This window comes from Micromonospora sp. AB353 (assembly GCF_049538395.1).
In the GTDB taxonomy this organism is placed as follows: Bacteria; Actinomycetota; Actinomycetes; order Mycobacteriales; family Micromonosporaceae; genus Micromonospora; species Micromonospora aurantiaca.
Genome location: NZ_JBMVFV010000036.1, coordinates 1 through 56,443 on the forward strand (window position 1 = coordinate 1; position 56,443 = coordinate 56,443).

At 73.0% G+C, this 56,443-nt stretch carries 54 protein-coding genes; 18 read left to right on the forward strand and 36 right to left on the reverse strand.

Features of this window, described 5'->3' with window-relative positions; genetic code table 11:
* A partial coding sequence (locus ACPCK6_RS16480; protein WP_423481545.1) for a GNAT family N-acetyltransferase occupies window positions 1-358 on the forward strand: 358 nt, incomplete at its 5' end.
* Between the two features lie 43 nt (window positions 359-401).
* Here ACPCK6_RS16480 and hpf read toward each other — a convergent pair.
* The 5 genes from hpf to mtrA all read right to left on the reverse strand — a co-directional run bounded on the left by hpf (window position 402) and on the right by mtrA (window position 6,257).
* Entirely contained in the window at window positions 402-1,046 is a 645-nt protein-coding gene (hpf, locus tag ACPCK6_RS16485; protein WP_318332505.1) for a ribosome hibernation-promoting factor, HPF/YfiA family, read from the reverse strand.
* 251 nt (window positions 1,047-1,297) lie between these two features.
* Window positions 1,298-2,002, reverse strand: a complete 705-nt coding sequence (locus ACPCK6_RS16490) for a ComF family protein (RefSeq protein WP_423481546.1) — start codon at window positions 2,000-2,002, stop codon at window positions 1,298-1,300.
* Between the two features lie 7 nt (window positions 2,003-2,009).
* Entirely contained in the window at window positions 2,010-3,809 is a 1,800-nt protein-coding gene (locus ACPCK6_RS16495) for an LpqB family beta-propeller domain-containing protein (protein WP_396880027.1), read from the reverse strand.
* The gene (gene mtrB / locus ACPCK6_RS16500) at window positions 3,806-5,554 is read right to left on the reverse strand and encodes an MtrAB system histidine kinase MtrB (RefSeq protein WP_396880026.1); all 1,749 of its coding nucleotides are present in this window, start codon (window positions 5,552-5,554) and stop codon (window positions 3,806-3,808) included. The genes ACPCK6_RS16495 and mtrB overlap by 4 nt, the downstream gene beginning before the upstream one ends.
* A 13-nt stretch (window positions 5,555-5,567) precedes the next feature.
* Window positions 5,568-6,257, reverse strand: coding sequence for an MtrAB system response regulator MtrA (gene mtrA, locus ACPCK6_RS16505; protein WP_088969953.1), 690 nt, complete (start codon window positions 6,255-6,257; stop codon window positions 5,568-5,570).
* A 215-nt stretch (window positions 6,258-6,472) separates the two neighbouring features.
* On the opposite strand from mtrA, the gene ACPCK6_RS16510 reads away from it, so the two are divergent.
* The 5 genes from ACPCK6_RS16510 to ACPCK6_RS16530 are packed head-to-tail and all read left to right on the forward strand — an operon-like array spanning window position 6,473 to window position 11,499.
* On the forward strand, window positions 6,473-7,318 hold the full coding sequence (locus ACPCK6_RS16510; protein WP_423481547.1) for a hypothetical protein: 846 nt from the start codon (window positions 6,473-6,475) through the stop codon (window positions 7,316-7,318).
* Entirely contained in the window at window positions 7,315-7,920 is a 606-nt protein-coding gene (locus ACPCK6_RS16515; protein ID WP_366624176.1) for a DUF4129 domain-containing protein, read from the forward strand. The genes ACPCK6_RS16510 and ACPCK6_RS16515 overlap by 4 nt, the downstream gene beginning before the upstream one ends.
* Window positions 7,917-9,218 carry a DUF4350 domain-containing protein gene (locus tag ACPCK6_RS16520; protein WP_423481548.1) on the forward strand — a complete coding sequence of 434 codons (1,302 nt, stop codon included), beginning with the start codon at window positions 7,917-7,919 and terminating at the stop codon, window positions 9,216-9,218. The genes ACPCK6_RS16515 and ACPCK6_RS16520 overlap by 4 nt, the downstream gene beginning before the upstream one ends.
* Window positions 9,215-10,192, forward strand: coding sequence for an AAA family ATPase (locus tag ACPCK6_RS16525; protein WP_423481549.1), 978 nt, complete (start codon window positions 9,215-9,217; stop codon window positions 10,190-10,192). Before ACPCK6_RS16520 ends, ACPCK6_RS16525 begins: the two co-directional genes overlap by 4 nt.
* Window positions 10,189-11,499 carry a DUF58 domain-containing protein gene (locus ACPCK6_RS16530; protein WP_423481550.1) on the forward strand — a complete coding sequence of 437 codons (1,311 nt, stop codon included), beginning with the start codon at window positions 10,189-10,191 and terminating at the stop codon, window positions 11,497-11,499. The genes ACPCK6_RS16525 and ACPCK6_RS16530 overlap by 4 nt, the downstream gene beginning before the upstream one ends.
* On the opposite strand, the gene ACPCK6_RS16535 is transcribed toward ACPCK6_RS16530, so the two are convergent.
* A complete protein-coding gene (locus ACPCK6_RS16535) occupies window positions 11,477-12,430 on the reverse strand; it encodes a stage II sporulation protein M (RefSeq protein ID WP_396880021.1) in 954 nt (317 codons plus the stop codon). The two genes, ACPCK6_RS16530 and ACPCK6_RS16535, sit on opposite strands and share 23 nt — an antisense overlap.
* 41 nt (window positions 12,431-12,471) lie before the next feature.
* Here ACPCK6_RS16535 and ACPCK6_RS16540 point away from each other — a divergent pair, with 41 nt between their 5' ends.
* Window positions 12,472-13,425, forward strand: a complete 954-nt coding sequence (locus ACPCK6_RS16540) for an RDD family protein (RefSeq protein WP_423481551.1) — start codon at window positions 12,472-12,474, stop codon at window positions 13,423-13,425.
* Window positions 13,426-13,432: 7 nt separating this feature from the next.
* Here the strand turns inward: ACPCK6_RS16540 and efeB are convergent, their stop codons facing one another.
* The 14 genes from efeB to ACPCK6_RS16610 form a co-directional block, all read right to left on the reverse strand.
* Entirely contained in the window at window positions 13,433-14,755 is a 1,323-nt protein-coding gene (gene efeB, locus ACPCK6_RS16545) for an iron uptake transporter deferrochelatase/peroxidase subunit (RefSeq protein WP_396880019.1), read from the reverse strand.
* Window positions 14,752-15,882 (reverse strand): iron uptake system protein EfeO, encoded by a 1,131-nt coding sequence (efeO, locus tag ACPCK6_RS16550; RefSeq protein ID WP_396880018.1) that lies wholly within the window; start codon window positions 15,880-15,882, stop codon window positions 14,752-14,754. The genes efeB and efeO overlap by 4 nt, the downstream gene beginning before the upstream one ends.
* 29 nt (window positions 15,883-15,911) lie before the next feature.
* A complete protein-coding gene (efeU, locus tag ACPCK6_RS16555; protein WP_423481552.1) occupies window positions 15,912-16,847 on the reverse strand; it encodes an iron uptake transporter permease EfeU in 936 nt (311 codons plus the stop codon).
* A gap of 187 nt (window positions 16,848-17,034) precedes the next feature.
* The gene (gene ahcY, locus ACPCK6_RS16560; RefSeq protein WP_396880016.1) at window positions 17,035-18,534 is read right to left on the reverse strand and encodes an adenosylhomocysteinase; all 1,500 of its coding nucleotides are present in this window, start codon (window positions 18,532-18,534) and stop codon (window positions 17,035-17,037) included.
* A 288-nt stretch (window positions 18,535-18,822) separates the two neighbouring features.
* A complete protein-coding gene (gene manA / locus ACPCK6_RS16565) occupies window positions 18,823-19,983 on the reverse strand; it encodes a mannose-6-phosphate isomerase, class I (RefSeq protein ID WP_423481553.1) in 1,161 nt (386 codons plus the stop codon).
* 3 nt (window positions 19,984-19,986) lie between these two features.
* Window positions 19,987-21,009: a cation diffusion facilitator family transporter gene (locus ACPCK6_RS16570; RefSeq protein WP_423481554.1), complete on the reverse strand. Its 1,023-nt coding sequence runs from the start codon at window positions 21,007-21,009 to the stop codon at window positions 19,987-19,989.
* A 28-nt stretch (window positions 21,010-21,037) separates the two neighbouring features.
* Window positions 21,038-22,234, reverse strand: a complete 1,197-nt coding sequence (locus tag ACPCK6_RS16575; RefSeq protein ID WP_262012440.1) for an SIS domain-containing protein — start codon at window positions 22,232-22,234, stop codon at window positions 21,038-21,040.
* The gene (locus tag ACPCK6_RS16580) at window positions 22,231-22,437 is read right to left on the reverse strand and encodes a Trm112 family protein (protein ID WP_423481555.1); all 207 of its coding nucleotides are present in this window, start codon (window positions 22,435-22,437) and stop codon (window positions 22,231-22,233) included. The genes ACPCK6_RS16575 and ACPCK6_RS16580 overlap by 4 nt, the downstream gene beginning before the upstream one ends.
* Window positions 22,438-22,636: 199 nt before the next feature.
* Window positions 22,637-23,584, reverse strand: coding sequence for a hypothetical protein (locus ACPCK6_RS16585; protein ID WP_423481556.1), 948 nt, complete (start codon window positions 23,582-23,584; stop codon window positions 22,637-22,639).
* 105 nt (window positions 23,585-23,689) lie between these two features.
* Entirely contained in the window at window positions 23,690-24,409 is a 720-nt protein-coding gene (nfi, locus tag ACPCK6_RS16590) for a deoxyribonuclease V (RefSeq protein WP_423481557.1), read from the reverse strand.
* Window positions 24,410-24,426: 17 nt separating this feature from the next.
* Window positions 24,427-24,849, reverse strand: coding sequence for a hypothetical protein (locus ACPCK6_RS16595; RefSeq protein ID WP_423481558.1), 423 nt, complete (start codon window positions 24,847-24,849; stop codon window positions 24,427-24,429).
* Between the two features lie 8 nt (window positions 24,850-24,857).
* A complete protein-coding gene (locus ACPCK6_RS16600; RefSeq protein WP_514132355.1) occupies window positions 24,858-29,066 on the reverse strand; it encodes a toxin glutamine deamidase domain-containing protein in 4,209 nt (1,402 codons plus the stop codon).
* A 24-nt stretch (window positions 29,067-29,090) separates the two neighbouring features.
* Window positions 29,091-29,447 carry a hypothetical protein gene (locus ACPCK6_RS16605; protein WP_135243437.1) on the reverse strand — a complete coding sequence of 119 codons (357 nt, stop codon included), beginning with the start codon at window positions 29,445-29,447 and terminating at the stop codon, window positions 29,091-29,093.
* A 3-nt stretch (window positions 29,448-29,450) separates the two neighbouring features.
* Window positions 29,451-29,864, reverse strand: a complete 414-nt coding sequence (locus ACPCK6_RS16610; RefSeq protein ID WP_396880009.1) for a YbaB/EbfC family nucleoid-associated protein — start codon at window positions 29,862-29,864, stop codon at window positions 29,451-29,453.
* A 78-nt stretch (window positions 29,865-29,942) separates the two neighbouring features.
* Here ACPCK6_RS16610 and ACPCK6_RS16615 point away from each other — a divergent pair, with 78 nt between their 5' ends.
* Complete coding sequence (locus tag ACPCK6_RS16615; protein WP_423481560.1) at window positions 29,943-31,178, forward strand: SUKH-3 domain-containing protein; 1,236 nt, start codon at window positions 29,943-29,945, stop codon at window positions 31,176-31,178.
* Window positions 31,179-31,190: 12 nt separating this feature from the next.
* On the opposite strand, the gene ACPCK6_RS16620 is transcribed toward ACPCK6_RS16615, so the two are convergent.
* Window positions 31,191-32,630, reverse strand: coding sequence for an aldehyde dehydrogenase family protein (locus ACPCK6_RS16620; protein WP_423481561.1), 1,440 nt, complete (start codon window positions 32,628-32,630; stop codon window positions 31,191-31,193).
* A gap of 142 nt (window positions 32,631-32,772) precedes the next feature.
* On the opposite strand from ACPCK6_RS16620, the gene ACPCK6_RS16625 reads away from it, so the two are divergent.
* Entirely contained in the window at window positions 32,773-34,209 is a 1,437-nt protein-coding gene (locus ACPCK6_RS16625) for a gamma-aminobutyraldehyde dehydrogenase (RefSeq protein ID WP_423481562.1), read from the forward strand.
* Between the two features lie 4 nt (window positions 34,210-34,213).
* Window positions 34,214-35,485, forward strand: a complete 1,272-nt coding sequence (gene gabT / locus ACPCK6_RS16630) for a 4-aminobutyrate--2-oxoglutarate transaminase (RefSeq protein ID WP_396880005.1) — start codon at window positions 34,214-34,216, stop codon at window positions 35,483-35,485.
* Between the two features lie 67 nt (window positions 35,486-35,552).
* Here gabT and ACPCK6_RS16635 read toward each other — a convergent pair whose 3' ends face one another.
* A complete protein-coding gene (locus ACPCK6_RS16635) occupies window positions 35,553-36,212 on the reverse strand; it encodes an RlpA-like double-psi beta-barrel domain-containing protein (protein WP_071096683.1) in 660 nt (219 codons plus the stop codon).
* 246 nt (window positions 36,213-36,458) lie between these two features.
* On the opposite strand from ACPCK6_RS16635, the gene ACPCK6_RS16640 reads away from it, so the two are divergent.
* From ACPCK6_RS16640 to ACPCK6_RS16655, 4 genes are all read left to right on the forward strand, one after another.
* Window positions 36,459-37,742, forward strand: a complete 1,284-nt coding sequence (locus ACPCK6_RS16640; protein WP_423481563.1) for a sigma-54-dependent transcriptional regulator family protein — start codon at window positions 36,459-36,461, stop codon at window positions 37,740-37,742.
* A 40-nt stretch (window positions 37,743-37,782) separates the two neighbouring features.
* Window positions 37,783-39,288 (forward strand): aldehyde dehydrogenase, encoded by a 1,506-nt coding sequence (gene adh, locus ACPCK6_RS16645; RefSeq protein ID WP_423481564.1) that lies wholly within the window; start codon window positions 37,783-37,785, stop codon window positions 39,286-39,288.
* On the forward strand, window positions 39,288-39,635 hold the full coding sequence (locus ACPCK6_RS16650) for a DUF779 domain-containing protein (RefSeq protein WP_318332477.1): 348 nt from the start codon (window positions 39,288-39,290) through the stop codon (window positions 39,633-39,635). The genes adh and ACPCK6_RS16650 overlap by 1 nt, the downstream gene beginning before the upstream one ends.
* Before the next feature lie 134 nt (window positions 39,636-39,769).
* Window positions 39,770-40,219, forward strand: coding sequence for a hypothetical protein (locus ACPCK6_RS16655; RefSeq protein WP_396880002.1), 450 nt, complete (start codon window positions 39,770-39,772; stop codon window positions 40,217-40,219).
* A gap of 20 nt (window positions 40,220-40,239) precedes the next feature.
* Here ACPCK6_RS16655 and relB read toward each other — a convergent pair whose 3' ends face one another.
* Genes relB through ACPCK6_RS16700 form a run of 9 tightly spaced genes read right to left on the reverse strand, consistent with a single transcriptional unit; the run spans window position 40,240 to window position 48,713 of the window.
* Window positions 40,240-40,551, reverse strand: a complete 312-nt coding sequence (relB, locus tag ACPCK6_RS16660) for a type II toxin-antitoxin system RelB family anti-toxin (RefSeq protein ID WP_013284175.1) — start codon at window positions 40,549-40,551, stop codon at window positions 40,240-40,242.
* The gene (locus ACPCK6_RS16665; RefSeq protein WP_396880001.1) at window positions 40,548-40,940 is read right to left on the reverse strand and encodes a type II toxin-antitoxin system RelE/ParE family toxin; all 393 of its coding nucleotides are present in this window, start codon (window positions 40,938-40,940) and stop codon (window positions 40,548-40,550) included. Before ACPCK6_RS16665 ends, relB begins: the two co-directional genes overlap by 4 nt.
* Window positions 40,941-40,980: 40 nt before the next feature.
* Complete coding sequence (speB, locus tag ACPCK6_RS16670) at window positions 40,981-41,994, reverse strand: agmatinase (RefSeq protein ID WP_423481565.1); 1,014 nt, start codon at window positions 41,992-41,994, stop codon at window positions 40,981-40,983.
* The gene (locus ACPCK6_RS16675) at window positions 41,991-43,193 is read right to left on the reverse strand and encodes a saccharopine dehydrogenase family protein (protein ID WP_423481566.1); all 1,203 of its coding nucleotides are present in this window, start codon (window positions 43,191-43,193) and stop codon (window positions 41,991-41,993) included. Before ACPCK6_RS16675 ends, speB begins: the two co-directional genes overlap by 4 nt.
* Window positions 43,193-44,614, reverse strand: a complete 1,422-nt coding sequence (locus ACPCK6_RS16680; RefSeq protein ID WP_396879998.1) for an NAD(P)/FAD-dependent oxidoreductase — start codon at window positions 44,612-44,614, stop codon at window positions 43,193-43,195. The genes ACPCK6_RS16675 and ACPCK6_RS16680 overlap by 1 nt, the downstream gene beginning before the upstream one ends.
* Window positions 44,611-45,435 (reverse strand): ABC transporter permease, encoded by an 825-nt coding sequence (locus tag ACPCK6_RS16685; RefSeq protein WP_043326456.1) that lies wholly within the window; start codon window positions 45,433-45,435, stop codon window positions 44,611-44,613. Before ACPCK6_RS16685 ends, ACPCK6_RS16680 begins: the two co-directional genes overlap by 4 nt.
* Window positions 45,435-46,343: an ABC transporter permease gene (locus ACPCK6_RS16690; protein ID WP_262012463.1), complete on the reverse strand. Its 909-nt coding sequence runs from the start codon at window positions 46,341-46,343 to the stop codon at window positions 45,435-45,437. The genes ACPCK6_RS16685 and ACPCK6_RS16690 overlap by 1 nt, the downstream gene beginning before the upstream one ends.
* A 31-nt stretch (window positions 46,344-46,374) precedes the next feature.
* The gene (locus tag ACPCK6_RS16695; RefSeq protein ID WP_423481567.1) at window positions 46,375-47,532 is read right to left on the reverse strand and encodes an ABC transporter ATP-binding protein; all 1,158 of its coding nucleotides are present in this window, start codon (window positions 47,530-47,532) and stop codon (window positions 46,375-46,377) included.
* On the reverse strand, window positions 47,529-48,713 hold the full coding sequence (locus ACPCK6_RS16700; RefSeq protein WP_318332468.1) for a polyamine ABC transporter substrate-binding protein: 1,185 nt from the start codon (window positions 48,711-48,713) through the stop codon (window positions 47,529-47,531). The genes ACPCK6_RS16695 and ACPCK6_RS16700 overlap by 4 nt, the downstream gene beginning before the upstream one ends.
* Before the next feature lie 205 nt (window positions 48,714-48,918).
* Here ACPCK6_RS16700 and ACPCK6_RS16705 point away from each other — a divergent pair, with 205 nt between their 5' ends.
* From ACPCK6_RS16705 to ACPCK6_RS16715, 3 genes are all read left to right on the forward strand, one after another.
* A complete protein-coding gene (locus tag ACPCK6_RS16705) occupies window positions 48,919-49,431 on the forward strand; it encodes an Lrp/AsnC family transcriptional regulator (protein ID WP_423481568.1) in 513 nt (170 codons plus the stop codon).
* Window positions 49,432-49,579: 148 nt separating this feature from the next.
* Window positions 49,580-50,926 (forward strand): aspartate aminotransferase family protein, encoded by a 1,347-nt coding sequence (locus ACPCK6_RS16710; protein WP_194798500.1) that lies wholly within the window; start codon window positions 49,580-49,582, stop codon window positions 50,924-50,926.
* 5 nt (window positions 50,927-50,931) lie between these two features.
* A complete protein-coding gene (locus ACPCK6_RS16715; RefSeq protein WP_423481571.1) occupies window positions 50,932-52,311 on the forward strand; it encodes an NAD(P)/FAD-dependent oxidoreductase in 1,380 nt (459 codons plus the stop codon).
* Between the two features lie 135 nt (window positions 52,312-52,446).
* Here the strand turns inward: ACPCK6_RS16715 and ACPCK6_RS16720 are convergent, their stop codons facing one another.
* Window positions 52,447-52,818, reverse strand: a complete 372-nt coding sequence (locus tag ACPCK6_RS16720) for a DUF3499 domain-containing protein (RefSeq protein WP_091418612.1) — start codon at window positions 52,816-52,818, stop codon at window positions 52,447-52,449.
* A gap of 153 nt (window positions 52,819-52,971) precedes the next feature.
* On the opposite strand from ACPCK6_RS16720, the gene ACPCK6_RS16725 reads away from it, so the two are divergent.
* Window positions 52,972-53,421, forward strand: a complete 450-nt coding sequence (locus ACPCK6_RS16725) for a metallopeptidase family protein (protein ID WP_018787548.1) — start codon at window positions 52,972-52,974, stop codon at window positions 53,419-53,421.
* Window positions 53,422-53,520: 99 nt separating this feature from the next.
* Here the strand turns inward: ACPCK6_RS16725 and ACPCK6_RS16730 are convergent, their stop codons facing one another.
* The 4 genes from ACPCK6_RS16730 to ACPCK6_RS16745 all read right to left on the reverse strand — a co-directional run bounded on the left by ACPCK6_RS16730 (window position 53,521) and on the right by ACPCK6_RS16745 (window position 56,360).
* A complete protein-coding gene (locus ACPCK6_RS16730; protein ID WP_013284161.1) occupies window positions 53,521-53,781 on the reverse strand; it encodes a WhiB family transcriptional regulator in 261 nt (86 codons plus the stop codon).
* A 460-nt stretch (window positions 53,782-54,241) separates the two neighbouring features.
* Complete coding sequence (locus tag ACPCK6_RS16735) at window positions 54,242-54,580, reverse strand: hypothetical protein (RefSeq protein ID WP_013284160.1); 339 nt, start codon at window positions 54,578-54,580, stop codon at window positions 54,242-54,244.
* A 13-nt stretch (window positions 54,581-54,593) separates the two neighbouring features.
* A complete protein-coding gene (locus ACPCK6_RS16740) occupies window positions 54,594-55,991 on the reverse strand; it encodes a DUF4331 domain-containing protein (RefSeq protein ID WP_423481569.1) in 1,398 nt (465 codons plus the stop codon).
* A 72-nt stretch (window positions 55,992-56,063) separates the two neighbouring features.
* Window positions 56,064-56,360 carry a hypothetical protein gene (locus tag ACPCK6_RS16745; RefSeq protein ID WP_396879995.1) on the reverse strand — a complete coding sequence of 99 codons (297 nt, stop codon included), beginning with the start codon at window positions 56,358-56,360 and terminating at the stop codon, window positions 56,064-56,066.
* Between the last annotated feature and the right edge of the window lie 83 nt (window positions 56,361-56,443).

Genomic DNA, 56,443 nt, shown 5'->3' on the forward strand with positions numbered 1-56,443 from the left:
GGGCGAGGCCGCCGACCTGGCGATCCTCGACGCGGCCACCGGCACCGTCGTCGGTGGGTGCGCGCTGTTCTACGACGAGCCGGCCACCGGGCAGGCCATGCTCGGCTACAGCCTGCTGCCCGAGGCGCGCGGGCGCGGGCTGGCGGCCCGGACGGTCCGGCTGGTCGCCGGGTGGGCGTTCGGCGTCGGGGTGGCCCGGCTGTGGGCCGGCACCCGGCCGGACAACGTCGCCTCGCAGCGGGTGCTGGAACGGGCCGGCTTCCGGCGGGAGGGGCTGTTGCGCGGCCGGCTGCCCGGCCCGGACGGCGTCCGTGTCGACTCGGTCGTCTACGGCCGGCTCGCCACCGACGGGAACTGAGGACGGGCCCCCGCGCGGGGGCCCGTCCTGACCGGTCAAGGGGTCACGTGTCGAGCTGGATGATCCCGTAGTCGTACGCGTGCCGCCGGTAGACCACGCTCGGACGGCCGGACTCCTTGTCCTGGAACAGGTAGAAGTCGTGGCCGACCAGTTCCATCTGGAACAGCGCGTCGTCGACGGTCATCGGTTCTGCGGGGTGGACCTTCGCCCGGGCGATGTGCCACGGCTGGTCGTCGGGTTCGGTGTATCCGCTCTCGTCGGGGCGTTCGGCGAGCGCGGTGGCGGTGCCGTGGCCGTCGAGCGCCGCCAGGCCGGGACCGTCGAGGTCGGCCACGGGTAGGCCGGCGGTCGCGGCGGCCACGGAGATCGGCGCGTGCCGTCCGCGGTGGACCCGGCGACGGTCCGCCGCGCGGCGGAATCGCGTGTCCAGCTTGGCGATGGCGGCGTCGAGCGCGCTGTAGAAGTCGTTCGTGCAGGCCTCGGCCCGGATCACCGGGCCGCGCGTCACGCACGTGATCTCCACCCGCTGGCAGGTGTCCGCCTGGCGTGGATTGCGCTCGTGGAACAACTCGACGTCCACGCGAATGAGCTTCTGGTCGTAGCGTTCGATCTTCGCGAGCTTCTCGGCTACGTGCACCCGGTAATGGTCCGGCACTTCGACGTTACGGCCCTTGACCACGATGTCCACGTGACCTCCCTTGTTCGGACGGTCGTTCGGTCCGGATCAGATCCGGTCGACGCACCCGGGAGGGCCCCGCTCGGCGTCGACCGGTGTTGTTCGGCTACGCCTCCTTCCAATGCCGGGGGAAGGTTTGACCCTCACTACCCCCGACACCGAAACGCTAACTCCTGTACGGCCACCCGTCACCCCTGGTTGCCGAAGGCGGTCGCGAAATTTAACAGCTCATACACCAAGGGGTGAAACGGATACACGAAGCGTCACCGACGGTGCCGCTTTTGCGTTGCGGCGAGCACGGCCGCGGCCTTTGGCGTCATTCCCGCGCCGTGCAACATCCGGCTCACCGCCGCCAGCGTGGCGCCGGTGGTGACGATGTCGTCGAGCAGCACGACGGTCTCCCCCGGCCGCTGTCCGGCCGGCGGGCGGCGCAACCGGAACGCCGCCTCGGCGGCGGCGGCCCGTCCGGCGCTGTCCAGCGCCACCGAGTCGGTCCGGGGCAGTGCCCGCAGCGGGCGCAGCACGCGTACCGGCCAGCCGGCCGCGCGCAGGCGGGCCGCAGCCGGGCGGACCAGCCGATCCAGGTGGTCGCCGTAGCGGGCCCGGGCGGCGCGTGCGGTGTCGGGCACCGCCACCAGCGTCACCGGGCCGGGCGGCCCCACCGCCGCCGCGACCACCTCGGCCAGCAGCGCGCCGAGCGGCCGGGCCAGCCCGTGCCGGCCCCGTTCCTTGTACGCCAGCAGCCCTTCGCGCAGCGCGCCGCCGTACGGGCCGAGCGCGACGCAGGGCGGCAGGCCGGGCGGGGCCGGATCGGGCCTCGTCGGGGCGGGACGCAGCGACTCCAGTTCCCGGACGCAGCCGCCGCAGAAGCCGTGCCGCAGCCGTACCGAGCCCGCGCCGCAGCCGGCGCACCCGGCGGGCAGCACCAGGTCGGTCAGGTCCGACCAGAGCCCGCCCAGGTCACGCACGCGCGGCTCAGTAGAGGAAGAACGGCGCGGTCGGGTTGGTCGCCCGGCTGCCGGCCGGAACGTCCAGCACCTGCTCCCGCTTGACGTAGTCGAACGGGTTGTTCCGCCAGGCCGCGCCGTCCGTCTCGAACATGAACGAGAACGCTGCCAGTCCGCGGTCGCCGCCGCCCGGATATCCGGCGAGCTGGGTCACCGGGGCGCCGATCTCCACCGTCAGCGGGGTCTCCCAGGCTCCGTCGACGCTGACCTGGTGGATCGCCGAGCGCCGGTCCGCCTCGTTGCCGGCCAGCGCCAGCTCGTTCTCCGCCACCCAGTCCACCACCGTCACGCCGGTGAGCAGCGTGGTGACCCGGCGGAGCTGCCCGAGGCTGGCCCCGCCACCGTCGGCGCTCACCGCGGCGACGAAGACCGCGCCGCCGGAGACCAGCGCGATCCGGTGCCCGTCGAGGGAACCGGCGACCGCCGTCACCGGGCCGGGGACGGACAGCGGGATCTCGCTCATCCGGCCCGTGCCGTCGAACCGGTAGAGCCGGCCGTCGGCCGCCACCAGACCCGCCGGGCGGGCCTTGTTCAGCGAGCGCAGCCAGGTGGGACGGCTCATCGCCCGGAACGTCCGGTCGCTGGCGCTGAGCGTCGCGACCGGTTCCGGGCCGGTGCCCACCTTGAGCCGCCTGCGGTTGTCCGCCCCGGTCACCACGAGCGCGGCGAGCACCTGGTCGTCGGCGCGGGCGAGCGACGCGGACACCACGTTGCGGTTCTCTGCGGGCGGCAGCGGCGCGGCGGCCCGCGACTCGGTGCCGAACGCCAGGGGACGGACCGCGCCGTCGTAGACGGCGTACCGCATCGGATCGCCGCCACGGGGATAGGCGGCGGCCGAGACCCTCTCCCGCCGCAGGTCGACGGTGAGCCGCTTCTGGTTCTGGATCTTCAGGTCGACCTGGCCGTCCAGGTCCGACAGCGACCACGCCAACTGGGTGCCGAGCCGGGTCAGCCGCTGCTCGTTGGCCCCCGGCATGTTCAGGTTGATCTCCCAGTGGCCGTCCGTGCCGGTCGCGTTGTTGATCAGCTGGGTGCCGTCGGGCAGCCCGGTCACGGCGGGGGACAGCCAGTCCGACGGGCGGTCGGCCAGCCACTTCATCACCTCGGTGATCCGGCGCTCCGTCGGCGCCGACGAGGGCAGGTAGCGCTGGTCCGGCACCAGCCGGGTCAGCTCGGGGTTCCAGAAGTAGACGGTGCGGGGACGGTAGTACTCGCGCACCGCCGAGTCGCTGACCAGCAGCATGTTCGGCAGCTCGGTGATCAGCAGGCCGGTGCCGGCCGGCTCGGCCCGGCGCAGCTCGAAGACGTACTGCGTCTCGCTGGCCACCGGCGGGCCGAGCGTGCCGTCGGCGCGCAGCACGCCCACCTGCTGCACCTTGAGCGTCACGGTGCTGGTGCCCTGGTTGTTCGGCGGCGTGCTCTCCGGCTTCTCCCGCAGCCGCACCACCGTCAGCTCGATCTCGCTGGTCTGCGGCTTGCCCGAAAGCAGGTCGCGGGCCTCCGCGGCGAGGAACTTGCGGGCCCGGGCGTACGCCTGGTCGCGTTCCCCGGCCGCGGCGGCCCGCAGGTAGTTCTCCACGAACGGCACCGGCTCGCTGCTGTCCGCCGGCTCGGGCGGCCGGGCCGGGCTGCCGTTGAGCACCCCGGACTCGGCGGCCGGCGCCGAGCCGTCCACCTGCACGTCGGTCTCGTCCGGGATGCCGCATCCGGCGAGCGCGGCCGGCAGCAGCGCGCCGGTCAGGAGCAGGGCCAGGACGCGGCGCCTCACGGCCGTGCCTCCGCGTGGTCGCCGCCGGCGGGCGGTCCGGCGGTCAGCGCGGCGACGCCGCCGCCGGGCCCGATGGCGGGCAGCTCGCCGTCGCGGGGGCCGCCGAACGGCACCGTGGCGTCGGCCGGCACCAGCCGCAGCGGGCTGGTGGTGAGCCGGTCCCCGGCGCGGGCCGGCAGGGTGAGCCGGAACTGGGCGCCCTGCCCGGGGGCGCCCCACGCCTCCAGCCAGCCGCCGTGCAGGCGGGCGTCCTCCAGGCTGATCGACAGGCCCAGCCCGGTGCCGCCGGTCTGCCGGGCGCGCGACGGGTCGGCCCGCCAGAAGCGGTTGAACACCAGCTTCTCCTCCCCCGGCTTGAGGCCGACCCCGTGGTCCCGCACGGTGATCGCCACCGCGCTCTGGTCCTGGCCCAGGGTGATCCGTACCGGCTTGGCCTCGCCGTGCTCGACCGCGTTGCCGACCAGGTTGCGCAGCACCCGCTCGACGCGGCGCGGGTCGACCTCGGCGATCACCGGAGTGTCCGGCAGGTCCAGCTCGATGGTCACCCCGACCCGCTCGGCCAGCCCGGCCAGCCGCTCGGTGACCCGGTGCACCACCGGCACCAGGTCGGTCGGCTCGCTGTCCAGCACCGCGAAGCCGGCGTCGAACCGGCTGATCTCCAGCAGGTCGGTGAGCAGTTCCTCGAACCGGTCCAGCTCGGCCTGGAGCAGCTCCGCGCTGCGGGCCACCGCCGGGTCGAACTCGTCGCGCTCGGCGAAGATCAGGTCGGCGGCCATCCGGACCGTGGTCAGCGGCGTCCGCAGTTCGTGCGAGACGTCGGAGGTGAACCGGCGTTGCAGCCGGGACATCTCCTCCAGCCGGAGGATCTGCCGTTGCAGGTTCGTCGCCATCTGGTTGAACGAGGCCGCCAGCAGCGCCAGGTCGTCCTCGCCGGAGACCACCATGCGCTGGTCCAGCAGGCCGGCGGAGAGCCGCTGCGCGGTGCGCGCGGCCACCCGTACCGGCGTCACCACCAGGCGGGTGACAAGGGCGGCCAGCAGGCCGAGCAGCAGCACCAGCGCCACGCCGGTGGCGACCACCGTGGCCCGGGCGTCGGCCGCCGTCGCGTCCTGCCGGGCCAGCGGTACGAGGTAGTAGAGCTCGACCTGCCCGAACTTGGTCGGCACCGGGGAGCCGTAGACCAGGTATTTCGTCCGCTCGCCGCCGAGCGAGCCGGTACGGATCTGGTGCGCGACCTTGCCCGAGGCGACAGTGGCCCGCAGCTCGTCGCCGATCACCGTGTCCACCGGCACGTCGGGCGTGGTCCGCGGCTCGATGAACTCGGCGAAGTTGTCGGCGGTGATCGCCACCACCACGCCGCTGGTCTGGGTGGGGTCGCCGCCGGCCAGGTAGTTGACGGTGCCGTCGATGGTGTTCTGGAGCTGCGCCTCCTGCGGCTGGCTGTAGAGGTTGAACTGCTTGGCCGCGTACTCGCTGCCGTTGCTCAACCGCAGCCGCACGTCGGTCTCGGCGTTCTCCAGCAGGATGCTGGTGATCTTGTCGGCGATCAGATAGGCGAAACCGCCCACCAGCAGACTCGACGCCACCAGCGTGATGGTGACCACGCGGACCTGGAGCGACCGCCGCCACGCCTGGTGCACGGCTGCCACCAGCCGGGCGACGCGGCCGGTCAGGGCGAGCCAGAGCGCCCGCACGGCGGAGAGCCGGCGGGGCTCGGGGGTCGGCGACTCGGGCGACGTCAGCACAGTGCTGACCAGGCTATCCGGTACCCGCCTTGTAGCCCACGCCCCGCACGGTCAGGATGATTTCGGGTCGCTCCGGATCCGGCTCGATCTTGGCGCGTAGCCGCTGCACGTGCACGTTGACCAGGCGGGTGTCCGCCGCGTGGCGGTAGCCCCAGACCTGCTCCAGCAGCACCTCGCGGGTGAAGACCTGACGCGGCTTGCGGGCGAGCGCGACCAGCAGGTCGAACTCCAGCGGCGTCAGCTTCACCTCCTCGCCGTCGCGGCTGACCGTGTGGGCCGGCACGTCGATGGTGATCTGGTTGCCGGGCGGGCCGATGGTCAGCATCTCCGGCGCCACGTCCTCGCCCCGGCGCAGCCGGGCCCGCATCCGGGCCACCAGCTCCTTGGGCTTGAACGGCTTCACCACGTAGTCGTCGGCGCCGGACTCCAGCCCGAGCACCACGTCGACGGTGTCGCTCTTGGCGGTCAGCATCACGATCGGCACGCCGGACTCGCCCCGGATGGCGCGGGCCACGTCGATGCCGCTCATGCCCGGCAGCATCAGGTCGAGCAGGACGATGTCGGGACGGCTGTCGCGGAAGGCGGCCAACGCCCGTTCGCCGTCCGCGACGAAGGACGGCACGAAGCCCTCGCTGCGCAGCACGATGCCGAGCATCTCGGCGAGGGCGGGGTCGTCGTCGACCACGAGTACCCGGGCTCTCATGGGGTTTATCGTTCCATCCCCGTTCGTCTGGAGTGTTCGGCGTCTCCACGGCACCGTAGCGCCGGGCGGCCCCGCGCACCACAGCAAGTCGGCGTGGCCGCCCAGCGTGGCGCGCCGGAGCGGACGGGTCCACCGGATGCGGACCCGCCGTGCAACCATGATCCCCCGGGCGTCGCCCCGCCCGCCACCTCCGCTCGCCCCGCCCAGGAGTACGCGTGCCCGACGCCGGCCCGACCGCGGTGCTGCCGCGCCGTCCGCTGACCGTCGGCGAGCTGCTCGACGCGGCAGTGCTGCTGCTGCGCGACCAGGCCCGGGTGCTCGTGCCGCTCGCCCTGCTGCTGGCCCTCGCCGAACAGGCGGTGCTCCACCCGCTGCGCATGCTCGCCGGGGCCGAACCGCCGTACTGGTGGCCGGCCGAGTTCGGCGACGCCCTCCCGGAGTACTGGCTGCTGCTGGCGGCCGGCGCGGGCACCGAGGCGGCGATCGTCGCGCTGCTCGCCGCCCCGGCGGCACGCGGCGCCGGCGCGGCGCTGCTGGGGCGCCGTCCGCGGCCGTCCGAGCTGCTGCGCGGCGCCCGGCTCGGCGTGGCGCTGCCGGCCGCCGTCCTGGTCGGGCTGACCGTCGCCGTGGCCGGCCTGACCGGGCCGGGCTGGTTCCCGGCGTACGCGCTGCTCGGCCTGGTGGTGCCGGTGCTGGTGCTGGACGGGGTACCGGCGCACCTGGCGCCCTGGCGGGCGGTACGCCTGGCCGGCCGGGTCAGCGCCCGGGGCGCCGCGATCCGGCTGCTGGGCTACCTCGGCTGGTGGCTGATCCGGCTCGGCATCGGGCTGGGCGTCTACCAGGGTCTCGGCATGCTGGGCCTGTTCGACGTGTCGGCCTGGGCGCTGCCGCTGACGATCGCCGCCTTCACCGCTGTCAACGCGCTCGCGTACCCGGCGCTCGCCTGCCTGGACGCGGTGCTGCACCTGGAGACCCGGGTCCGCACCGAGGGGCTGGACATCCGGCTCTCCCGCGCGCTGGCCGGCGTGCCCGAGCCCGCCCTGCTGGCGGCGCACCGGTGAGCCGGTGGTGGACCGAGACGGTGGCGGCCCTCGGTGACGTGGTGCCGCTGCCGCTGGCCGCGCTGATCCTGCTGGCGGTCGCGCTGCTGGTGGCGCTGGGCTGGTACTTCTTCCCGGCCTGGGTGCCCCGCCGGTTGCCCCGGTTCACGCTGCCCCGGCTGCGGCGCCCTCGCCTGCCCCGGCTGCGGCTGCCCCGGTTCCGGCGGCCCCGCCGGCGTGCCCGCCGAGCCCGCACCGACCCGCCGGCCGTGCGCCTGCCCGCGCCCCGGCTGCCGGAACCGGCGGCGGCCGGACCCGGGCTGGCCGACCGGCTGGCGGCTGAGGGCCGGTACGCCGAGGCGGTCCGGGAACGGCTGCGCGAGATGGTCCGGCTCCTGGTCGTCCGGCAGGTGGTGGAACCCCGCCCCGGGCTCACCGTCGTGGAGCTGACCGAGGCGGCGGCCCGCACCCGGCCGCGGGTCCGGCCGACGCTGCACGCGGCCGGGGCGATCTTCTCCGACCTCTGGTACGCCCAGCGTCCCGCCACCGCCGCGCACGACCGGCGGATGCGGGAACTCGCCACCGACCTGAGTCGCGAGCTGACCGGCGAGGAGCCGCGGTGACCGCCACTGTCGTACCGGAGACCACGACGACGGCGACCACCGCGGCGCCGCGCCGGCGGTCGTACCGGTTGCTCGTCCCGCTCGGGCTCGCCGTGCTGCTGATCGTGACCACGCTCGTGCTGCGCGCGGCCGACCGGCCCGACGCCGACGAGCCGGGCTTCCTGTCCCCGGTCGCCACCGACGACGACGGCGCCAGCAGGCTCGCGGAGGCGCTGCGGACGCAGGGCGTGCCGGTACGCCGGGAGACGGACCTGACGGCGGCGCTGCGTACCGCCGGGGCCGAGCCGAGCACGCTGTTCGTGCCCGCGCCCGCTCTGGTGCACCCGGACCGGCTCGACGAGCTGACCGCCCTGCCGCCGGGTAGCCGGCTGGTGCTTGTCGAGCCGTCCCGGCGGGTGCTCGTCGAACTGGACATCCCGGTCGAGCCGGCCGGCGGGCGCTGGGCCGCCCGGGCGGTGCCGCCGGATGCCGACGGCACGCCGTGCCGGCTGCCCGAGGCGGTACGGGCCGGCACCGCCGCGATCGACCTGCAGCGCTACGACGGGCCGGCCGAGGTCGACCACTGCTACGGCGGGGCGCTGCTGCGCGTCCCCGGCCGGGTCGAGGTGGTGCTGGCCGGAGCGAGCGACCCGTTCCGCAACGACCGGATCGGCGAGTGGGGCAACGAGACCCTCGCCACCGGCCTGCTCGGCGGCGGGCGTCCGCTGGTCTGGCTCGACCTGCCCGAGCCGGTGCCGGCCCCGACCGGCCCGAGCTGGTCCCCGGATCCGGTCACCGACCAGCCCGCACCGGCCGGCAGCGGCCGGTCGGAGCGGCCCGATCCGCCCGACCGCGCCGACCCGCCACGGGAGAACCCGCTCTGGGGTGCCTTCCCGCTCTGGTTCTGGGCCCTCCTGGTGCAGCTCGCCCTGGCCGGCCTGCTCGTGGTGCTGTGGCGGGCCCGCCGGCTCGGGCCGCCGGTGTCGGAGCCGCTGCCGGTCACCGTCCGGTCCGCCGAGACGGTACGCGGCCGGGCGCGGCTCTACCGCCGGGCGGGCGCCCGGGACACCGTGGCCGCGACGCTGCGCGCCGCCGCCCTGGACCGGCTCGTGACCCGGCTCAACCTGCCCCCGGACACGCCCGACGACGAGGTGGCCGCCCGGGTCGCCGAGCGCGTCGGCGCCGACCCGGAACGGATGGCCGACCTTCTCTACGGCCCCGCCCCGGAGCAGGACCGCGAGCTGCTGGAGCTGGCCCGCGACCTGGACGCCCTGACCCGTACCCTGGCCCCGCATCCGAGCGAAGGAGACACCCGGTGACCGGACCCGTCACGACCACCGCACCGTCCGGCGCCCGCGCCGCCCTGCACCGGCTGCGTGCCGAGGTGGCGAAGGCCGTCGTCGGGCAGGACGCCGTGGTCACCGGCCTGGTGATCGCGTTGCTCTGCCGGGGGCACGTGCTGCTGGAGGGCGTACCGGGGGTGGCCAAGACGCTGCTGGTCCGGACGCTGGCCGCCGCGCTCGACCTGGACGCCAAGCGGGTGCAGTTCACCCCCGACCTGATGCCCGGCGACGTCACCGGCTCGCTGATCTTCGACCAGCGCACCGCCGCGTTCACGTTCCGGGAGGGGCCGGTCTTCACCAACCTGCTGCTCGCCGACGAGATCAACCGGACCCCGCCGAAGACGCAGTCGGCGCTGCTGGAGGTGATGGAGGAGCGGCAGGTGTCCGTCGAGGGCGAGCGCCGTCCGCTGCCGGACCCGTTCATCGTCGTGGCCACCCAGAACCCGATCGAGTACGAGGGCACCTACCCGCTGCCCGAGGCGCAGCTCGACCGTTTCCTGCTCAAGCTGACCGTGCCGCTGCCGGAGCGCGAGGAGGAGCTGGGCGTGCTGCGCGCGCACCACGCCGGTTTCGACCCGCGCGACCTGCGTGCCGCCGGCGTACGCCCGGTGGCGGGCCCCGCGGACCTGGCCGCCGCCCGGGCGGAGGTGCGGGGGGTGCACGTGGCCGAGCCGGTGCTCGGCTACATCGTGGACCTGTGCCGGGGCACCCGGGCCGCCCCGGCGCTGGAGCTGGGCGCGTCCCCGCGGGGTGCCACCGCGCTGCTGAACGCCGCCAAGGCCTGGTCCTGGCTGGCCGGCCGCGACCACGTCACCCCGGACGACGTCAAGGCGGTCGCCCGCCCGACGCTGCGGCACCGGCTGCGCCCGCGCCCGGAGGTGGAGCTGGAGGGCGTCACGGTGGACGCCGTGCTGGACTCGGTGCTGGCCACCGTGCCGACGCCGCGATGACCTGGCGGGCGGGTCTGCTGCTCGGCGTGGGCGCGCTGACCCTGCCGGCCTGGCCGGCGCCGTTCCTCGGCGTCGCCGTACTGACCGCGGCGGTGCTGCTGCTGGTGCTGCTCGACCGGGCGATGGCGGTGCCGCCGGACGCGCTCACGGTGACCCGCTCCGGGGAGCGGACGGTCCGCCTCGGCGGCACCGCGACTGTCACGCTGCACCTGGCCAACCCGACCGACCGCACGCTCTACGCCCAGGTACGCGACGCCTGGGTGCCGTCGGCCGGGGCGCGCCCGGACGTGCCACCGGACCGCCTGCTCGCCGTGCCGCCCGGTGGCACCGCCACGCTGCCGGTCCGGCTCACCCCGACCCGGCGCGGCGACCGCCCGGCGGTGGCGTTGACCGTACGGTCGCTCGGGCCGATGCGTCTGGGCGCGAGGCAGCGCGCCGAGCAGCCCGCGACGCCGCAGTGGACGTTGCGGGTGCTGCCCCGCTTCGACTCCCGCCGGCACCTGCCGGAGAAGCTGTCCCGGCTGCGGGTCATCGACGGCGTGCAGGTGACCCGGGGGCGCGGCCACGGCACCGAGTTCGACACGTTGCGCGAGTACGCGGTGGGCGACGACGTCCGTTCGATCGACTGGCGGGGCAGCGCCCGCCGCGCCGACGTGCTGGTGCGTACCTGGCGCCCGGAGCGGGACCGGCGCCTGGTGTGCGTCCTGGACACCGGCCGCACGTCGGCGGTGCGCCTCGGTGACGAGCCCCGGCTGGACACCGCCATCGACGCGGCGCTGCTGCTCACCGCGCTGGCGGCCCGGGCCGGTGACCGGGTGGACATGCTGGCGGCGGACACCGAGATCCGGGCCCGGGTGACCGGCAGCGGCCGTGCGGCTCTGCTCGCCCGGCTGGTCGACGCGGTGGCGCCGTTGCAGCCCGCGCTGGTCGAGACCGACTTCGAGCTGATCGCCGCCGAGGTGCTGCGCCGGGAGCGGCAGCGCAGCCTGGTGGTGCTGTTCACCGCGCTGGAGGCGGGCGCGATCGGCGACGGGCTGCTGCCGGTGCTGCCCCGGCTGGCCACCCGGCACCGGGTGGTGCTCGCCGCGGCCGGCGACCCGGTGCTGACCGGGCTCGCCACTGCCACTCCGACCGGCCCGGACGACCCGTACGCGGCCGCGTCGGCGTGGCGGGCGCTGGCCGAACGGGACCGGGTACGCGCCGCCCTGTCGCGGTACGGCGTGACGGTGGTGGACGTGCCGGGGCACCGGCTCGCGCCGGCCGTCGCCGACACCTATCTGCGGCTCAAGTCCCTCGGCCGGCTCTGACCGCGCGCCGGCCGAGTACCAGCGCGTACGCCAGGAAGGCCAGCCACACCGTGGCGCCCGCTGCCACCCGCAGCGGGATCGGCACCGGCGCCGGGGTCACGAACGCCTCGATCACCGCGGAGACGGCGAAGACGCCGACCAGACCGGCCGCGACCACGGCGGCGAGCCGTCCCGCCTCGGCGAGAGCCCGGCCGCGTCCGAGGTGCGCGGGCGGGGCGATCCAGGCCCAGGCGGTCCGCAGGCCGACCCCGGCGGCGACGAAGATGCCGGTCAGCTCCAGCAGCCCGTGCGGGGTGATCATGCCGAAGAAGACGTCGGCCCGCCCGTAGGCGATCATCACGCCGCCGACCACGCCGATGTTCAGCGCGTTCTGCCACAGCAGCCAGAACACCGGCACCACGAGCACACCGGCGGCCAGGCACTGGGCGGCCAGCCAGGCGTTGTGCGTCCACAGGCGGAACGCGAACGTGGGCGCGGAGAACTCGGAGTAGTAGCCGGCGAAACCGGAGTCCACCAGTTGCCGGGCCTCCTCGTCGCCGACGAACGCGGCGGCGGTGTCGGGGTTGCCGGCGACGAACCAGATGAGGAAGGCGCTCAGCGCGCTGAACGCGGTGGCCACGCCGCACCACCACGGCCACGCCCGGTAGAGCGCGGCGGGCAGGTCGGCGGCCAGGAACCGGCCCACCGCCGCCCAGGACGGCCGGGGCCGGCCGGTGACCCGGGCGCGGGCCGCGAGGACCAGGTGGGACAGCCGGTTCACCAGCGCCGGTTCGGGTGCCCGGGCGCGCAGCGCGGAGAGGTGCGTGGCGCTTCGCTGGTAGAGCGCCACCAGCTCGTCGACCTCTGCCGCGTCGAGCCGACGCCGCCCGGTCAGGTGTTCCAGCCGCCGCCATTCGGCGCCGTGCTCGGCCACGTACGCGTCGAGATCCACTCACCCTCCCCCGTTCGGCGTCCATGGTGTTCACTGTCGGGGTGCGCGCGCAACCTCCTCCACCGCTCCGTTGGGGCGACGCCGGTCTGGTCAGCGGCGAGGCGGTGGAGCTGGACGTCCGGGTGGCCCGGCTGGGCTCCCGTGTGCTCGCCCTGCTGATCGACGCCGTGATCCAGGTCGCGCTGTTCCTGGTGCTCGGCGCGGTGCTGGCGATGGCGGCGCTCGCCCTGCTCGGTGACTCCCTCGACCTGGCGCTGGCCGGCGCGCTCCAGGTCGTGCTGATGGTGCTGGTCCTGCTCGGTTATCCGGTGACGATGGAACGCTTCGCCGGTGGCCGGACGGTCGGCAAGCTGGCAGTGGGGCTGCGGGTGGTACGCGCCGACGGCGGCCCGGTGGGTGTGGGCCAGTCACTGACCCGGGCCCTCGTGGGCGTCGCGGTGGAGTGGCCCGGGCTGGTGCTGCCGCTGCTGAGCTGGGTCGCGAGCGTCACGGTGATGCTCACCGACCCGCGCGGTCGCCGGCTGGGTGACCTGGTCGCCGGCACACTCGTGGTGCACAGCCGCGGTGCCACGCTGTGGCGGCCGCTGCCACCGGCCCCGCCGCCGCTGCTGGCCTGGGCGGCCACGCTCGACCTGACCCGGTTCGACGACGGGCTGGCGCTGGCCGTCCGGCAGTACCTGGACCGGCTCCCCCAGCTGGCCGAGCCGGACCGTTTCCGGCTGGGCCGGGCGTTGTGGGCGGAGGTCGCCGCGGTCACCTCGCCGCCTCCGCCGTGGGCCGCGCCGGACTGGGTCTACCTGTCCGCCGTCCTGGCCGAGCGGGGGCGCCGGGCGGCGCTGCGGCTGGGCCGGGCCCGGGCGGTCACCGCCACGCTCTGGCCGGAGCTGGTCCCGGCGTCGGCCGCCGTACCGGCCGCTCTGCGTCCCGCCGCGCCGGTCACCGGCCGGTTGCGGTCCGCCGTACCGGACGTCGGCCCCGATCCGGTACGCCGCTGAGCCGGGCTCAGGCGAACAGCGCCCGCCCCCACCAGTCGGCCGCGTCGCGTACGCCGGGCGGGCAGGCGAACAGGCCGCTGGACACGTGCCGCAGGTATTCGTTCATCGCGTCGTTGCGCGCCAGCCGGGTCTGGATCGGCACGAACTGCCGGCGCGGATCCCGCTGGTAGGCGATGAAGAACAGACCGGCGTCGAGCCGGCCCAGCCCGTCCGAGCCGTCCACGAAGTTGTAGCCGCGGCGCAGCAGCCGGGCGCCGCCGTTCGCGTCCGGGTGGGCAAGCCGTACGTGCGCGGTGTCGGCGATGAGCGGCACGCCGTCGTCGCCCTTCGCGGCGAAGTCCGGCTCGTCGAACTCGTCCCGGCGGCCCAGCGGCGCGCCACTGCCCTTGGTCCGGCCGACGATCATCTCCTGCTCGGCCAGCGGGCTGCGGTCCCACGTCTCGATCAGCATCCGGATCTTCCGGGTGACCAGGTAGGAGCCGCCGGTCATCCAGTCCGGACCGTCGCCGGGCTGCACCCAGAGCTGGTCGCGGAGCAGGCCGGCGTCCTCGGCCTTGAGGTTGGCGGTGCCGTCCTTGAAGCCGAACAGGTTGCGCGGGGTGGCCTGGTCCCGGGACGTCGACGAGGTACGCCCGAAGCCGAGCTGCGACCAGCGGACGCTCACCACGCCCATGCCGATCCGGGCCAGGTTGCGGATGGCGTGCACCGCCACCTGCGGGTCGTTGGCGCAGGCCTGGACGCAGAGGTCGCCGCCGGACAGCTCCGGCTTGAGCGCGTCCCCGGCGAAGTGCGGCAGGTCGGCGAGGGCGGCCGGGCGGCGCGCGGCGAGGCCGAAACGGTCCCGGCCCTGCGCGTCCCGGAACAGTGTCGGCCCGAAGCCGACGGTGAGGGTGAGCTGCGACGGAGGCAGTCCGAGCGCCTCGCCGGTGTCGTCCGGCGGGGCCTCGGGCATGCCGCCGACCGCGCCGATCACCCCGGCGTCCTTGCCGGCGGTCATCCGGGCCGCGGCGGCGGTCCACTCCTGGAGCATGGCGACGAGCCGGTCCCGATCCTTCGTGACCACGTCGAACGCGACGAAGTGCAGCCGGTCCTGGGCCGGGGTGGTGATGCCGGCCTGGTGCTCGCCGAGGAACGGCACCGACCCGGCGGCGGATCCGGTGGCTGATGCCTCGTTCCCGCCGGCGAGCAGCGCGCCCGCGCCGCCCGCCACCCCGGCGACGCCCGCCACGCCGACGCCGGCCAGGGTCATCGCCCGGCGCCGGGACAGGCCGCGGCCGGTCCGCTCGCGGTTCGGCTCGCTCGTCGCGTCACCGCCGGCCGGGCCGGTCATCGCGCGACTGCCGCCGCGACCTTGCTGACCGGCTCGGCCAGCGCGTTCACCGCGTCCGACAGCTCCTTCAGCTCGTCCTTGCCGAGCTGGGTGTGCAGCTTCCAGCCGTCGCCGGCGCGGTGCTTGCCGAGCGTGGCCTCCACGTTCGCGAACTCGCTGTCGAGCTGCTTCACCAGGTCGGGCGCGCGCTGCTCCAGCGCCGGGCGCAGCGCGGCGATGGCCGCCTTCGAGCCCTCCAGGTTGGCGTTGAAGTCCCACAGGTCGGTGTGCGAGTAGCGCTCCTCCTCGCCGGTGATCTTGCCGCTGGCGACCTCGTCGAGCAGCGCCTTGGCGCCGTTGGCGAGCTGGAGCGGGGTGAGCTTCTCGGCGTCCGCCTTGGCGACGATCGCCTTGACGTCGACCAGGAGCCGGTCGGCGATCGGGCCGTCGGAGCTGACGTCCCCGGTGGTCCAGAGGTCCTTCTCGATCCGGTGGAAGCCGGTGAACTCCATGCCCTCCTCGACCACCTCCTCGCGACCGTCGATCTTCGGGTCGAGGTCGCCGAAGCTCTCCGCGACCGGCTCGATCCGCTCCCAGTAGGTGCGGGCCACCGGGTACAGCGCCTTGGCCTTCGCCACGTCGTTCGCCTTGACCGCGGCCACGAACTCCTCGGTCTTGGTCAGCAGCGCGGCGGTCTGGCTGCGCACGTACCGCTGGTAGCTCTCGGTGGCCTGGGTCAGCGCGGCGTCGGGGGCGACAGTGGCGGCGGTGCCGGAGACCTTCAGCGCGCCCCGGATGCCCCGGCCGCTCATCCCCGGCTTGCAGGCCGTCTCGTACGTGCCGGCGGTCAGCTCGACGCGCAGCTCACGGCTGAGCCCGGGGGCGATGTTCTCCACCTCGCCCATGACCCGGTCCCCTGCGGCGTAGACGTAGAACTCGTTGACCTTGGAGCCGGTGTTCGTCACCTTGAAGGTCACCTGACCGGCGTCGATCTCGGTGTCGCCGACCTCGCAGACGGTGTCGGTGGCCTTGACGGCGATCGGCCCGCCGTTCGTGGCGTCGGCGTCGTCACCGCCCCCGCAGCCGGCCAGTCCGGCGACGGCGAGCAGCCCGGCGGCGGCGGGCGCGACGAGTCGAGTGGTACGCATCGTGCGGGGTCTCCTCGGAAACGGGTGGTTCAGGCGCGGGGGGACGGAACGGCGGCGACGTCGGCCGGCGCGCCGGACGTGTCGGCTGCGGGCGCGGCGGCCGGGACCGGCTCGGCGGACCGGGCGGGCGTCGCGGGCTGAGCGGGCTGAGCGGGCTTGGCCGGCTTACGCAGGAAGAGCACGAGCACCGGCACCGCGTACGCGACCCAGGCGGCCAGCTCCAACACCGTCGGCGCGGCGGTGACGTTGAACATGCCGGCGAGCAGCGCCCCGTACCAGGAGCTCGGGTCGAGCGTGTTCGAGATGTCGAAGGCCAGGTCGTTCAGGCCGGGCAGCACGCCCGCCTCCTGGAAGTCGTGCACGCCGTACTTGAGGATGCCGGCGGCGACCAGGATGAGCAGCGCGCCGGTCCAGGTGAAGAACCGGCTCAGGTTGATCCGTACCGCGCTGCGGTAGAGCAGGAAGCCGATCACGACGGCGGTGGCGATGCCGCCGGCCAGGGCGAGCAGCGAGCCGGGCCCGGTGCCGCCGGCCGCGCTCTCGGCGGCGGCGTAGAAGATGAGCGCGGTCTCCAGGCCCTCGCGGATCACGGCGAGGAACGCCATGCCGGCCACGGCCAGGGAGCCGACGGCGAGCGCGTCGGTGAGCTTGCCGCGCAGCTCACCGGCGATGGTGCGGGCGGCCCGGCGCATCCAGAAGATCATCCAGGTCACGAACACCACGGCGGCGACCGACGTGACCGCCTCGAACAGCTCGCGCGACTCGGAGGTGCGCAGCAGCGAGGTGGAGGTGTACTGGATCAGGGAGCCGAAGCCGACGGACAGCGCCACGGCCAGGCCGACACCGGCCCACACCTGCGGCAGCCGGTCCCGGCGCTGTGACTTGACCAGGAAGGCGACGAGGATGCTGACCACGAGCGTCGCTTCCAGGCCCTCGCGCAGGCCGATCAGGTACGTGGCGAACATGGAGACTCCGTAGTCAGGCTTGCCTCAGTTAACTTAGGGCAGCCATACCTTGCTCCTGTTCACAGCAAACGTCAAGCTGATCCGGGTAACGTCACCCGGCTCGACATCCGCCGGACTCCCCCCGTACGCGAGAAGGACCGGGACGGCCGCGCGGCGGCCGACCCCGGTCCCTCCGGGAGCGTGGAACTCAGTAGCGGTAGTGGTCCGACTTGAACGGGCCCTCCGGGGAGACGCCCAGGTAGGCGGCCTGCTCCTTGGTCAGCGTGGTCAGCTTCGCGCCGAGCGCGTCCAGGTGCAGCCGGGCGACCTTCTCGTCCAGGTGCTTGGGCAGCACGTAGACGCCGATCGGGTACTCGTCGGTCTTGGTGAACAGCTCGATCTGGGCGATCGTCTGGTTGGCGAACGAGTTCGACATCACGAAGCTCGGGTGGCCGGTGGCGTTGCCCAGGTTCAGCAGGCGGCCCTCGGACAGCACGATGATGGCGTGGCCGTCGTCGAAGCGCCACACGTCGACCTGCGGCTTGATGTTCTCCCGGGTCACGTCGCTGCGCTTGGCCAGACCGGCCATGTCGATCTCGTTGTCGAAGTGGCCGATGTTGCCCACGATGGCCTGGTGCTTCATCCGGGCCATGTGCTCGTTGGTGATGACGTCGAAGCAGCCGGTCGCGGTGATGAAGATGTCGGCCTGCTCCACCACGTCGTCGAGCGTGGCGACCTGGTAGCCGTCCATCGCCGCCTGGAGCGCGCAGATCGGGTCGACCTCGGTCACCACGACCCGGGCACCCTGGCCGCGCAGCGACTCGGCGCAGCCCTTGCCCACGTCGCCGTAGCCCATGACGACGGCCATCTTGCCGCCGATCAGCACGTCGGTGGCGCGGTTGATGCCGTCGATGAGCGAGTGGCGGCAGCCGTACTTGTTGTCGAACTTGCTCTTGGTCACCGAGTCGTTGACGTTGATGGCCGGGAAGAGCAGCGTGCCGGCGCGGTGCATCTCGTAGAGCCGGTGCACGCCGGTGGTGGTCTCCTCGGTGACGCCCTTGATGCCGGCGGCGATCCGGGTCCAGCGCCGGCCGTCCTCGGCCAGCGAGCGGTGCAGCAGTTCGAGGATGACCGCGTACTCCTCGGAGTCGGCGGACTCGACCGGCGGCACGACGCCGGCCTTCTCGAACTCGGCGCCCTTGTGGACGAGCAGGGTGGCGTCGCCGCCGTCGTCGAGGATCATGTTCGGACCCTGCCCGTCCGGCCAGTTGAGCACCTGCTCGGTGCACCACCAGTATTCCGGCAGCGTCTCGCCCTTCCAGGCGTAGACCGGCACGCCCGCAGGGGCCTCCGGGGTGCCCTCGGGACCGACCACGATCGCCGCGGCGGCGTGGTCCTGGGTGGAGAAGATGTTGCAGGACGCCCAGCGGACCTGCGCGCCGAGCGCGACCAGGGTCTCGATCAGGACGGCGGTCTGAACGGTCATGTGCAGCGAGCCGGTGATGCGGGCGCCGGCCAGCGGCTGGGCCTCGGCGAACTCACGCCGGATCGCCATCAGGCCGGGCATCTCGTGCTCGGCGAGCCGGATCTCCTTGCGCCCGAACGCGGCGAGCGACAGATCCGCCACCTTGTAGTCGCCCTCGGCGAGGGTGCTCGGCCGGGCCTGCGACGACGCGCCGCTGGAGGCCGCCGGGAGGGTGCTGGTCATGGAAGCTCCTGTCGAACGATGGTGGTGCGCAGCCTTCCACCTTACGCTCGCGGACCACTCGACCCGTGCCCGGTTGGCCGACCGCGCAATCGGCCGGTCGGCGGACAGCGCACGGGGCGGTCGGTCGTGAGCGGACTCTCCACTCACGGCCCGGCCGCCCCGCGCATCCCCCCGGTTTGGTTCCCCCGCACGTCACCGGACCTTCGTCGCGACAACGCTGCGTACCCATAGAGTCACACCACGCAGGGTGACCGTCAAGCCGTTTCGGGAAAGTCGGACTTGTCCGGGTCAGTGCATGCCGCAAGTGGCGACGAACGCCTCGCCCGCCCCGCTCACCGCCAGCGGGCCACCGGCCGCCGTACCCACAGCGGCCTGACCCGCGTCCAGCGTCACCGACCCCACGCCGTCGTCGACGGTCAGCTTCCCGGCCCGGCAGAGCACCACCCGCGGCCCGGGCAGCGTCAGCCGCACACCCGCCGACCCGGCGGCCACCTCGACCCGGTGCAGCGCGAAGTCCTCCACCGGCACCGGCCAGGTCAGCACGCCCGGCTCCACCTGCTCCGGCCGCAGCACCGGCCGGGTCAGCACCTCGAACCGGAGCACCCGCAGCAACTCGTCCACGTCGACCCGCTTCGCGGTGAACCCGCCGCGCAGCACGTTGTCGCTGGCCGCCATGATCTCCACGCCGGTGCCGCGCAGGTAGGCGTGCAGGTTCCCGGCCGGCATCCAGATGCCCTCGCCGGGCGCCAGCCGGACATGATGCAGCAGCAACGCCACCACCACGCCCGGGTCGGCCGGATAACCGGCCGCCAGCGCGCGGACCAGTTCGGCGTCCGCCGAGGCCGGCCCGGCCTCCGCCGCCGCCAGCACGGCCGCCACCAGCCCGGCGCGCTCCGCCTGCGGCCAGCTCAACAGCAGGCGGACCGCCTCCCGCAGCCCCGCCGGCCCGTCGCGCAACGCCGCCACCACAGGTTCCAGCGCGGGTACGCCGAACGCGGCGATCGCCTCCGCCGACTCCCCGGGGTCGCGGAAGCCGCACAGCGCGTCGAACTCGGAGAGCGCCACCAGCAGCTCCGGCTTGTGGTACGGGTCCACGTAGTTGACCCGCCCCACGTCGGCGGCGTGCCCGGCGCGGGCCTGCTCGGCGTCCGGATGCGCCTGGAGACTCAGCGGCGAGTCGGCGGCGAGCACCTTCAGCAGGAACGGCAGCCGGGTGCCGAACCGGCCGACCAGCCGCTCACCCAGCCAGTGGCCCGGCTCGGCCGCCAGCAGGTCGGTGAGGCTGACCGGCCGGCCGTCGCGCTGCACGGTGGCCGGGGCGCCCGGGTGGGCGCCCAGCCACAGCTCCGCCTCCGGCCCGTTGCTCGGCACCGGCCGCCCCTGCAACTCGGCGATCGCGGTGCGCGAGCCCCAGGCGTAGTCACGGATCCGGCCCTGCAACAACTCCATCGGTCAGCTCCCGGGCCGCCCGGCGACCTCGTCGGCCGCGTGCGTCCCACCGGTGGTCACGGCCTCCGGGACGGCGGTGTCCGCCGCCTGCCCGGTGCCGGCCTGCTCGGCGGCCGGCGAGTAGATGTCCGGCTCCAGGTAGATCACCCGGGCCGTCGGCACCTCACGCCGGATCCGCGCCTCGACGGCGTTGATGTCGCGGGCCAGGTCGTGGGCGGTCTCCCGGGCCGGCACCGCGATCTTCGCGGCCACCATCAGCTCCTCCGGGCCGAGATAGAGCGTCTTCATGTGGATGATCCGCTCGACCTCGGGACCGTTCGTCACGGCCTGCTCGATCTTGTCCAGTTCGCTCTGCTCGGCGCCCTCGCCGAGCAGCAGGCTCTTGGTCTCGATCGCCAGCGTGATCGCGATGATCACCAGCAGCACGCCGATCATCGCGGTGCCCGCGGCGTCCCACATGCCGTTGCCGGTGATCAGCGTCATGCCGACGCCGAACAGCGCGAAGACCAGACCGACCAGGGCGCCGAAGTCCTCCAGCAGCACCACAGGCAGCTCCGGCGCCTTGGCGCGACGGATGAACCGGACCCAGGTCTGCTTGCCCCGGACCAGGTTCGACTCCTTGATCGCGGTACGGAAGGAGAAGCTCTCCATCACGATCGCCGCCACGAGCACCGCCACCGGCACCCAGTGCCAGTTCTCGATCGGGTGCGGGTCGGACGCCTTGTGGTACGCCTCGTAGAGCGCGAACAGGCCACCGAGGCTGAACAGCACGATCGCCACGATGAAGGCGTAGATGTAGCGCTCCCGGCCGTACCCGAACGGGTGCTGCGGCGTGGCCTGCCGCTTGGCCCGCCGGCCGCCGAGCAGCAGCAGGCCCTGGTTGCCCGAGTCGGCCACCGAGTGGATCGACTCGGCCAGCATCGACGACGAGCCGGTGAGGGCGAACGCGATGAACTTGGTGACGGCGATACCGAGGTTCGCCGCCAGGGCGGCGACGATCGCCTTCGTGCCCCCGTTTGCGCTCATTCCCCGCCTCGCTCGATGCCCCGTGTGCTCACTGGTTGGCCAGCTCCTTCATCTCCGTGATGGCCGGTACCGCCATCGGGTCCAGCCCGTGTGCCAGGGCCAGGTAGATCGAGGCGAAGTCGGGGACCGCCACCAGCGACGCGAGCCGCTCCAGCGCGGAGCCGCCCTCGGCGGTCACCACGTCGCAGCGCACGCCGCGCCGCTCGGCGAGCGTCTGCACCGCGTCCGCGCGGCGCTCCTCGACCGCCAGCGGCTCGTCGGTGTCGTCGTCGGCGTTGAGCCCGCCGTCGCGCAGCAGCACCAGCCGCAGCCGGGTGCCGTCGGGCTCGTCGTCGCCCGGGTCGGCGAAGATGTCCCGCTCGCCCTCGGCCAGGCCGCCGAACACCCCGTCGAGCAGGCCGACGCGGCCCCGGCCCGCCTCGCCCAGCGCGCCGGCGACCACCGGGTAGCGGGCGTTCGCGGACAGCGTGTCACCGAACCGCCGGGCGGCCACGGTGGCCAGCGGGGACGAACCCCACACGATCGGGATCGAACCGGACAGGCCCAGCGCCAGCGACTTCGCCGGGTTGACGAAGGACTCGGCGGTCGGCCGGCATCGATCGGCGTCGGCGTCCAGCCGGGCCGCCGTCTCGGCCAGATCCGCCTCGTTGACCTTCACGAGCCCGAGGGTACGGGCGGCCAGCAGAACCGGCACGGTGAGCGCCCAGAGGCTGGCCCGGGCCGGCGCGCGCCGCGGCACCGGGATGAACGGCGCCCGCGCCCGCTCCGCCACGGACTGGAGCTGCGAGTCGGGCGCGCCGACAGCGACCAGCCGGGCGCCGCGCCGGTGCGCCGCCTCGGCCGCGCCCAGCGCCTCCGGGCTGCGACCGGACGCGCTCACCGCGATGACCACGTCCGCCGCGCCCACCCAGCCCGGCACGCCGGCGCTGCGGTGCGGGATGACCGGCACCGGGCAGCGCGGCCCGGCGACGGTGGCCAGCACGTCGCCGGTACGCCCGGCGGTGCCGATGCCGGCGATGACCACCGCGCGGGGTCGTCCGTCGTCGGCGAGCACTGTCAGATTCGCCTCGGCGGCCAGCGCCGCCGACTCGCGCACCTGCGCGCCGGCGGACGCGGTGAACCGGAGCATGCCGCCCGGATCCCGCTCGGAGAGCTGCGCCGCGTCGTCCAGCAGGGCCTCGTCCGCGTGCCGGTGGCCGCTGACCCCGGCCGTACCCTCCATCACCGCGGCGACCCGCCCCGCGCGTCGTCGGCGGCGGGTCCACCACGCGCCTCGTCCAGCAGGAGCACCGGGACGTCGTCCCGGACCTCGAAGATGCGACCGCACTCGGTGCAGGTGAGCGTCTGCGCCTGCGCGTCGTAGTCGAGCGGGGCGTGGTGCGTGTCCGGGCAGGCGAGGATGTCGAGCAACTGCGGGTCCAGGGCCACGGCGCGGCTCCTTCCACGTATGCGGTCTCACCGGTCGGCGGTGCCGATCGGCGCACGCGATCTTATCGGCCGAGCGGCCCCGGCACCGGGCCCCGTTCGGCCCCGGTGTTCCGTCCTCCGGTCGGGCAGGTGGCGGCCACCGGGTCACGGCGCGACCACCCACCGTCACGGTAACCCCGGGAGCGGGTCGGGTTCCGGCTCAGTCCGGCAAGCGGGGCAAGACGCTCGTCGCGTCCCCGGCGGGTGGGGCCGGTGGCGTCGGGGCGGACGCGGGCGCGCCGTACACGTTGCCGGCCGGGCGGGGCGGCGTCGCACCCCCGTACACCGTGGGGGCCGGTCCGGGCGTGCCGGAGCGGTAGGTGGTGGTGCTGCGCGGCAGCGGGACCGGCGGGAGGCCGGTGTCCGCGCCGCCACCGCTGCGGTCGGCGCGGTTGCGGCGCAGCAGCAGGACGATGAGGGCGGCGCCGACCAGCACCAGCCCGATACCGAACCACATGATCATGGAACCTCCGAACGACGAGTCGTCGGCCGCGGCGGTGGCCGGGGCGACGGCGGCGGCGACCGGCGACGTGTCGGCCACCTCGGCCGCCGTGGCCTCGCTCGCGCTGGGCGTCGGCGAGGGCTTACGGGACGGGGTGGGACTCGGCGTCGGCGCGCCCACCAGCCGGGCCGACCCGCCGGCCCGGCCGAGCACGTCGCCGTTCGCGGCGCTCGCCTCACCCGCCAGCTCCAGCCGGCCGCCGACAGTCCCGGCCAGGAACGACACCCGGTAACGCACGGTGACGCCCTTGCCCTTGCACAGCGGCCGGTCGACCGGCGCCACCGCGGCGGTGGCGGCGGCGCCGCCGTCCCCGGAGACCTGCACCGGCACCCATCGGCCGCCGGAGGCCACCTGCACCCGGACCTGGTCGGCCCGCAGGCCCTCCAGCCGGAGCCCGACAGCGGTACGCAACTGCACGCAGCCGTCCGACCGCTTACGCACCTCGACCGCCACCGTCCCGGGCGGACCACCGGCGGTGAAGCTCCTCGCCGCGCGCAGTCCCACCCGGTCGTCCCGGGCCGACGCCGGTGACGCCGGGACGGCGATCAGGCCACCCAGCAGCGCGCCGACCATCGCCCACCGCGCCGCGTGCCGCCCTGCCGACATCTCCACCTCACCGTTGCGTCCGGACCGGATCCGCCGGTCAGGTTACTACCGGCCCCTCCGGGCACCCGCGCATCGAGCACGCCACATGTGTGCAGCGCCACGCGTTCACCGCCCGCCCAGGTCACCGCCCGACGCGCCTGCATCGGCGAGCGCCCGCCGGCACAGCCGGTCGGCCGTACGGGTGGTCTCCGGCAGCCGGTACCGGGGCGTCAGAGCCAGTACCCGCTGCACCGCGTCGTCCAACCCCATCCGGTGCCCGACGCTCACGAAGACCGGCCGGACACCGTCCTGAGTCCGCAGTACCCGCCCGACCACCTCGCCGCCGTCGCACAGGTCGGCACTGTCACCACGCGCGGGACCGGGACCGGTCCACGAGCCGACGAGCGGCGTCTTGCCCACCCCGATCGTCGGCAGCCCGGTCACCAGACCCATGTGGCAGGCCAGCCCGAACCGGCGCGGGTGCGCCAGCCCGTGCCCGTCACAGACCAGCAGCTCGGGACGGACGGTGAGCCGGTCCAGGGCGGCGAGCAACGCCGGCATCTCACGGAACGCGAACAGCCCCGGCACGTACGGGAAGGCGGGCCGCCCCACACACACCGCCTCGTCCACCACGTCGAGGGTGGCACCGTCGAGGACCGTGACGGCCGCCGCGAGCAGGTCACCGTCCTTCGCGTACGCCACGTCCAGGCCGGCCACCGTCGCGGGCGCGGCAGGACCGGGCCCGACCAGGTCCACCCGGGACCGCAACTCCTCCTGTACGCGTCGCGCTTCCGCCACGTCGGCGGGCGGCACATAGGGCACGGGTGGGCCGTCGGTGGGGGGCATGGCGTTCCCGGTCGTTGTCAGGAGGCGATGGTGGGGTCGGCGGCGGGGTCGCCGGCCTGCTGGAGCTGCTCCTCGAACATCACGAAGGTCCGCCGCCGGACGCCCCGGATCAGCGCCTGCTCCTCGGGCGTCGGGTACCGGCGTTCCTGCTGGAGCGTGTCCTCTATCGCCCGGACGGTTCCGTAGAGCGCGAAGATCGGCCCGTCGCCCTGGAGGTAGAGGCTTCTCTCAAGCTCGGTGAGCTGCACGAATTCTTCCGGCGAGACCTCATAGATCTCGTCGCCGCCCTCGAACAGCACCTTGTCGATGAGGTTGTTGGCCTCGCGCCAGCCCCCAGTGTCCTTGGACAGTCTCCAGCCGGCCACGCCCCCGTCTGCGGTCTCGACCAACTTCAGGGGAGAGTCGTAGTAGTTGAAGAACTTGGGCAGCGTCAAGCCCACCGCCGGCCTCACTGCGTCGGCACCTCCCCGATGCTCTCCTGCGCCTTGCTCCCGTAGGTGCTTTGCGCTCGCCGGAGGAGTCCGTCACGGATGGCGCGTTCTGTCTGTGTCAACGGCCTGCCTTCGCTCTCGGACAGCGCTTCTAGGTCGCGTCGGATTTCGTACAGCGCATGCTCCCATTCCGCGGCCTCCTCGATCCCAGCGAGCTGCAGTCGAAGTTCTGCCATATGGCCGTTCGACATCCGAAGGTTGAGTAAGAGGTCCCGGTAGCCGCTGTCCTGTGGATCGAGGAACCGGTCCTTGATGTGAAGGATCACCACATCCGGGTCGACTGCCAGCCGTCCGAGTGCCTGGTAGACAGCATCGAGCGTGTCGAATTGCACTCTGGCGCCCGCCAAGTCCTTGAGCTTTGACGCGTCGTTCTCATACTCGATCAGCTTGTCCAGAACGCGGTCCCGATTCTTGGGTTCCTTCCTCCAATCTGGGCTGCCTTGGTCGCCAGCCAGCGCAACAGCAAGCGCATTCAACTCCGGTTGGGCTGCCGCCGCGTCCGCGTACAGCCGATCGACGTAAGCGAGGCGATACACCTCATCATCTCGTCGGGCTCTGTCGAATCCGAGCTGCAACCGCCGTTGGCCGCGCCTCGCAACTCGCTCGCCGAGTTCCCGCTGCTCTTCGCTGATAGGCGTCGGCTGGGGCTTCAGTGGCTTCGGAGCGATGACCGCATCGACCCCGCGGACCGCGATGTCGTCGATGACTTCGCCGAGTACGTCGATGGCCTGCTGGTGGCTGGCCAGGTGATGCAGGGTCAGCGGCCGGGCGGTGAGCGAGTTGGCGAGTTCCGGGGTCGACAGGATCATCCGGACCAGGTCCGGCCGCTCCGCGAGCTGCCGTACCAGCGTCTCGGCCAGCAGCTCCTCGCGTCGCGGCGGCGCCTCCCAGCTCTGGTCGAGCATCCGCTGCACGCGCGGGTCGGCGAACAGCCGGGTGAGGTCGGCCGCACCGCTCTCGTCCAGCCCCGGTACGAGCCGCCGCAACGTCGGCACGTCGGCGTGCTGCGCCAACTCGACGGGCGTCACCCCGGCGGCGAAGGCGGCGTCGAAATTCCCGCTCTCCGCCAGTGCGTCGCGCACGTAGAGCCCGGCGGCGATCCGGTCGGCGTGTGCCTGCCGGTGCTCCTCGCGTACCCGGTCGGGTTCCGGCTCGACGGGCGGCGCGCTGCCCGGCATCGGTCCGTCGGCGCGGTGGTGGATGGTCGTGGACTCGCCGAGCAGGTGGACGTGGTTGAAGTCCGGGACGGGTCCGTCGACGATCGGCGGCGGGGCCGGTGGCCGTGGCGGCGCCGGGCTGGGCAGCGGCTCGGGCAGGACGTTGTAGGTGCCGGGTGGGCGGCCGGCGAGCGGCATCGGCCGGCCGTCGGGGCCGAGCACCAGAGCGTCGACGCCGACCACGTTGCCGCGGGCCGGACGGCCGCTGTGGTGGTAGATCGGCCGGTCCGCCACCTCGCCCGTCTGCGGGTCGAGGAAGAGGATCGTGCCGTTCTGGTTCAACGCCACCCACGCGTGCGATCCGCCGCCCTCGAAGGTGGTGATGAGGAACGCGTAACTGCCGTGGCCGCCCGACGCGAGCTGCGCGTACAGATCCCGGTAACCGCCGTCCACCAACAGCTGCCGCTCCCGGCCGGTGACACCGGGCCGGTCCGGTGGGCAGAGATTCTGGAACCGGCCGCCGGTCGTCTGCTCGACGCGAAGCGGCCCGTCCGCCTCCCCGCCCACCGGCCGGTTCACGTCGCCGTTCAGGTAGCCGTCGAACGTACGCGGCGCCGCGACGCGCGGCCGTCCGTGAACCCAGGTCTCGAACAGCGACAGCGTGCAGTCGAGGCAGTTGATCCCCCGGGTCGCGTCGGCCGCCGGTCCGCCGTCGTTCGCGAGGCGGAACCATCTGCCGCGCCGGGGATCGGCGGTACGGGTCACGCTGCCGTCAGGGTTGCGGGGCATCTGCCGTTCGAGGTCGGTCTGGTGCAGCGCCAAGGGAGGCCGGAGTCCTCCCCGGCGGCCGTAGGGCCGGGATCTGTCGATCGGCTCGGGGTGCCCGTGACCGGTGAGCGCCGAGTGGTCGGCCGTCTCCACCGCGCCGACGGCCAGGTCCGCCACGTCGTCGTTGATCCGGTAGAAGTCGAGGTCGTCCTCGACCATCACCTCCTGCGGAACGAGCCTGCCGGCCAGGACGTGCCGCGCCTCCTCGCGCAGGTCGGCCGCCTCCAGGGCGGCCTCGTGCGACTCCCGGTGCCATCGTTGCGCCGCCAAGGTCCGGCCGGCGCGTCGCAGCTCCACGGCCTGCGCGGCCCAGTCACTGGCCCGTTCCTCGTGGTACGTGGCGCGCTCGTGCAGCCAGTCGGCTCGGGTATCCCGTCGACGGTCCTCGAACCACCGCCGCTGGGACTGCAGGTGACCGTGGTAGCGGCGCCTGTCGAACGACTCCCTGTCGGCTACCAGCCGTGCGGCGCGCTCCCGGATCATTCGCAGGTCGGGAGGCGGCGGGTCGAGCCGGCTGGGGTCGGGGCCTGGGGCGTCCGCGGACGGCCGGGGCGGCGCCAGGGACTCCAGCAGGGGAAAGCGGGGGTTCGGAATCGGGCGCGGGTCCGGGCCGGGCAGGCCCGGGAGCGGTGCCGAATGCGGCTGCGGTGGCGGCGTGGACACCGGCGCCGAAGGTCCGAGGCCGGAGCCGGCCCGGTCCGACAACGGCGGTGCCGCCACATGCGGATCGTCAGTGGTGGACGGGGAGAGCGTGGCCGGTGCCGCTGCCGCCTGCACGGGGGTCGACGGTGGCGGAGCGTTGTCGATCGGCGACGTCACCGGACCCGTGCCGCTGTGGACTCCGGGCGCGGTCGACGGGGGCGTGGCGACGGGCGCGTCCGTGATCATCGAGGACAAGGTGGGGCTCGTGGCGACGGTCGGACGTGCCACGTCGTGCGGGACGACATCGCCGAGCGGTGTCGTCGTGGGGTCCGGCGCCGAATGGGGCAGGTCCACGGCGAGTGGGTGCGGACCGGCGGCGTGGGGCGTGACGTGTGCGGGTGTCGCGGGAACGGCGCCGGCGACCGTGTCGCCGCCGCCCTGGACGATCGGCTCGGCGGCCCGCTGGGCCGGGATCAGCCCGACGGGATCGGCGGCGACCGGCACGTCCAAGCCGACCGGAGACACCGTCAAACCGCTCAGCTGCCCGTCGAGGCGGCGTTGCAGCGCCGAATCCGCCTGGTTGGTGGCGGACCCGCTGGCCCCGGAGGCAGCGGCGCGCGCCAGATCCTCGAGCGACGGCCCTTGGCCGGTCGCCAGACCCGCGGCGGTCTCCGCGAGCGTCTCCCCGCCCATCTCCCGCCCGAACCGCTCGGCGATCTCCGCGAACGGCCCGTTGGCGTGCCGGCCCAGCCCGGCCAATGGCGCGACCGCGCCGCCGGCGAACCCGCCGAGAGCCGACGTGCTCACGTCGGTCAGGTCGAGGCCGTCCCGCCGGCCGGTGGAATTCTGGTACGCCTGCGTGCCGAGGCTGGTGCCCGCTTCCTGACCGGCCTCCAGCAGGCCGCCGATCGCGGCCCGCCGGGCCAGCTTGCGGGCACCGGACTTGGCTGCCTCCTTCGCGGCCCGTTCGCCCGCTTCCTTGAGGCCCTGCTTGACCGCCTTGCGGGCGAGCTGAGCCACCAGCCGCTTGAAGATCTGTTGCACCACGACCCGCGTGGCGGTGATCGCGGCGGCCGCCGCCGGTGAGGCGGCGCCCAGGGTGAGCACCGTCGCGACGGCCAGGGACAGCAACTCGATGACCAGGATGCCCAGCTCGATCCAGGCTTCGAGCTTCGCGCCCTCGATGTCGCAGCCGCAGGAGTCGACCAGGCGCGCCAGCTCGTCGGTGGCCGCGACCAGGACGTGCAGTGGCGCGTCCTCACCCTCGGCGAGCTTGTGCCACGCCGTGTCGAACGCGCCGGCGACCAGGCCGACTCCCCCGTACCCGCTCTTCACCTCACCGGCGGCGGTGATCGCGTCGTCGCGCGGACGGGTCAGGACTCCCGCCACGCCGTACCACTGGTCGGCCAGGTCCCAGACGGCGCGCTCGTCGCCCTCCGGCCATTCGACGCCGACCACCCAGTCGAGCGCCTCGTAGATCCAGCCGGGCAGGTCCCACGGGCAGAAGTCGAGCGGGTGCGGGATCGGGCTGGGCAGCATGCTCACGCGCGGGTCCTCCGGTGGTCAGCGCCGGGGCCGATGGGGGTTGTGCCCTTGCTGCGGGATCGTCCCGAGGTCACGGGCGTTACTGAGGTCCGTCTCCACAGTGGCCGTGACCGAGCGGACGACGTCCGACCCGAGCACCTCCAGTGACCGGCCGAGAAGCTCCCACGCGCGCAGCAGCGTCTCGGCGTAGCCCTGGTAGTGCTTGTCGAACGCGGCGCCGATGTCGTCGCGGCCCCAGGGCCGCTGGGCGCTCGCGGCGGCGATCGGCTCGCCCGTCTCCCGCCGGGCCGCGCTCACCGCCCGCCCCGACAGCGCCAGGTCGGCGCCGCCGCGGCGGGCCCGGTCCGGGTCCAGCCAGATCTCTCCCCCGGCCACCTCTCACTCGCCGCGGGCCAGCACGGAGTCGGCCCGGCCGAGCAGCGCGCCGAAGTCATGGGTACGCAGGAACTCGACCGACGGCGAGCCCGGCGGCAGGTAGCCGGCGACGAGTTCGCGGGTGGCGGTGGTCGCCGCGGTGGAGGCGCGCAGCACGGTTTCGGTGATCTTCCGGCTCAACGCCCGGGCGTCTCGGTCGTGGAACGCCGCCGGGCTCACCTCGACGCTGATCAGCTCGCCTCGCGCGCCGACGACCGCGGTCACCTGACCGTCGTCGGAGCGTTCGGTGACCCGCAGGTCGGCCAGCTTGGTCTGGAGTTCGTCCAGACCGGACCGCAAGCGCTGGTATTGGCCGTACACCTCGTCGAATCGCGCGCGCAGTGCACGGTTCGCATCCCGGTCCGCACTCTCGGCCACCGCCGCTCCCCTTCCGTCACCGTGGGTAGGGCCGACCATACCGGGTGCCACGAAATCCGTGGGGTCCGGTAATTTCAGGTGGTGATCGAGCGACAGCAGGCCGAGCAGATCGCCTCGGTGTGGGCCCGGCGCGACTCCGACCGCCTCGGTTTTCCCTGCACCCCGGAGGTCGAGGAGTTCGACCTGGGCTACGTGGTGAGTTCCGTCGTGTCCACCGAGGGCCGGGCGCTCCCCGGCGACCTGCCGACCACTGTGATCGACAAGGAGACCGGCGAGGTGTCCACGTGGCCGCGGGTGCCGGCCGCGGCGGTCGAGCGGATGTACCGGCAGCGGCGTCCGGCCGAACCGCGCCCGCCGCGTACCGTCGATCCGGCCGCCCAACTGCTGCGTGAGCTGACCCGCCTGCCGACGCCCGGCGCGGCGGCGCACCTCACTGTCGGCGGCCGGCAGCACGTCGCGCAGGGCGCGAAGGGCGAGATCGAGGTACGCCACCACCCGCTGGTGCAGTCCTATCTGGACGAGCTACCGGCAGGGCATCTGGTACGCGGCGGGGAGCGGCACGCCGAGATGATCGTCGTCTCCGATGCGCTCTACGAGCACGACCACCGTCGCGCCGCCGAAGGTCTGCCGCCGCTGTCCATCGAGGACGCGCGCGACCTGTTCGGCACCAGCCGGATCGAGAGCTTCCGCGTCCGCGAACCCGGCGATCCCGCGGGCGGCCCGGCCGAGTTGCGCTGCGAGTCGTGCATCAGGTTCCTCGTGCACGTCAACGTGCTGCCCTGGCCGGAACTGGCCCTCGCCGAGGAGTGGCAGTCGGAGCCCCAGACGCCTCCGGAGCCCGACCGGTTTCCCGCCGAGGTGGCGAACGCGCTCGTGATCGCCGGCTGGCGGCCGCACTTCGGCGACGAGGTGTCCGCCGCCACCTCGGTCCGCAAGGTCAGCGAGGTCCGGGGCGCGCAGCACGCCCACGCCACCTTCCCGGCTGCGCTGGCGACGCTCACGGCCTTTCCCGGGCTGGTCACCGCACGCCAAGGCCCCGGTGAAGCGGTCTGGATCTCGCGCTTCGAGGTGCGGCCACGGAAGGTGGCGCACACCGCCGACTCCCTCGCCGACTTCGCCGCCGTCCTGGGCGCCCGCCTGTTCCCGCTCGGCAGCGAACGTCAGGAGAGCATCCTCGCGGTCGACGAGCACGGCCGCGTCTTCGCCCTCGACCAGGCCGGCGAGTGGTTCCTCGGCGCCGACATCGACGCCGCCCTCACCACCCTGCTGCTCGGCCGCGCCCCCGCCCGGGTCCGCGACGACGGCACCTGGTGAGCGGGCGGGCGATCAGAGGGCCACGCCGGTCAGCACTGTGACCCGCGGCTCGGTGTAGTCGTCCATCGCGCTGCGCAGCCCTTCCCGCCCGACTCCGGAGCCCTTCATGCCGCCGTACGGCATCTGGTCGGCCCGGTACGACGGCACGTCCCCGACGATCACGCCGCCGACCTCCAGCGTGCGGGCGGCCTCGAACGCCACGTCGAGCCGGTGGGTGAAGACGCCGGCCTGCAGGCCGTACGCGGAGTCGTTGACGGCGGCGAACGCGGCCCGGTCGTTCGCGACCGGGGCGACCACCAGCACCGGTCCGAACACCTCCTCGGCGCACACCTTCGCGTCGGCCGGTACGCCGCTGAGCACAGTGGGCGGGTAGGTGGCCCCGTCGCGCCGCCCGCCGGTCTCGATGACGGCACCGGCGGCGACCGCCTCGTCCACCCAGGTCTCGACGCGCTGCGCCGCCTCGACCGACACCAGCGGGCCGACGTCGGTCAGCTCGGAGCGCGGGTCGCCGGTGCGCAGCGCCTGCACCGCCGCGACGAGCCGGGGCAGGAAGCCGTCGTAGAGCCACTCGTGCACGTAGACCCGCTGCACAGCGATGCACGACTGCCCGGCCTGGTAGTTGGAGAACGTGGCGATGCGGTGCGCGGCGAAGGTCAGGTCCTCGTCCGCCGCCCAGTCCTCGCAGATGACCGCCGCGGCGTTGCCGCCGAGTTCCAGCGTGACGTGCTTGTCCGGCGCGGCCCGGCGGATGGCCGCGCCGACCGGCCCGGAGCCGGTGAACGACACCACCGGCAGTCGCGGGTCGGTGACCAGTTCGGCGGCGCGCTCGTTCGGCAGCGGCAGCACCGAGAACATGCCCTCGGGCAGGTCGGTCTCGGCCAGGAGCTCGCCGAGCAGCAGCGCGGTGAGAGGGGTGGCCGGGGCGGGCTTGACCACGATCGGGGTGCCGACGGCGAGCGCCGGGGCGACCTTGTGGGCGACCAGGTTGAGCGGGAAGTTGAACGGGGTGATGCCGAGCACCGGGCCGCGCGGCACGCGCCGGACCAGGGCGATCCGCCCGGTGGCGGCCGGGTCGGTGTCGAGCCGTTGCAGTTCGCCGGAGAAGCGGCGGGCCTCCTCGGCGGCCCAGCGGAACGTGGAGATCGCGCGCCCGACCTCGGCCTTCGCCCATTTGACCGGCTTGCCGTTCTCGGCGGTGATCAGCGCGGCGACCTCGTCGGCCCGCTCGGCGAGCCGGCGGGAGACGTGGTCCAGGGCGGCCGCGCGGGCGTGCGCGGGCAGGGCCGCGGCCTCCGCCGCCACCCGGGCGGCGCCCGCGACTGCGGCTTCGACCTGGCCGGCCGTGGCGAGCGTGGTACGCCCCACCGGCTGCCCGTCGTACGGGTGGGTGACTGTCAGCTCGTCCTCGCCGTGGGCGGGGCGACCGGCGACGTAGAAGGCTCTCGGCTCCACGACCGGCAGCCTAGACCACAGGCGCCCACGCGGAAACAGTTGCTCAAACCCTTGTCTGCCTCGGATTTAGTAGCCAAGATGGCAGTCAGATTGCGATAACCTCCGCTGACCCTCCTCCCGGCCACCTTCTCGGAGACTTCTGATGAGCGACCAGCAGCAGCTGCGCAACTTCGTCAACGGCGAGTACGTCGACCCGGTGGACGGCGGCTACGCCGACCTGATCGACCCGTGCACCGGCGAGGTCTTCGCCCAGGCCCCGGTCTCCGGAGCGGCGGACGTGGACGCGGCGATGAAGGCCGCCTCCGCCGCGTTCGAGACCTGGCGGGACGCCACGCCGGCCGAGCGGCAGCGGGCGCTGCTGAAGTTCGCCGACGCGGTGGAGTCGCGGGCCGCGGAGCTGGTCGACGCGGAGGTCCGCAACACCGGCAAGCCCCGGCAGCTCACCGCCGACGAGGAGTTGCCGCCGGCGGTGGACGAGCTGCGCTTCTTCGCCGGGGCGGCCCGCCTGCTGGAGGGGCGTTCGGCCGGTGAGTACATGGCCGGGCACACCTCGTACGTGCGGCGCGAGCCGATCGGCGTCTGCGCCCAGGTGACGCCCTGGAACTACCCGCTGATGATGGCGGTCTGGAAGATCGCCCCGGCGCTGGCGGCCGGTAACGCGGTGGTGCTGAAGCCGTCGGACACCACGCCGGTGTCGACGCTGCTGCTGGCCGAGATCGCCGCCGAGCACCTGCCCCCTGGTGTGTTCAACGTGGTCTGCGGCGACCGCGACACCGGCCGTACCCTGGTGTCCCACCCGACCCCGCAGCTCGTGTCGATCACCGGCTCGACCCGCGCGGGCATGGAGGTCGCCGCCGCGGCGGCGCCGGACCTGAAGCGGACGCACCTGGAGCTGGGCGGCAAGGCCCCGGTGGTGATCTTCGACGACGCGGACGTGGCGGCGGCGGCCGAGGCGATCGCGATGGGCGGCTACTTCAACGCCGGTCAGGACTGCACGGCGGCGACCCGCGTGCTCACCGGGCCGGGCATCCACGAGGACTTCGTGGCCGCGCTGACCGAGCAGGCCCGCAACACCCGCACCGGGGCGCCCGACGACGCCGACGTGCTCTACGGCCCGCTGAACAACGCCAACCAGCTCGCCCGGGTGAGCGGCTTCGTGGACCGCCTGCCGGACCACGCGAACGTCACCACCGGCGGTGCCCGGGTCGGCGAGCGCGGCTTCTTCTACGCCCCGACGGTGGTCTCCGGCGTACGGCAGACCGACGAGATCATCCAGGACGAGGTGTTCGGGCCGGTCATCACCGTGCAGCGCTTCTCCGACGAGGACGAGGCGGTGCGCTGGGCGAACGGCGTGGAGTACGGCCTGTCCGCCTCGGTGTGGACGCGCGACCACGGCCGGGCCATGCGGATGACGCGTCGGCTGGACTTCGGCTGCGTCTGGGTGAACACGCACATCCCGTTCGTCTCGGAGATGCCGCACGGCGGCTTCAAGCATTCCGGCCACGGCAAGGACCTGTCGGTCTACAGCCTGGAGGACTACACCCGGGTCAAGCACGTCATGCACAACATCGAGGGCTGAGCCCATGACCACAAGCGATGAGCTGCACAAGCGCCGGGTCGAGGCGGTGGCGCGGGGCGTGGGCAGCACGATTCCCGCGTACGTGGACCGGGCGGGCGGCGGCACGATCACCGACGTGGACGGGCGGGAGTGGATCGACTTCGCGGCCGGCATCGCCGTCACCAACGTGGGCAACTCCGCGCCGCGCGTGGTCGAGGCGGTACGCGCGCAGGTCGAACGGTTCACCCACACCTGCTTCATGGTCGCGCCGTACGAGTCGTACGTGGCGGTCTGCGAGCAGCTCAACGCGCTGACCCCGGGTGGTTTCGAGAAACGCTCGGCGCTGTTCAACTCCGGTGCCGAGGCGGTGGAGAACGCGGTGAAGATCGCCCGGCACGCGACCGGACGGCCCGCGGTGGTGGTGTTCGACCACGCGTACCACGGCCGGACCAACCTGACCATGGCGCTGACCGCGAAGAACATGCCGTACAAGCACCGGTTCGGGCCGTTCGCCGGTGAGGTCTACCGGGTGCCGATGTCGTATCCGCTGCGCGACGGCGGGCTGGACGGCGCCACCGCGGCGGCCCGGTCGATCGAGATGATCGAGAAGCAGGTGGGCGCGGAGAACGTGGCCGCGCTGCTGATCGAGCCGATCCAGGGCGAGGGCGGTTTCGTCGTACCCGCTGAGGGTTTCCTGCCGGCGCTGCGCGAGTGGGCGACGGCGGCCGGGGTGGTGTTCGTCGCCGACGAGATCCAGACCGGTTTCTGCCGCACCGGCGACTGGTTCGCCTGCGAGCACGAGGGCGTCGAGCCGGACCTGGTCACCCTGGCGAAGGGCATCGCGGGCGGACTGCCGCTGGCGGCGGTGACCGGCCGGGCGGAGCTGATGGACGCGGTGCACGTCGGTGGTCTCGGCGGCACGTACGGCGGCAACCCGATCGCCTGCGCCGCCGCGCTGGCGGCGATGGAGACGATGCGGGAGCTGGACCTGGCCGCCGCCGCGCGCCGGATCGGCGCGGTGATGGGTGAGCGGCTGCGCGCGATCGCCGCCGGTGACCCGCGTGTGGCCGAGGTACGCGGCCGGGGCGCGATGCTCGCGATGGAGATCGTGGCGCCGGGCACGTCGACCCCTGACCCGGCCACCACGGCGGCGATCTCGGCGGCCTGCCACGCGGCCGGGCTGCTCACGCTGACCTGCGGCACCTACGGCAACGTGCTGCGGTTCCTGCCTCCGCTCGTCATCTCCGACGACGAGCTGGGCCGGGGACTGGACATCCTGGCGGCCGCCTTCGGCTGACCCCGGACGTGGAACACCATGGGCCCGATCTCCCCCAGGACCGGCCCATGGTGTTCCGCCCGGAGAATCAGCGGAGCAGCTCCACCGTGTTGCGCCGGACCAGGTTCTTGCCGGGTTCCCGGATCGCGTCCATGGCCGCCGTGTTCAGCAGCACGCAACTACCGGACGGCCCGGTCACCGTCACGGTCACCACCTTGTTGTTGTCCAGGTTCGTCACCCGCAGCCGGGTGCCGAGCGGGAACTGGCCACTGGTGGCGGCCGGCGCACCGCCCTCGGCGAAGAACGTGAGCGCGCCGGAGCAGACGCTGCCGCCGATCGGCTGCGCCGCGCCCGGGCGGGTCTCACCCGGCTGCGCGCCTGGTGCCGGGGCGCCGCCGCCGTCGAGGCGTTCCACCACGTTGCGGCGGATGACGTTCTTGCCCGGCTCGCGTACCAGGTCCATGGCGGCGGCGTTCAGCAGCACGCAGCTCCCGGACGGCCCGGTCACCGTCACCGTGGCCACCTTGCGGTTGTCCAGGTTGGTCACCCGCAGCCGGGTGCCCACCGGGAACCTGTCGCTCGTCGCGGCCGGCGGCCCGCCCTCGGCCGAGAAGGTCACCGACCCGGCACAGACCGACCGCGCGGCCGGCGCGGTGTCCGCGAAACCGAGTCCGGTGCCCACCGAGACCGCCACCGTGGCGGTCACCGCCACAGTCGCCGCCAGCACGTGCTTGCGCTGCACCCTCACGTTCTCTCCCGTCGTCGCTGTCGTTCGACGCGTGGTACGGACGGGAGGGCCGGACCGTTCACCCGGACTCGTGGACTACAACGGACCGTAACGGGTGCGTGGCGCTCCGGTCATCGGCGCCCGCAGCAACCGGCGTGGGGCCGTCCGGTCCGTCGGCGGGCGGAAGGGGAGCGCCGCCGAGGCGACCCGGATCACGCATTGGCGCTCCGGCGTGAGGTGGGTCACGATGGGTGGAAGGAGGCGCTGGTGGCTGACCCGTGGCTCGCCCTGGAGTTCGGCGCGGATCCGGTGGAGCGGATCGCGCAGATCGGTGCCGCCCACGAGGCGTTCCTTACCGCCGGCACCACCTCCGGCCGGGTCCGGGAGGTGGTGGCCCGGTCCTGGGAGCGGTCCGCGCTGCTCGACCCGGAGGCCACCGCGCCGGTCGACCTCACCGACGACGCGCTGGAGACGTACCGCGCCGCGCATCCGCTGGCCCGGGTGATGCCGCTGTTCCGCGACCTGCTCGGCGGCATCGCGCAGGACGGCGCGCACCTGATGGCGGTCTGCGACGCCGCCGGGCGGCTGCTCTGGGTGGAGGGCCACCCCGGGGTGCTGCGGCACGCCGAGCGGATGAACTTCGTGCCGGGCGCCCGCTGGGACGAGGCGCACGCCGGCACGAACGCCCCCGGGACCGCCCTCGCCGTCGACCACGGTGTGCAGATCTTCGCCACCGAGCACTTCGTCCGGCCGGTGCAGCGCTGGACCTGCGCCGCCGCGCCGATCCACGACCCGGCCAGCGGCGCGCTGCTCGGCGCCGTCGACATCACCGGCGGGGACCACCTGGCCAACCCGCAGAGCCTCGCACTGGTCCGGGCCACCGCTCGCGCCGCCGAGGCGTTCCTGGCCGGCGCCGCGCCCGCCGCGCCGGACGTGGCGTACGTGTCGGCGCTCGGGCGAGACGAGGCGGAGCTGCGCGTCGGCGGCCGGCGCATCCGGCTCGGCCGGCGGCACAGCGAACTTCTGGTACTGCTCGTCGACCATCCCGAGGGCCGCACCGGGGAACAACTCGGCCTCGACCTCTACGGCGACGACAGGCGGCACCCGGTCACGCTGCGCGCCGAGCTGTCCCGGCTACGCCGCGTGCTCGGCGAGGAACTGCTCGACTCCCGCCCGTACCGGCTGCGGCCGGCCGTGCGCGCCGACTTCCGTACCGTCACCGAACTGCTGGAACGTGGCGATCCGGCGGCGGCGCTGCGCGCGTACCCCGGGCCCCTGCTGCCCCTGTCGGACGCGCCGGGAGTCGCGCGACTGCGCCGCCTGGTCGACGGCCAGTTGCGTGCCGCCGTGCTGGCCGGCGCCGACCCGGGGCTGCTCGCGGCCTGGACCGCGACGGCGGCCGGGTCCGACGACCTGGCCGCCTGGCAGGCCCTGGCCCGGGCGTTGCCGCCGGGCGCGCCCCGCCGGCCGCTCGCCGTCGCGCGGGCCCGCCAGCTCGCCGAGGAGTACGCGCTGCCGCGCGCAACGTTCCTGCAACGTCCCGGAAACTAGCCTGCCCGCCATCCACCCCAGACGGACGGCGGAGGTACCCATGACGCGCTACGACGCCCCCACCCACTGGCAGTCCCGCTACGACCACTACATCGGCGGCGAGTACGTGAAACCGCACGGTGGGAAGTACTTCGAGAACCCGACCCCGGTGACCGGGCAGACCTTCTGCGAGGTGGCCCGGGGCACCGCCGAGGACGTGGAGAAGGCGCTCGACGCGGCGCACGGCGCGGCCGACGCGTGGGGCCGCACGTCGGTCGCCGAACGCTCGCTGATCCTCAACCGGATCGCCGACCGCATGCAGGACAACCTGGAGTCCCTGGCGATCGCCGAGACGTGGGAGAACGGCAAGCCGGTACGCGAGACGCTCGCCGCCGACATCCCACTCGCGATCGACCACTTCCGCTACTTCGCCGGCGCGATCCGGGCGCAGGAGGGCTCGCTCGGCGAACTCGACGACGACACCGTCGCCTACCACTTCCACGAGCCGCTCGGCGTGGTCGGGCAGATCATCCCGTGGAACTTCCCGATCCTCATGGCGGTGTGGAAGCTCGCCCCGGCACTGGCCGCCGGCAACGCGGTGGTGCTCAAGCCGGCCGAGCAGACGCCCGCCTCGATCCACTACCTGCTCTCGCTGATCGGCGACCTGCTGCCGCCGGGCGTGGTGAACGTGGTGAACGGCTTCGGCGTCGAGGCGGGCAAGCCGCTCGCGTCCTCGCCGCGGGTGGCGAAGGTGGCGTTCACCGGCGAGACCACCACCGGGCGGCTGATCATGCAGTACGCCAGTGAGAACATCAAGCCGGTCACGCTGGAGCTGGGCGGCAAGAGCCCGAACATCTTCTTCGACGACGTCAGCGCCGCCTCCGACGACTTCCGGGACAAGGCCCTCGAGGGCTTCACCATGTTCGCCCTCAACCAGGGCGAGGTGTGCACCTGCCCGTCCCGGGCGCTCATCCAGCAGGGCCACTACTCCGACTTCCTCGCCGCCGCCGTCGAGCGGACGAAGGCGGTCAAGCAGGGGCATCCGCTGGACACCGACACGATGGTCGGCGCGCAGGCGTCTAACGACCAGCTCGAGAAGATCCTGTCCTACCTGGACATCGGGCGGCAGGAGGGCGCCCGCGTCCTCACCGGCGGTGAGCGGGCCGACCTCGGCGGCGAGCTGGCGGGCGGCTACTACGTCCAGCCGACCATCTTCGAAGGCGACAACTCGATGCGGATCTTCCAGGAGGAGATCTTCGGCCCGGTCGTGTCGGTGACCTCCTTCGCCGACCTGGACGACGCCGTGAAGATCGCCAACGACACGCTGTACGGGCTCGGCGCCGGCGTGTGGACCCGGGACCTGAACACCGCGTACCGGGCCGGGCGGGCGATCCAGGCCGGCCGGGTGTGGACGAACTGCTACCACGCCTACCCGGCGCACGCGGCGTTCGGCGGCTACAAGCAGTCAGGCATCGGCCGGGAGAACCACAAGATGATGCTGGAGCACTACCAGCAGACCAAGAACCTGCTGGTCAGCTACTCGCCGAAGAAGCTGGGCTTCTTCTGATGGGCGACACCGTGACAGTGACCCCCGCGGCGGCCGACCTGATCCGGTCGCTGCGGGGGCAGCACGGCCCGCTGATGTTCCACCAGTCCGGCGGCTGCTGCGACGGCAGCGCCCCGATGTGCTACCCGGCCGGTGAGTTCCGCACCGGCGGCTCGGACGTGCTGCTCGCCTCGCTGGCGGTCGACGGCGTGCCCGAGCCGGTGGAGTTCTGGATGTCGAAGGCCCAGTGGGAGCTGTGGCGGCACACCCGGCTCACCGTCGACGTGGTGCCCGGCCGGGGCAGCGGCTTCTCCCTGGAGGCGCCGGAGGGCGTCCGCTTCCTCATCCGGTCCCACCTGAACCGCTGATCTGTCCGAGATCTTGCAGCTCGCGGGCATCGCGGCGGTGGGATGCTGACGCCGTCCACTTCGGAGTACGCGTCCCACCTCCGCTCGAGTCGTTACCGGGTCGCGTCCCACCACCGCCCGACAGGAGACCGCGCATGAACCCGGTCCGACAGCCAGTGCTCGCCGCCGGCCTCACCGCCCTCGCCACCGCCGCCACGCTCGGGCTCGCGCCGGGCGCCGCCGTCGCTGCCCCGGCGGCCTCCCCCAGCATCTCCGTCAACTGGTTCGGCGCCGCCGACGTGCGGGCGCACACCGCCACCGTCGGCGGCCGGTTCGACTGCGGGGCCGAGCGCGGCCTCGCGTACATCGAGGTGCACCTCGAGCAGCGGGTACGGCGCGGGTCGGTCACCGGCTTCGGGTTCGGCGTGATCGGCGCGTGCACCGACGACCGCACCGCCGGCACCTGGACCGCGACCATCCCCGCCGACCAGGGCAGGTTCCGCCCCGGCCCGGCCACCACGATCGCGCGCCTGGTGATCGAGCCCAACTCGATCACCGAAACCACCGAACGCGTACGCCTACGCCCCCGCTGCGCCCACCCCTGACCGGGGTCGACGGCCTCCGGTCAGGCGATCTGCCGGAGGTCGTCGCCGTAGTCGAAGATGATCCGTAGCCGGGCACCGAGCGCGTTGGCGTATCGGCTCAGCGTGGCCACCTCGTTGACGTCGAGGTCGCCGTTCTCGATCTGGCTGACCCGGCCCGGCGTGACCCCCATGATCTCGGCGACCTGCCGCTGGGTGAGCCCCAGCCGCTTGCGCTCCTCGGCCAGGTGGAACGCACTCACCCACGCGTCGGTCCGGGCGCGCTCCGCCTCGTATGCCTCGTCGTCACCGCCGAGTTCGGCGCGGACCTCGTCCCAGTGATAGAACTCCGTCACGACTCCCCCCTTCGCTCGCGCTCGCTGTCGAGCCAAGCCTTGTAGGCAACCTCCGCCGCCGGGATGTACTGCCGGTACCAGCGGGTCCAGTTGCCCGCCTTGTTGCCGGCGACCAGGAGGACCGCCTGCGACCAGGGATCGAAGACGAACAGCACCCTGACAGCCACGTCCCGACCGGAGCGGGGCCGCAGCTCCTTCAGATTACGGAGACTGCTTCCACGCAGTGTGTCCACGAGCGGGCGACCAAGCCCCGGCCCCACCTCGGCCAGCTTGTCCACCGCCACCCGGACGCTCTCGTACGACGCCGGGTCGTGGTCCCGCAGGTCGCGCAGCCAGTGCCGGACCTCGCCAGTGACCCGGACCGACCAGCGCTTCCCGTCCGCACCCATGCCCCGACTATAGCCCGAGCTAAACATGTCGGGCTAGCTGTCAGCGGTCGTCCAGGAGCGGCTGGGTGGGGCTCCACGGGGTTCCGGTCTCGGCGTCGCGGCGGCGGCGGGCTATCGCGGACAACGCCTCCAGCACCACCCGGTTGCCCAGGTACGCGGTGATGTCGGCGTGGTCGTACGGCGGCGCGACCTCGACCACGTCCAGCCCGACCACCGGCAGCTCGTAACAGACCCGGCGCACCGCGTCGAGCAGCTGCCGGGAGGTGAACCCGCCCGGCTCGGGCGTGCCGGTGCCGGGCGCCATGCCCGGGTCGACCACGTCCACGTCGACGGAGAGGAACACGCCCTCGCACTCGTCGGTCGCGATGCCGAACGCCTCGGTGAGGCAGGTGTCCAGGCCGCGCGCCACGATCTCGGTCATCTCGTACGAGCGCATCCGCTGCTCGGCCATCCACGCCAGCGTCTCCGGGCCGGGCCAGTAGCCACGCAGCCCGATCTGGAGGAAGCGGTCGCCGCGTACCGCGCCGGACTCGATGAGCCGGCGCATCGGCTGGCCGTGGCCGTGCAGCGAACCGAACTCGACGTCGCCAGTGTCGGCGTGCGCGTCGAAGTGCACGAGTGACACCCGGCCGAGGCCGTGGTGCCGGGCCACACCCGTCGCGTCGGGCAGCGCGATGGAGTGGTCGCCGCCGAGGACCACCGGGATCGCCCCGGCGGCGGCGACCGCGTGCACGGCGGTCTCCAGCGCGGCGAGCGAGCGCTCGATGTCGCCGCTGAACATCTCGACGTCGCCGGCGTCGTAGACGCACAGATCCTTCAGCCCGTCCACGCGCAGTGCCAGCGACGGGCGGGAGCCGTCGTGCGGCAGGTAGCAGGCCTGCCGGATGGCGGACGGCCCGAACCGGGTGCCCGGCCGGTGCGAGGTGCCGCCGTCGAACGGCGCCCCGATGATCACCACGTCCGCGTCGGCGTACGTGACCGGCTCCTCGACGGTGCACGGCGGCACACCGAGGAACGTGATGTCGGGTCCGTACATCGGGCCGTACCGGGTCATCGCTCCTCCATCCCCCACGGCGAACCGTAGCCGGTGAGCAGGTCCAGGAAGGGGGTCGGCGGGAACGCCTCCGGGCCGAGCACGCCCGTGCCGGACCAGGCGCCGGTGGCGAGCAGTTCCAGCGCGACGACCGGGTTGACGGCGGTCTGCCAGACCACCGCCTGGTGGCCGTACTCGGCCATCGACCACTCGTTGTCGACCACGTGGTAGAGGTAGACGCGGCGCGGCCGGCCGTCGGGGCCGGTGCCGGTGACGTACGTGCCGGCGCACGTCTTGCCGCTCATCCGGTCGCCGAGCGTGGCCGGGTCGGGCAGCGCGGCGGCCACCAGGTCGCGCGGTGACACGTCGACGCCGCGTACGCGCACCGGCTCGGTGGAGTCGAGCCCGAGCTTGTGCAGCGTGCGGAGCACCTCGATGAACTCGGCGCCGAGGCCGTACTTGAAGGTGACCCGCTTCGCCGGCACCCAGCGCGGGATGAGCAGCACCTCCTCGTGCTCGACGTTGACGCACTCGACCGGGCCGATCCCGGCCGGGAAGTCGAACACCTCCGGCTCGCTGAACGGTTCGGTGGTGAACCAGCCGCGCCCGGCCTCCCAGATCACCGGCGGGTTGAGGCACTCCTCGATGGTGGTCCAGATGGAGAACGACGGCGCGAACTCGTAGCCGGCGACGGTGAGGTTCGCGCCGTCGCGTACCCCGATCTCGTCGATCTCGGCGAAGAGTTCGTCGGCGGCGTAGCGGGCGAAGACGTCCGACAGGCCCGGTTCGACGCCGATGCCGCACAGCGCGAGCCGCCCGGCGGCGGCCCACCGCTCCGCGACGGCGAACTGCTCGTCGCCGAGCTTGACCCCGGTCTCGGCGTAGGGGCGCTCGGGGTGCGGCCGGGACAGCGACATCGCCATGTCGAGGTAGTCGGCCCCGGCGGCGAACGCGCCGTCGAAGATCGGCATGACGAAGCGCGGGTCGACCGCGTTCAGCACGTGCGTGATCCGGTGTTCCCGGCACAGCGCGGCCACCGCGTCGGCGGAGGACGCGTCGACTGTGGCGGCCACGAACCGGTCGCCGAGCCCGGCGACGGCCCGCGCCGCACGCGCCGGGTCGTGGTCGGCGACCACCATGATCTCGAAGAAGGTACGGCGGGCGGCGATGGATACGGCGGCGGAGCCGACGCCACCGGCGCCGACGAGGAGGATACGCATCAGGAGTCGAACCCCAGTCCAAGACGGTCGAGAGTACGGAGCCAGAGGTTGCGCCGGCCGTCGCGCGCGTCGGCGCGGGCGAGCGACCAGCGGGTGAGGTTGATGCCCACGGACCGGGCTGGTTCCGGCGGGAACGGCAGCGGCTTGCGGCGCACCAGGTCGAGCCGGGTCAGCGGGGTGTCGGTGCCGGAGAGCAGGTCGAGCGTGACGCGGGCGCCGAACCGGGTCGCGCCGACGCCGAGCCCGGTGAACCCGGCCGCGTACGCCAGGCGTCCGGAGTACGCGGTGCCGAAGAACGCGCAGAACCGGGTGCAGGTGTCGATGACGCCACCCCAGCGGTGACTGAACCGCAGCCCGTCGAGTTGGGGAAAGGTCGCGAAGAAGTGCTCCGCGAGCGTGGTGAAGGTGGCCTCGCGCTGCTCCAGCGCCGGCGCCACCCGGTTGCCGTAGTGGTAGACGGCGTCGTAGCCGCCGAACAGGATCCGGTTGTCGGCGGTGAGCCGGTAGTAGTGGAACTGGTTGCCGGTGTCAGCGAGCCCCTGCCGGTGCCGCCAGCCGATCGCGTCGCGCTGCGCCTCGGTCAGCGGCTCGGTCATCAGCGCGTAGTCGTAGACCGGCACGACCCAGGAGCGCAGCCGGCGCAGCAGCGGCGGGAACGCGTTTGTGGCGAGCACGACCTGCCGCGCCCGTACCGTGCCGGGCGCCGCGTCCGCGCCGCCCGCAGTGGTGGCCCGCAGCGCGGCGCCGTCGCCGGCCAGGCCGGTGACGCGGGTGTGCTCGTGCACACGTACGCCCAGGTCGAGCGCGGCGCGGCGCAGTCCCCAGGCGAGCTTCGCCGGGTCGAGCAGGGCCACCCGGTCGCGGTCCCACATCCCGCCCAGGTACGTCGGCGACGCCACTTCGGCGCGTACCTCGTCGCGGTCGAGCAGCCGCACGTCGTGGCCGTACCGGCGGGCCAGCTCGGCGTCGGCCGCGAGCCCGTCGAGCTGGTACGGCTCGACGGCCACCGCCAGTTCGCCGGTACGTTCGAAGTCGCAGTCGATGTCGTACTTCGCCACGGTGGCGGCGATCGCGTCGAGGTTCTCCCGGCCCAGCCGTTCCAGCTCGCCGATCTCGCCGGGGAACCGCTCGACGCCGTTGGCGAGCCCGTGGGTGAGCGACGCGGCGCAGAACCCGCCGTTGCGCCCGGACGCCGCCCAGCCGCACGTGCCCGCGTCGACGAGCAGGACGTCACGGTCCGGGTCGGCCTCCTTCGCGAGCAGCGCGGTCCACAGTCCGGCGTACCCGCCGCCGACCACGAGCAGGTCGGCGGTGTGCGTCCCGGACAGCGGCGGCAGCGGGTCGGGGCGGACCGGGCGGTCCAGCCAGTACGACACGGGCGCGGCGTCGGCCAGCGCCCGGCCGGTATGCGGGAGTGTCATGGCTTGCCCGCCGGCGTGGCGACCACCGCGAGGGCGGCCCGGCGCGCCCGCCGCCCGCGCAGCGAGGTGGCCCCGACGAGCAGCAACGCGATCACGAACATGGCCGTGCCGATCACGTTCACCTGCGGCGGGATGCCGCGCTGGGAGGCGCCCCAGACGTACATGGGGAACGTAACTGTGGTGCCGGCGTTGAAGTTCGTGATGATGAAGTCGTCGAAGCTGAGCGAGAACGCCAGCAGCGCGGCGGCCACGATGCCGGGCAGCACGAGCGGCAGCGTGATCCGGCGGAACGTCTGCCACTCGCTGGCGTACAGGTCCATCGCGGCCTCCTCCAGCCGCCGGTCCATGCCGGAGAGCCGGGCCTTCACGGTGACCACGACGAACGACACGCAGAACATGACGTGCGCGATGACGATGGTCCAGAAGCCCTGCGGCACCCCGGCGGCGACGAAGAGGGCGAGCAGCGAGGTGCCCATCACCAGTTCCGGGGTGGCCATCGGCAGGAAGATCAGCCCGTTGAGCCCGGACCGGCCGCGGAAGCTGTGCCGGACCAGCGCGAACGCCATCAGCGTGCCGAGGAGCGTGGAGACGACTGTGGCGATGAGGCCGATCTGCATGCTGCGCACCACGGCGTCGCACATGTCCGAGGTGGCGCAGGGCTGCTTCCAGTTGTCGAGCGTGAACTCGTTGAAGTCGTAGGAGAGCCGGCTGGAGGGCCGGTTGAAGGACAGGCCGGCGACCACCATGATCGGCAGCGTCAGGTAGCCGAGGACGAGCAGTGCCACGCCCATCACCCACCGGTCGGCGAGCCAGCGCCTCATCAGAGCACCTCCTCCGTGCCGGCCTTCCGCAGGTAGACGAAGACGATCGCCAGGATCGCGGCCATCAGCAGGAACGACAGCGCCGCGCCCTGCGGATAGTCCAGCCGGACCAGGAACGCCGAGTCGATGACGTTGCCGATCATGTACTCGTTCGGCGTACCGAGCAGTTCGGCGTTGATGTAGTCACCGGTGGCCGGGATGAAGAACAGCAGCGTGCCGGCGATCAGGCCGGGCATCGACAGCGGCAGCGTGACCTTGGCGAACGCGCGCAGCGGGCTCGCGTACAGGTCGCTCGCCGCCTCCAGCAGCCGGGGATCGAGCCGCTCCAGGCTCGCGTACAGCGGCAGCACCAGGAACGGCAGGAAGTTGTACGTCAGCCCGAGCACCACGGCGATCGGGGTGGCGAGCAGCCGGCCGTCCGGGCCGAGCAGGTGCACGTCGCGCAGCAGCCCGACCAGCGCGCCGTTGTCCGACAGGATGGTCTTCCAGGCCAGCGTGCGGACCAGGAAGCTGGTGAACATCGGCGCGACCACCGCGACCAGCAGCAGGTTCTTCCACCGGCCGGCCTTCTGCGCGATCGCGTACGCCAGCGGGTAGCCCATCAGCAGCGCGAGCACCAGCGCCATGGCCGAGTAGAGGAACGACCGGGAGAACTGCGGCCAGTACGCCTGCAACGCGTCCGGGTAGTTGCTGAACGCCCAGGTCATGGCGTACCCGGTGGAGAGCGAGCCGGCCGGGTCGTAGAGGCTGGCCGAGGCGAGCTGCACCAGCGGGAGTGCGAAGAAGACGAGCAGCCAGACCGCGCCGGGCAGCAGCAACAGGTACGGCAGGAGCCGGCTGCGCCCGCGCCGCACCGGCGGCGGCGCCGGTTTCCCGGCGGAGGTCGGTACGTGGGCCAGCGCGCTCATGCCGCCACTCCGCTTCGCTCGCTGCGCTCGCTCATGGCAGCGCACCCACCGGCGGCTCGTCGAGCAGCGGCGCGGTCTGGTCGTCCTCACCGGCGGCCCGGGGCAGCAGGAACGCGTGCCGCGGATCCCAGTGCGCGGTCACCGCCGCGCCGACCGGCAACTGACCGCCCAGCCCGCTGTTCGCGGCGAACGCGGACAGTTCGCTGCCCCACGCGGTGCGCACCAGGTACTGGGTGCTCACCCCGACGTAGGAGGCGTCGGTGACTACGCCACCGACGTGCTGGTGTCCGGCCGGCACCCGGTCCGGGCCGTCGACCAGGTGCAGCTTCTCCGGACGTACGCCGAGGAAAGCCGGACCGTCGGTGAGCCGGGCCCGGCCGGCGGGCACCGAGAAGCGCGAGCCGTGCGCCGTGACCAGCACGTCGTCGGCGGCGCGACCGCCGGCTTCGGCGGCGAGCAGGTTGGACTGGCCGAGGAAGTTCGCCACGAACGCGGTGGCCGGGTACTCGTAGATGTCGGCGGGCGCGCCCAGTTGCTCGATCCGGCCGGCGTTCATCACCGCGACCGTGTCGGCCATCGTCATGGCCTCCTCCTGGTCGTGGGTGACGTGCACGAACGTGATGCCGACCTCGGTCTGGATCCGCTTCAGCTCGATCTGCATCTGCCGGCGCAGCTTCAGGTCGAGCGCGCCGAGCGGCTCGTCGAGCAGCAGCACCTGCGGGTGGTTGATGAGTGCCCGGGCCAGCGCGACGCGCTGCTGCTGGCCGCCGGAGAGCTGGGCCGGGCGGCGCCGGCCGTACCCTTCGAGCTGGACCAGCGCGAGCATCTGCTCCACCTGGTCGCCCACCTTGCGGATGCCGCGACGGCGCAGCCCGAACGCCACGTTCTCGTGGATGTCCAGGTGCGGGAAGAGGGCGTAGCTCTGGAAGACGGTGTTGACCGGCCGCTTGTACGGCCGCAGCCCGGCGATGTCCTGCTCGCCGAGCAGCACCTGTCCGCTCGTGGGCTGCTCCAGCCCGGCGATCATCCGCAGCGTGGTGGTCTTGCCGCAGCCGGACGCGCCGAGCAGGGCGAAGAACGAGCCCTGCGGGATGGTGAGGGTGAGGTCGTCGACGGCGGTGAAGACGCCGAACCGCTTGGTCAGGTCGACCAGTCGCAGGTCACCGGCCGGGGTCTGCTGCCCCTTCACGCGCCGATCACCTGCTGGAACTTGGTCTCGTACTCCTTCTCCTGCGCCTCGTCGAGCGCCATGAAGACCTTGGCCTTGGACAGCATCGTGTCGTCCGGGAAGATCAGCGGGTTGTTCGCCAGGTCCGGGTCGATCTTCTCCATCTCGGCCTGCGCGCCCTGCACCGGGCAGATGTAGTTGACGTACGCGGCCAGCTTCGCCGCCACCGCCGGGTCGTAGTAGTGGTTCATCAACGCCTCGGCGTTGGCCTTGTGGGTGGCCTTGTTCGGCACCAGCATGTTGTCCGACCAGAGCATCACGCCGGACTCGGGCACCACGAACTTGATCTTCTCGTCGTCGAAGCCGAGCTGGACCACGTCGCCGGACCAGCCGATGCACGCGGCGATGTCGCCCTTGGCCAGGTCGGGCGCGTAGTCGTTGCCGGTGAACCGCCGGATCTGCTTGCTGTCCACCGCCTTCTTGAGCTTGTTCAGCGCGTCGTCGAACTGGGCCGACGTGAACTTGGCCGGGTCGTGGCCGAGCGACTGGAGGAGCAGGCCGATGGTGTCGCGCATCTCCGACAGCACGGTCACCTTGCCCTTGAGATCGGGGCGGGTGAGCAGCTCGTCGACGGTGCGGATCTCCTTGGTGACGTTGGCGTTGTACGCGAGCCCGGCCAGGCCGGACTGCCACGGGACGGCGAGCTGGGTCTCGGCGTCGAAGGAGCGACCGCGCAGCGACTGCAGCAGGTTCGCCTCGACGTTCGGCATCTTCGACTTGTCCAGCTTCTGGACCCAGCCGAGGCGGATCACCCGGGCGGCCATCCAGTCGGTGAGCACCATGATGTCCCGGCCGGTGCTCTGACATCCGGCGAGCTGGTTGCGGACCTTGCCGAAGAACTCGTTGTTGTCGTTGACGTCCTCGGTGTACGTCACCTGGATACCGGTGGCGGCGACGAACGCGTCGAGCGTGGGGCGCTTGGACTCGTCCTTCTCGTCGGTGTCCATGTACTGCGGCCAGTTCGAGAAGGCGACCTTCTTCTCGGTGGCGGACAGATCCTCGCTCTTGCATCCGGCTTCGGTCTGCTGGGCGCCCTTGGTCCCGCAGCCGGCCAGGGTGCCCGCGGTGGCGAGCAGCGCGGCCGAGCCGACGGTCCCGGTGAGCAGACCACGCCGGGTGAGGGGCCGGAGGGGACTACGCATGTGACGACTCCTTGGGGGGCATCGTCGGCGGCGGGACGGGGGCGGCGCGCCGGCGGGAGGGTCAGTGGCGATGGACGACTGATCCTGACATGAGAAAACCTCTCTCACAAGGGATTCCGTTGCCGGAATAGCCAGTCGCCACGAAATACGCCAGACTGCGCGGGGCACTACGCTCAACACGAAGATTCGGACATGAGGAGCGTCGATGGTCAACCGGCACCAGGAGAACGGAAACGGCGGCCGTCGGCTCACCGTGCGTGACGGCGCCAACCACGCTCTGCTCGATGACGTGGCCAAGCAGATCATCGAGCAGCTCCAGGAGGACGGGCGCCGCCCGTACGCGAGCATCGGCAAGGCGGTCGGCCTCTCCGAGGCGGCGGTACGCCAGCGGGTGCAGCGGCTGCTCGACGCGGGCGTCATGCAGATCGTCGCGGTCACCGATCCGCTCCAGCTCGGCTTCCCCCGCCAGGCCATGATCGGGCTGCGCACCGACGGCGACCTGGAACCCGTCGCCGACCGGCTGGCCGAGTTCGAGGAGATCGACTACGTGGTGATCACCGCCGGCTCGTTCGACCTGCTGGCCGAGGTGGTCTGCCGCAACGACGCGCACCTGCTGGAGATCCTGCAGAAACTGCGCGGCGTGCCCGGGGTGCTCTCCACCGAGGCGTTCGTCTACCTGAAGCTGCGCAAGCAGACCTACAGCTGGGGCACCGCGTGATGCGGATTCCGTTGACAGTGCAGTGATATAGCGCTGAATCCGTCGCGCTGAAGCTTTTTCGCTTGCCTTATCGGCATCGCCTGTGGGATAACCGTGGGCAGAGCGGCCGGTGTCACCCCTGACCGGCCCGAGACCCGATGGGGCTGACATGGCCAACGCCACCGACCATCTCTGGATGCACTTCACCCGCATGGCGAGCTACCCCGCCGGCGAGGTTCCGACAATCGTCCGGGGCGAGGGCGCGTACGTCTGGGACGCGCAGGGCCGCCGCTACCTGGACGGGCTGGCCGGGCTGTTCGTGGTGAACGCCGGTCACGGCCGCGCCGAGCTGGCCGAGGCCGCCGCCAAGCAGGCCGGCGAGCTGGCCTACTTCCCGCTCTGGTCGTACGCCCACCCGAAGGCCGTCGAGCTGGCCGAGAAGATCGCCACGCTCACCCCCGGCGACCTGAACCGGGTCTTCTTCACCACCGGCGGCTCCGAGGCCGTCGAGGCGGCGTGGAAGCTGGCCCGGGCCTACTTCAAGCGCACCGGCAAGCCCACCAAGCACAAGGTGGTCAGCCGCTACATCGCCTACCACGGCACCTCGATGGGCGCGCTGTCGATCACCGGCCTGCCCGGCATCAAGACCGACTTCGAGCCGCTGGTGCCCGGCGGCATCAAGGTGCCGAACACCAACTTCTACCGGGCGCCCGAGCACGGCGACGACGCCGAGGCGTTCGGCCGCTGGGCCGCCGAGGAGATCGGCCGGGCGATCGAGCGGGAGGGCCCGGAGACGGTCGCCGCCGTCTTCCTGGAGCCGGTGCAGAACTCCGGCGGCTGCTTCCCGCCGCCGCCCGGCTACTTCGAGCGGGTACGCGAGATCTGCGACGCGTACGACGTGCTGCTCGTCAGCGACGAGGTGATCTGCTCCTGGGGCCGGCTCGGCGAGTACTTCGGCGCCGTCCGCTACGGCTACCAGCCGGACATCATCACCACCGCCAAGGGCATCACCTCCGGCTACGCCCCGCTCGGCGCGATGATCGCCAGCGAGCGGCTGATGGAGCCGTTCCTCACCGAGACCGGCATGTTCGCGCACGGCGTCACGTTCGGCGGCCACCCGGTCTCCTGCGCGGTCGCGCTGGCCAACCTGGAGGTGTTCGCCCGGGAGGACCTGATCGGGCACGTCCGGGCCAACGAGGGCGCGTTCCGGTCCACCCTGGAGAAGCTGCACGACCTGCCGATCGTCGGCGACGTCCGCGGCGACGGCTACTTCTACGGCATCGAACTCGTGAAGGACAAGACGACCCGGGAGACGTTCGACGAGGCCGAGTCCGAGCGGCTGCTGCGCGGCTTCCTGTCCACCGCGCTGTTCGACGCCGGGCTCTACTGCCGGGCCGACGACCGGGGCGACCCGGTGGTGCAGCTCGCCCCGCCGCTGATCGCCGACCAGCAGCACTTCGACGAGATCGAGCAGATCCTGCGCGCGGTGCTGACCGAGGCGTGGTCGCGGCTCTGACGCCGATGACCGACTACCGGCACCTGTCGTACTGGCTGTCCGGCCTGGACGAACCGCTGACACCGCGACCCGGGTTGCCCGGCGACACGGACGCCGACGTGGCGATCGTGGGCGCCGGGTACACCGGGCTGTGGACGGCGTACTACCTGGCCCGGGCCGACCCCACGTTGCGCATCGTCGTGCTGGAGCGGGAGATCGCCGGGTACGGCGCGTCGGGGCGCAACGGCGGCTGGTGCTCGGCGCTGTTCCCCACCTCGCTGCCGGCGCTGACCCGGCGGCACGGCCGGGACCGGGCACTGGCCATGCAGCGGGCCATGCACGACACCGTCACCGAGGTGGGGCGGGTCGCCGCCGCCGAGGGCATCGACTGCGACTGGCGGGCCGGCGGCACGGTGATGCTCGCGCGCGGCGAGGCCCAGCTCGCCCGGGCCCGCGCCGAGGTCGCCCAGGCCCACGCGCACGGGCTGACCGACGACGACCTGACCCTGCTCGACGCCGGCGAGGCCGCCGCGCGCTGCGCCGCCGAGGGGGTACGCGGCGGCACGTACACCCCGCACTGCGCGGCGGTGCACCCGGCGAAGCTGGTCCGGGGTCTGGCCCGGGCGGTGGAGCGCCGGGGCGTCCGCATCCACGAGCGCACCCCGGTGACCGCGTTGCGGCCGGGCGCGGCGGTGACAGCGGCGGGCGTGGTCCGGGCGCCCGTGGTGGTGCGTGCGACGGAGGGCTACACGCCGGGGCTGCCGGGCCGGCGGCGCACAGTGGCGCCCGTCTACTCGCTGATGGTGGCCACCCCGCCGCTGCCCGAGGAGACGTGGGCGCGGATCGGGCTGGCGGAGCGGGAGACGTTCTCCGACTACCGGCACGTCATCGTGTACGGCCAGCGCACCGCCGACGGCCGGCTCGCGTTCGGCGGGCGGGGCGCGCCCTACCACTACGCCTCCCGGGTCCGGCCGGACTTCGACCGGGAGCCGCGGGTGTTCGCGGCGCTGCGCCGGGCGCTCGGGGAGCTGTTCCCGGTGCTCGGGCCGGAGGTGCCGGTGACGCATGCCTGGGGCGGGCCGCTCGGCGTGGCCCGGGACTGGGCCGCGTCGGTGGGGCTGGACCGCCGTACCGGGCTGGCCTGGGCCGGCGGCTACGTCGGTGACGGCGTCGGCACCAGCAACCTCGCCGGGCGTACGCTCGCCGACCTGATCCGGGGCGTGGAGAGCGACCTGACGGCGCTGCCCTGGGTGGGCCACCGCTCCCCGCGCTGGGAACCGGAGCCGCTGCGCTGGCTCGCCATGAACGCCGGCCTGAAGATCATGTCCTCAGCCGACAAGAGCGAGCACCGTACGTCCCGCCCGTCCCGCCGAGCCGACCTCTTCACCCGCTTCCTGGGCCACTGACCCCGGTGCGCCCGGGGTTCATGATCGACACCAGTCCGGGGTGGTGGTGGGGTCCGGGTGGCCTGGATGGCGCCACTTCCCCGTACTGGTGTTGACCTTGGTCTGGCCCGGGGGCCGTGGCCTGGGCGGGGTCGTTCAGTGGTGGGGTGGGATGACCCGGAGGTGGCCCCGGCGGCCCTGCTGGGGGGTCTGGGGCTTGGTGGTGGGTTCGTCCTCCGGGGGACGCGGCGGGGCGGGACGTGCGGCCTCGCGTACCGCCTCGGCCAGCGCCACCAGGTCGTCGGTGGTGGGCGGCGGCGGCTCGAACTCGCCCTCGTGCCGCACCACGTCCCAGCCGCGCGGGGCGGTCAGGCTGCGGGCGTGCGGCTCACACAGGTCGTACGTGTGCGGTTCGGCGAACGCCGCGAGCGGGCCCACCACCGCCGTCGACTCGTTGTAGACATAGGTCAGTGTGGCGACCGCTTGCCGGGGGCAGCCGTTACGGGAGCAGCGCCGTGGTGACCTCACGGCGGCAGGGTATCCCCATTACCGGGTCCGGCGCACCGCTTCGCGTTACGACACGCCCGTCATGGTGATCACAATTCCGCCGATCGGCACACCGGCGCGCCGGTCGGCCGCGCGACGGCGGGTGGACCGCCGACCCGGGCTACCCTGTCCGTCATGACGAGCCCGCAGAACCGCCGCCCCGGCTCCGGCCGGCGCACCCACCGTGACCGGCACGGTCGCGGGCTGCGCGGGCGGCTGGTGCCGGCCACGGTCCCGCTGGCGCGGACGAAGGCCGAGGTCTTCGACGATCTGGTGCTCGACACGGTGGAGACGCTCGAACGCCGGTTCGCCAAGGAACTGGCCGGGGTGGAGTTCGCGGTCGAGGACGTCCCGCCGGATCTGAACGTCTACGACTCGGACGTGCTGGAGGACGGCGAGGTGCCGCTCGCCCGGCTGCTGCCGGGGCGGCCCGGCCGCCAGGAGGTGCCGCCGCGGATCGTGCTCTACCGGCGGCCGCTGGAGTTCCGCGCGATGGACCGCGAGGACCTCGCCGACCTGGTGCACGACGTGATCATCGAGCAGGTGGCGAATCTGCTCGGGGTCGACCCGGACGAGCTGGCCTGACCGGCCCCGCCGGGCAGACGCCGCCACCCGGCCGGACGCGCCGGCCGGACGACGACCCGGGTCCGGGCGGCCCCCACCGCCCATGGACCCGTACGTGGATCAGGCGGCGACCCGCCGCTTGAGCTTGCGCCGCTCCCGCTCGGAGAGGCCACCCCAGATCCCGAACCGCTCGTCGTGACCGAGCGCGTACTCCAGGCATTCCGTCTTCACTTCGCACCGCGAGCAGATGCGCTTCGCCTCGCGGGTCGAGCCGCCCTTCTCGGGAAAGAACGCCTCCGGGTCGGTCTGCGAGCAGAGCGCTCGCTCCTGCCACTCCGGCGCGTTCCCGAGCAGGTCGGCCACCTCGAGCTGGCCGTCCATCGATTGCCTCCTTGTCGCGCACCGGCGTCATTCGCCGCTGCAACCCCCCACGCGAAAGGCGTGCCTGTCCGTACGGTCACCATTTGTTGCGTTCCGTGCGAACAACCCCATTCAAATTACACGCGTGTAATGCGTGCGCCGTCAAGCCAAACTTGATAATGGAGTCGCCCTCCCGACACGTCCGTGACGACCGCCCCGGTCGCCCGTAGCCTCGCAACCTGCCCTATCGATTCAGACCCCGGACGAGTAACGCCCTCCCCGGCGAGTTGCCGGAAGTTTTCTGCCGTGGCGCATCGCCGGCAGGCCGGCCGGACGCCCCCGCCGGCCGCTCGTACCAAGATCAGAATTGGTGGGGCAAAGGGTAACCCGCTTCCCGTGGTACCGCCCGTCGAGCCGTCCAACGCCGACCGCGCCCCGTCCATGATGTGGACGAGGCGCGGGTTCCGGCGCGACTGACGGATCAGTCCAAGCGGGCTGGTGAGCTGGTGGGCCAAACGAATTCGGCGATCGACCCACCGGTGACCGAGATCGCGCCGGCGGACGTACTCTCGTCCCACCAGACGGTATACACGCCCGCCTCCAGATCCGGGTAGACCGCACTGTGGAACACCCCGTCCCGGACATGCCGCTCGCGTACGGCGGAGTGGGTCCGCGGGCCGTCGAGGTCCACCCGGCTGATCTCGATCTCCCGGCCGTGCAGGTCCCGCCCGGTGTGGATGATCAGCGCGCCCCGGTCGCCGCCGAGGTCGAGCACGACGCTGCCGACCTCCGACGGGCCGAGATCGTGATGGTGTGACATTCGCCGGCTCCCGTCAGGACTTCTTCGCCTGCGGGTTGCCGAACCCGTCGTACGGCGTGCCGAGGAACGGGAAGTCGGCCAGGAACGGCGCTGTCACATCGGCCGCGCTCAGGCCCGGTGTCACCGCCGCCGCGGCGGCGTCCGGCCGGAACGTCTTGTCGACGAGCGGCACGGTCAGCCCGGCGATGGCGCGCAGCGCGATCGTCACCACGTCGTCGGCGGGACGGCGGCCGTTGGGGAAGCCGGCCAGGTCGCCGCCGAGCACGCCGAACCGGTCCGGGGTACGGCTGGGCCGGATCGCCGTGTTCAGCCGCAGCATGTCCGCCTGCACGTCACCTGTGGTGTTGGCGAAGCCGTCGATCAGTCCGGCCGGGACGCCGGTCAGCAGGATCGCCACCAGGTCGGCGCGCGGCTTCTTGGACTTGTTGAGCGCGTCCAGATTGGGGAACACACCCGGGTAGAGCGCCGGCAGCAGCGCGGCCAGCTCGGGCCGCTCCACGAACCCGGCGAACCGCTTGTCCTCCGACGGCGGCAGCGTGTTCCAGACGTCCTTCCTGGACATCGGCACGATGACCTCGTTGAACAACGGGTTACCGAGCCGCGACACCTGAGTGAAGGGTCCGGCGGCGGTGTCGGCGGCCACCCGCTCCCCCAGCACCCGCACCTGCTGGCGGGACGCGCTGGTCCAGACCCCGATCGTCGAGGCACGGTCGGCGTAGCCGTAGCGGGACGCCTTGCGGCGTACCTGGCGCAGCGGCACCTGCACGGCGAGGCTGTGCACGTTGAGCCGGTCCAGCGCGTTCACCGGCTCGCCCTCGGTGCGGAACAGCTTCTTGCCGGCGACGTGCAACTGCTGGAACGGCCGCAGCGTGCCCAGGTCGAACACCGCGCCCAGGTCGACGAAGAAACCGTCGGCGCGTTGCCCGGCGAACACCTTCTCGCCGGTGGACAGCTTGAACGTCGCCTGCCGGACCAGGTTCTGGTAGTTCGGCGTGGAGAGCGGGCCGACGTTGCACGGCGGACAGGGCAGCTTGTGCGCCAGCACTCGGGCGCGGCCGTCCGCGATCCGGGTCAGCCGGTAGAACTGCCGCCGGTTCCAGTTCTTGCTCTCCAGCGACTCGATCGGCCCGGTGTTGTAGAGAAAACTGTTCTGGTTCGTGATCTCGGTAGTGAATTCGAAACGATAGGTGACGTCCGGATAACCGTCCCCGTCGTTGTCGATGTGAATCTCGTACCGGACGTCGTCACCGAACTCGAAGAAGTTCGGACCGCCGGACGGAAGCTGCACCGGCACGTAGTTGGCGATCAACGTGACCGTGTCCGGCTGGCTCGGCGTGACGAACGCGTACAGGTCGGAACTGTCGGCGACCGGATCCTTGGCGATCTCCGGGGCCTCGCGGTGAGAGGACATGGCGGACGCACCTTCGTCGGGGGAACGGAAGTCGGAACCGGCGCCGGGAGCCCGCGCCGGCGGAGGGTGGGATCAGCGCCGGCCGGCGGCGCGCACCAGGCGGTCGGCCAGGCCGCGGTCGCGTACCTCGACCCGGTTGGTACCGACGAAGACGTCCATGACACCGGCGGCGGCGTCGCGGAGGTGGACCACGATCGGCTCGTCGCGCCGGCTCGCCGTGGGCGCGTTCTGCGCGGCGGACAGGCCCGGCACGGTGAGGGCGGCGGCGCCCAGTGTCGCGCTCGCCGCGGCGGTGAGCGTCTGCCTGCGGGTCAACCGCGGCCAGGTCCGCCGTTTCTTCGGCGCCTCGGTGGTCTCGTCAGTGCTCATCGGCAACCTTTCCGGACCGGCGCCGCAGCGCCGCAACGGGCCCCGGGCGCCCGGACACCGCCGGGCCCCGGTTCGGGGTCACC

Excerpts from the sequence above, each read along its gene's own strand:
- mtrA (WP_088969953.1), bottom strand. The coding sequence starts at position 6,257 with ATGAGAGCCCGGGTACTCGTGGTCGACGACGACCCCGCCCTCGCCGAG.
- ACPCK6_RS16530 (WP_423481550.1), top strand. The coding sequence starts at position 10,189 with ATGACCTGGCGGGCGGGTCTGCTGCTCGGCGTGGGCGCGCTGACCCTG.
- efeB (WP_396880019.1), bottom strand. The coding sequence starts at position 14,755 with ATGACCGGCCCGGCCGGCGGTGACGCGACGAGCGAGCCGAACCGCGAG.
- efeO (WP_396880018.1), bottom strand. The coding sequence starts at position 15,882 with ATGCGTACCACTCGACTCGTCGCGCCCGCCGCCGCCGGGCTGCTCGCC.
- efeU (WP_423481552.1), bottom strand. The coding sequence starts at position 16,847 with ATGTTCGCCACGTACCTGATCGGCCTGCGCGAGGGCCTGGAAGCGACG.
- ahcY (WP_396880016.1), bottom strand. The coding sequence starts at position 18,534 with ATGACCAGCACCCTCCCGGCGGCCTCCAGCGGCGCGTCGTCGCAGGCC.
- manA (WP_423481553.1), bottom strand. The coding sequence starts at position 19,983 with ATGGAGTTGTTGCAGGGCCGGATCCGTGACTACGCCTGGGGCTCGCGC.
- ACPCK6_RS16570 (WP_423481554.1), bottom strand. The coding sequence starts at position 21,009 with ATGAGCGCAAACGGGGGCACGAAGGCGATCGTCGCCGCCCTGGCGGCG.
- ACPCK6_RS16585 (WP_423481556.1), bottom strand. The coding sequence starts at position 23,584 with ATGTCGGCAGGGCGGCACGCGGCGCGGTGGGCGATGGTCGGCGCGCTG.
- nfi (WP_423481557.1), bottom strand. The coding sequence starts at position 24,409 with ATGCCCCCCACCGACGGCCCACCCGTGCCCTATGTGCCGCCCGCCGAC.
- ACPCK6_RS16600 (WP_514132355.1), bottom strand. The coding sequence starts at position 29,066 with ATGCTGCCCAGCCCGATCCCGCACCCGCTCGACTTCTGCCCGTGGGAC.
- ACPCK6_RS16625 (WP_423481562.1), top strand. The coding sequence starts at position 32,773 with ATGAGCGACCAGCAGCAGCTGCGCAACTTCGTCAACGGCGAGTACGTC.
- gabT (WP_396880005.1), top strand. The coding sequence starts at position 34,214 with ATGACCACAAGCGATGAGCTGCACAAGCGCCGGGTCGAGGCGGTGGCG.
- adh (WP_423481564.1), top strand. The coding sequence starts at position 37,783 with ATGACGCGCTACGACGCCCCCACCCACTGGCAGTCCCGCTACGACCAC.
- ACPCK6_RS16650 (WP_318332477.1), top strand. The coding sequence starts at position 39,288 with ATGGGCGACACCGTGACAGTGACCCCCGCGGCGGCCGACCTGATCCGG.
- ACPCK6_RS16655 (WP_396880002.1), top strand. The coding sequence starts at position 39,770 with ATGAACCCGGTCCGACAGCCAGTGCTCGCCGCCGGCCTCACCGCCCTC.
- ACPCK6_RS16665 (WP_396880001.1), bottom strand. The coding sequence starts at position 40,940 with ATGGGTGCGGACGGGAAGCGCTGGTCGGTCCGGGTCACTGGCGAGGTC.
- speB (WP_423481565.1), bottom strand. The coding sequence starts at position 41,994 with ATGACCCGGTACGGCCCGATGTACGGACCCGACATCACGTTCCTCGGT.
- ACPCK6_RS16675 (WP_423481566.1), bottom strand. The coding sequence starts at position 43,193 with ATGCGTATCCTCCTCGTCGGCGCCGGTGGCGTCGGCTCCGCCGCCGTA.
- ACPCK6_RS16680 (WP_396879998.1), bottom strand. The coding sequence starts at position 44,614 with ATGACACTCCCGCATACCGGCCGGGCGCTGGCCGACGCCGCGCCCGTG.
- ACPCK6_RS16685 (WP_043326456.1), bottom strand. The coding sequence starts at position 45,435 with ATGAGGCGCTGGCTCGCCGACCGGTGGGTGATGGGCGTGGCACTGCTC.
- ACPCK6_RS16690 (WP_262012463.1), bottom strand. The coding sequence starts at position 46,343 with ATGAGCGCGCTGGCCCACGTACCGACCTCCGCCGGGAAACCGGCGCCG.
- ACPCK6_RS16700 (WP_318332468.1), bottom strand. The coding sequence starts at position 48,713 with ATGCGTAGTCCCCTCCGGCCCCTCACCCGGCGTGGTCTGCTCACCGGG.
- ACPCK6_RS16705 (WP_423481568.1), top strand. The coding sequence starts at position 48,919 with ATGGTCAACCGGCACCAGGAGAACGGAAACGGCGGCCGTCGGCTCACC.
- ACPCK6_RS16710 (WP_194798500.1), top strand. The coding sequence starts at position 49,580 with ATGGCCAACGCCACCGACCATCTCTGGATGCACTTCACCCGCATGGCG.
- ACPCK6_RS16715 (WP_423481571.1), top strand. The coding sequence starts at position 50,932 with ATGACCGACTACCGGCACCTGTCGTACTGGCTGTCCGGCCTGGACGAA.
- ACPCK6_RS16725 (WP_018787548.1), top strand. The coding sequence starts at position 52,972 with ATGACGAGCCCGCAGAACCGCCGCCCCGGCTCCGGCCGGCGCACCCAC.
- ACPCK6_RS16730 (WP_013284161.1), bottom strand. The coding sequence starts at position 53,781 with ATGGACGGCCAGCTCGAGGTGGCCGACCTGCTCGGGAACGCGCCGGAG.
- ACPCK6_RS16735 (WP_013284160.1), bottom strand. The coding sequence starts at position 54,580 with ATGTCACACCATCACGATCTCGGCCCGTCGGAGGTCGGCAGCGTCGTG.
- ACPCK6_RS16740 (WP_423481569.1), bottom strand. The coding sequence starts at position 55,991 with ATGTCCTCTCACCGCGAGGCCCCGGAGATCGCCAAGGATCCGGTCGCC.
- ACPCK6_RS16745 (WP_396879995.1), bottom strand. The coding sequence starts at position 56,360 with ATGAGCACTGACGAGACCACCGAGGCGCCGAAGAAACGGCGGACCTGG.